The following is a 57,362-nucleotide window of genomic DNA, read 5'->3' on the forward strand; positions in this document are numbered from 1 at the left end:
AGGACGCCGCCGGACTCAACTTGCAAGAACGACGTGGCCATCGGCCCTCCGTCGGGATCTGGGAATACCAGCTCCCGCGAGGGTCGGTGGCCATTTCTGTTTGTGGCGGACGTTCGCCTCGACGCGCGGCACGGTTCGTGATGAACTGGGCGTGTGGCGGGCTCGCGGCCGGCACCCAATGACAACGACACAGCGGACGACAGCTCGGGTGACCGGGCGCGCAGACGAGGAGCGACGGTGGCGAACGACGACGAACAGCGACGAGACGGCGAAGGCCGTCCGGACAGGCCGCGTCGAGACGGAGACCGTGGGCCTCGTCGTGACGGCGGTCAGGGTGGCCGTTGGTCGTCCGGGCCTCGCGACTTCGAGCGTCGGGAGGGTAGCCGTCGTGACGACGGCCCTCGCCGAGATGGTGGTCGTCCGTTCCGCGACGGTTCCCAGCGTGGTGACCGTCCTGCATGGCGCGGGGACCGTTCTGACACTGGGCGTCCGCCGCGCGGCGACGGTCCACGTGGTGCTGGCCGTCCGGAGCGCGACGGTGATCGTCCGTACCGTCCGCAGCGTGACGGTGATCGTCCGTACCGTCCGCAGCGTGACGGTGATCGTCCGTACCGTCCGCAGCGTGACGGTGATCGTCCGTACCGTCCGCAGCGTGACGGTGATCGTCCGTACCGTCCGCAGCGTGAAGGCGACCGTCCGTCCCGTGGCGGGTCCGATCGGCCGCAGCGCGATGGCGATCGTCCGTACCGTGGTGGCGCCGATCGTCCGCGCCGTGACGGCGATCGTTCGTCCCGTCCTGCACGCGATGGTGACCGCCCGTTCCGGAACGATCGTCCGGCGCGTGATGGTGACCGTCCGTTCCGTAACGATCGTCCGGCGCGCGATGGTGACCGTCCGTTCCGTAACGATCGTCCGGCGCGTGATGGTGACCGTCCGTTCCGTGGCGATCGTCCGGCGCGTGATGGTGACCGTTCGTTCCGTGGTGGTGCCGATCGTCCGCGTCGTGATGGTGATCGGTCGTTCCGCTCGGACCGTCCCGCTCGTGATGGTGATCGGTGGTTCCGCTCGGACCGTCCCGCTCGTGACGGCGGCCGGCCCTTCCGCGGCGACTCCGACCGTCCGCGTCGCGACGGCGGCGACGAGCGTCGTCGCTTCGGGGACGGTTCCCGCCACGCCGGCGCACGCTTCGGGGAGGCAGCCCGGGACGACTGGGAGGACCGCGACCCGTACGGCACCAAGTCGATCCGACCCCGCCACGACGATCCGGAGATCCCGGACGGCGTGCAGGCCCGTGACCTCGACCCCGCTGCCCGCGCGGAACTCAAGACGCTCAGCAAGGACAACGCCGACTGGGTCGCGAAGCACCTCGTCTCGGCGGCGCTCCTCGTGGACGTCGACCCCGAGACGGCGAACCAGCACGCACTGAGCGCTGCACGTCGTGCCGGTCGGGTCGCCGTCGTCCGGGAGACGGCCGCGATCACCGCGTACCGCCTCGGCGACTTCGCCACCGCGCTCCGTGAGCTGCGGACCTACCGGCGCATCGCCGGCAAGAACGACCAGCTGCCGATGATGGTCGACTGCGAGCGCGGCCTCGGCCGGCCCGAGCGTGCGCTCGAGCTCGGTCGTTCGGTCGACCGCGCAGCCCTCGACACCCCCGTGCAGGTGGAGCTCGCGATCGCGATGTCCGGCGCACGCCTCGACCTCGGCAATCCACAGGCTGCGCTCGGCGAGCTGGAGATTCCACAGCTCGACCCCTCCACTGCCTACAGCTGGTCCCCGGCGCTCTACAGTGCTTACGCGGCCACGCTCGAGGAGCTGGGTCGTCAGGACGAGGCCGACGAGTGGTGGGCCCGTGTCGACCATGCGACCGCGGCGTTGGCCGAGGCCGCTGACGAGGATGCTTGGGAGACGGTTGATGTGGTCGAGGAAGCGATCGAGGACGAAGGACGCCGAGAGGACGACGCCGAGCAGCCCGACGAGCCCGCAGTCGAGCAGGATGCCGACGACGAGCTCGAGCCAGCAGACGAACCCGCTCCTCTCGACGAGCCCGGCCCCGCCGACGAGCCCGGAGAGATCGACGACGACAACCCCGTCGACGTCGACGGCTCCGCAGCCGACTGACACGGCTCGGCAGCCGACCGACGCGGCGCAGCACCCGGCTGACGTCCCGGTTCCACCCACGCACGGTGTCGACCTGGTCCTCACGGACCTCGACGGCGTCGTGTACCGCGGCCGCAACGCGATCTCGCACGCGGTCGAGTCCCTCACGCGGGCGTCGCTCGGCGCCCGCGTCGGGTACATCACGAACAACGCGTCGCGGCGTCCGGTCGACGTGGCCGAACACCTCGAGGCCTTCGGCCTCGAGGTCGCCGCTGACGACGTCGTGACCTCCTCGCAGGCCGGGGTCCGACTTCTGTCGACGCTCGTGCCGCCCGGGTCGACGGTCCTGGTGACCGGTGGCCTCGGTCTCACAAGCATCGCCGAGGAAGCCGGTTTCACGGTCACGAACAGCGCCGAGGACTCCCCGGCGGCGGTCATCCAGGGCTTCTCGCCCGACCTCGGGTGGAAGGAGCTCGCGGAGGCGTCCTTCGCGCTCGCCGATCCGGACGTGCCGTGGGTCGCGACGAACATGGACTGGTCGATCCCGGTCGAGCGCGGCATCGCGCCCGGCAACGGCACGCTCGTGTCGGCCGTACACCAGGCGGTCGGCCGTATGCCGGTCGTCGCGGGCAAGCCCGAACGACCGATCTTCGACGCGGCCCTCGCCCGGTTCGGCGGGGAGCACCCGTTGTTCATCGGCGACCGACTCGACACCGACATCAAGGGCGCGAACGACGCCGGCATCCCGAGCGTCCTCGTCCTGACCGGGATCGACCAGGCGAAGCAGGTCCTCGCGGCCGACCCGAAGTCGCGACCGACGTTCATCCTCGGCGACCTCCGCGGTCTGTCGGCGCCGTACCCGGTGACGGTCCGGCGCGAGGACCAAGACGGCACCCGGTACGTCACGGTCGGCGAGTCCACGGTCGCCATGCGTGGGCACGTCGTGCGGGTGCTCGACGACGGGGCCGACCTCGATCGTCTGCGCGCCGGTGCGACGATCATCTGGGAGTCGGGACTGGCCATCTACGGTCTCGACGTGGACCCGAAGCTGTACGGCGGCGAGTAGCGTGACGGACGTGCCGAACGAGGACCGCCCGACGCCGCAGCAGCCCGCTGCCGTGCCGGCGCGTCCGAAGCCGGGCGGCGCTCCCGGCGCTCCGGTGTCCGAGCAGGACCACGAGGACTTCGCCGCACGGACCGCAGCGGCGGAGGACCTCGACGTCGCGGACCGTGCGGACGCTTTCGCGGCGTTGCACGACGAACTCCGCACCCGGCTCGAGAGCGGCGGCACGGCTGGTGCATGAGCCCGCCGGAGCACCCGTGGGCGCTCGCGGCGGTCCCGTCCGTCTCGACGCGCTCGTCGCCGAACGCGGACTCGCGCGGTCACGCACGGCGGCGGCCAAGCTGATCCAGGACGGGCGCGTCACGGTGGCCGGGGTCGCGGTGGTCAAGCCGTCCCACCCGACCCGTGCGGACGCCGCGATCGTCGTCGACGCCGGGGACGCGTGGGTCTCCCGTGCTGCGCGCAAGCTCGTCGGAGCCCTCGACGCCTTCGACATCGACCCAGCCGCACGGGTTGCACTCGACGTCGGCGCGAGCACGGGCGGCTTCACGCAGGTGCTCCTGGCACACGGTGCCCGTCGGGTCATCGCGCTCGACGTCGGCCACGGTCAGCTGGACCCCGTGGTCGCCCTCGACGACCGGGTGGCCGTGGTCGAGGGATGCAACGCGCGGAACCTCACCGCGGAGTCGTACGCCGCGCTCGATCCGGCAGCGGCCGAGACGTCCCTCGTGGTCGGTGACCTGTCCTTCATCTCACTCCGGATCGTGCTGCCGGTGCTCGCGTCCGCGGTGCCGTCCGACGACTTCGTGCTGCTGGTCAAGCCGCAGTTCGAGGTCGGCCGTGGCGGCGTCCGAGAGGGCATCGTGCGGGACGCGGGTCTCCGGAACGACGCGCTCATGAACGTGCTCTGGTCGGCGTGGGACGCGGGCCTCGGGACATCCGGTCTCGCGGCCTCGCCCATCGTCGGCACGCACGGCAACCACGAGTACCTCGCGCGCTTCCAGCGTGGTGTCGGTACCAATCCGACAGAATGGATCGGCCGGGCGACGAGCCTGGCGGAAGGGGTGGCATGAGCGACGAACGGCACATCCTGCTCGTCTCGCACACCGGGCGGCAGGACTCGATCGACGCCGCGGTCGAGGTCTGCGACATCCTGCACGCCGCCGGGGTGACCCCCGTGATGCCGTTCGACGAGTACGCCGACGTCCGGCGGGCCGAGGCGTCCGTGGGCAAGGTCGACATCCTCGGTGTCGACGTGCAGGCGGACCAGCTCGAGATCGTCATCGTGCTCGGCGGCGACGGCACCATCCTCCGCGCGGCAGAGCTCGTCCGCGGGACCCGTGCGGCGCTCGTCGGGGTGAACCTCGGACACGTCGGGTTCCTGGCCGAGAGTGAACGCCCCGACCTCGAGGAGACCGTGCAGCGGACCCTGCGTGGTGAGTACCACGTCGAGGAGCGCGTGGCGCTGCAGGTCGACGTCGTCGTCGGCCAGGAGACCGTGTACTCCTCCTGGGCGCTCAACGAGGCCACGATCGAGAAGGCGTCGCGCGAACGCATGCTCGAGGTCGTCACCGAGGTCGACGGCCGCCCGCTGTCGTCCTTCGGTTGTGACGGTGTGGTCATCTCGACCCCGACCGGCTCCACGGCGTACTCGTTCTCCGGCGGCGGTCCGATCGTCTGGCCGGACGTCGACGCGATCCTCATGGTGCCGCTGAGCGCGCACGCACTGTTCTCCCGCCCCATCGTCGTCGGCCCGGACTGCACCCTCGCGGTCGAGGTGCTGCGCCGGACGAGCGGCGTCGGCGTGCTGTGGTGCGACGGCCGCCGAGCGCACGACCTGCCGCCGGGTGCGCGCGTCGAGGTGCACCGGTCCTCCGAACCCGTGCGGGTGGCGCGGCTCAAGGACGCCCCGTTCACCGACCGGCTGGTGGCGAAGTTCCGCCTGCCCGTCACCGGCTGGCGCGGCCCGCAGCGCGACGACGAGGTCGATCAGTGATCGAGGAGATCTCGATCGCCGACCTCGGAGTGATCGGTGACGCCACGCTCGAACTCGGCCCGGGCTTCACCGTCGTGACCGGTGAGACCGGCGCAGGCAAGACGATGATCGTCACCGCACTCGGCCTCCTGCTCGGCGCCCGTGCGGACGCCGGTGCCGTCCGTCGGGGTGCGTCGTCCGCCGTCGTCGAGGGACGCTGGCACGTGCCGGACCACGACGCCGTCGCCGAACGGGTCGAGGACGCCGGCGGTGCCGTCGAGGACGGCGAGCTCATCCTCACCCGCACCGTGTCGGCGGAGGGCCGCAGCCGCGCGACGGTCGGCGGTCGCAGCGCCCCGGTCGCGGTGCTCGGGGAACTCGCCGACCAGCTCGTCACCGTGCACGGCCAGTCCGACCAGATCCGCCTCACGTCGGCCGCTGCCCAGCGCGCGGCCCTCGACGGGTTCGGCGGTCCGAAGCTCCAGAAGGCGTTCGACGCGTACGTCGCGGCGTACGACGCGTGGCAGCAGCACGCGGGCGAACTCGAGACGCTCACGCGTGACCGCGACGACCGCGTCGCCGAGGCGGAGCGGATCCGCGCGGCCTCGGACGAGATCGAGGCCGCCGACCCGCAGCCGGGTGAGGACGTCGAACTCGCGGAACGGGCCGAGCGGCTCGGCAACCTCGAGGAACTCCGGCTGTCGGCAGGCCTCGCGCACGAAGCGCTGTCGAGCGAGTCGCTCGAGGGTGCACCGGACGTCGTCGGCCTCGTCGAGTCGGCACGCCGAGCGGTCGAGCGCGTCGCGGCTTCGGACGCCGCGCTGCAGCCCGTGCTCGAACAGCTGACGGAGCTGAGCATCCAGGCGACGGAAGCGTCTGCGAGCCTGTCGAGCTACCTCGGCTCGCTCGAACCGGACGCAGGTCACGACCTCGAGCTCATCAACGAACGGCGTGCCCTGCTCGCCGGGCTCACACGCAAGTACGGTGAGACCGTCGACGACGTCATCGCGTACGGGCAGCGCGCCGGCGAACGACTCCTGGAGCTCGACGGCGACGACGACCGCATCGCTGCACTGCAGCAGGCGGTCGAGCAGGACGAACGGGCCCTCGCGGACGCCGCCGGTGCCCTCACCGCGGCCCGGACCAAGGCGGCCGGCGACCTCGCGAAGCGCGTCACCGCCGAACTGAAGTCGCTCGCGATGGCGGGCGCCACCCTCGTGGTCGAGGTCACCGACGCGGGGGAGTACCGCCGACACGGTCGCGACCAGGTGGCGATCCTCCTGCAGCCGCATTCCGGCACCGACCCGCGTCCGATCGGCAAGGGGGCGTCCGGCGGTGAGCTCTCGCGGGTGATGCTCGCGATCGAGGTCGTGATGGCCGGCAGCACCACGGTGCCGACATTCGTCTTCGACGAGGTCGACGCCGGTGTCGGCGGTGCGGCGGCGATCGAGATCGGGCGGCGGCTCGCGCAGCTCGCGGAGCGGACGCAGGTCATCGTCGTGACGCACCTCGCGCAGGTCGCGGCGTTCGCGAACAACCACCTCAACGTCGTGAAGGACGCCAGCGGCGCGGTCACCTCGTCGAGCGTGCGCCGGCTCGACGGCGAGGAGCGGCTGCAGGAGATGGCGCGGCTGCTCTCCGGCCTCGGCGACAGTGCGAGCGGCATGGAGCACGCCCGCGAGCTCCTCGAGGTGGCCGGCCAGTCGGTGTGACGACGCCCCGACCCGGTTGCCGGAGCAGCGACCGGACACGGGTGCGCGTCCTCTCTGGAGCGTGTGCTGTCCGCGGTGCGTCCTTCCGGCGGTGCGCATGGCTCGGGGCGGGCCCCGCTCGGACCGGAGGCTTGCCCTCCCTCTGCCGGACCACCCGCCATCGGCGCAAGCTGGTCGGTCTGGAGGCCCGTCCTGCCTCCGCCACGACCCTCGCGTTCTCGGTCGGGTGGCGCTGCGCGTGTCTCCCGACGGTGACGCGACGGTCGTTCTTTCCCATGACGCACGCGATGATCGGTCGTTCCGGGCGTGCCTGGTCGAACCGGATGACCAGGTGTGCGCGAACGCACCAGGCGCGCGCGAAAGCACCAGGCGCGCGCGAACGCACCAGGCGCGCGCGAACGCACCAGCCGCGCGCGAACGCACCAGCCGCGCGCGAACGCACCAGGCGCGCGCGAACGCACCAGCTGTGCGCGGGAGCACCACCCACCGCGGCGGACCAGCCGCGCACGCCTGCCGGGCCCGACCTCGTGTCTGCCGCAACGCCCGCGGCGAACGCGGGTCGCGCCTCCCGTCCGATCTGACGTAGGATGGAAGCCCGTGGCGGACACTTACAGCGGCGGAACACAATCTTCGAACCAGACCCCGAAGGTGACGAAGCAGATCTTCGTGACCGGCGGGGTCGTCTCGTCTCTCGGCAAGGGCCTGACGGCGGCCAGCCTCGGCAACCTGCTCACGGCGCGCGGCCTCAAGGTCGTCATGCAGAAGCTCGACCCGTACCTCAACGTGGACCCGGGCACGATGAACCCGTTCCAGCACGGCGAGGTCTTCGTGACCGACGACGGCGCCGAGACCGACCTCGACATCGGGCACTACGAGCGCTTCCTCGACATCAACCTCTCGCAGGCGGCGAACGTCACGACCGGGCAGGTCTACTCGAGCGTCATCGCCAAGGAGCGTCGGGGCGAGTACCTCGGCGACACGGTCCAGGTCATCCCGCACATCACCGACGAGATCAAGCGTCGGATGCGCGAGCAGGCCGAGAACGACCCCCAGCCCGACGTCATCATCACCGAGGTCGGCGGCACGGTCGGCGACATCGAGTCGCAGCCGTTCATCGAGTCGGCGCGTCAGGTGCGCCACGAGCTCGGCCGGAACAACGTCTTCTTCGTGCACGTCTCGCTCGTGCCGTTCATGAACGCCTCCGGCGAGCAGAAGACCAAGCCGACGCAGCACTCCGTCGCGCAGCTCCGCTCGATCGGCATCCAGCCGGACGCGCTCGTCCTCCGCAGCGACCGTCCCGTGTCGGACTCGAACAAGCGCAAGATCGCCCTGATGTGCGACGTCGACGAGGATGCCGTCGTGAACGCCGTCGACGTGCCGTCGATCTACGACCTCCCGGGGCTGCTGCACGACCAGGGGCTCGACCAGGTCATCATCGACGCCCTCCGTCTCGAGGCGCACGACGTCGACTGGTCGGCGTGGAAGCCGGTCCTCGACGCGGTGCACGAGCCGAAGAAGGAGGTCACGATCGCCCTCGTCGGCAAGTACATCGACCTCCCCGACGCGTACCTCTCGGTCACCGAGGCCCTCCGCGCCGGCGGGTTCGCCCACAACGCCCGCGTGAAGCTCAAGTGGGTCGTGTCCGACGACTGCACGACGCCCGAGGGCGCCGCGAAGCACCTCGGCGACGTCGACGGCATCTGCGTCCCCGGCGGCTTCGGCGTACGCGGCATCGAAGGCAAGCTCGGTGCGCTCCGGTTCGCACGTGAGCAGGGCATCCCGACACTGGGCCTCTGCCTCGGCCTGCAGTGCATGGTCATCGAGTACGCCCGCCACGAGGCTGGGCTGACCGACGCGTCGAGCACCGAGTTCGACCCGGAGACCACGACGCCGGTCATCGCGACCATGGCGGAGCAGGTCGACATCATCGCCGGCGGTGACCTCGGCGGGACCATGCGCCTCGGCCTCTACCCGGCGCACTTCACCGACGGGTCGCTCGCTGCCGAGCTCTACGGTGCCCAGGAGGCATCGGAGCGCCACCGTCACCGCTACGAGGTCAACAACCAGTACCGCCAGCAGATCGCGGACGCCGGCCTGGTGTTCTCGGGCACCTCGCCCGACGGCACGCTCGTCGAGTACGTGGAGCTGCCGCGCGAGGTGCACCCGTTCTACATCGCCACGCAGGCGCACCCGGAGCTCCGGTCGCGTCCGACGAACGCGCACCCGCTGTTCGCCGGGCTGGTCGGTGCGGCGATCGAGCGTGCGGGTGCCTCGAGCCTGTTCGACCCGCAGGAGTCGGCTGCCTGACGCGACCATCCGACGGCCTGGAGGCGTGGTGCCAGCTGGCACCGCGCCTCCCGTCCGTCTCCGGGTCACGTCCACCTGGTCTCGCTCGCCTCCGCGCGTGCCAGGATTGACCACGTGACCGACGCACCCATCGCAGACGAGCCCACCTCCTTCGACGTCATCGACTCCACGGTCGTGTACGAGGGCGTCGTGTGGAACGTCAAGCGGGACACCGTCGCCTACGGCGACGGCTCGATGGTGCGCGAGTACATCGACCACACCGGGGCCGTCGCCGTCTACGCGGAGGACGACGAAGAGCGCGTGCTCGTCATCCAGCAGTACCGGCACCCCGTCCGGGTGCGCGACTGGGAGCTGCCCGCAGGGCTCCTCGACCACCCGGGCGAGGACCACCTCGTGGCCGCGAAGCGCGAGCTCGCCGAGGAGGCCGACGTCGAGGCCGACGAGTGGGAGCACCTGGTCACGTACAACACGTCCTCGGGTGGAAGCGACGAGTTCCTCGAGATCTACCGCGCCCGCGGCATCCGGGCCACGGCGTCGGCGTTCGAGCGGGAAGCCGAAGAGGCCGACATCGTGAAGCGGTGGGTGCCCCGCGAGGAACTCGTGTCGGCGATCCTCGACGGAAGGCTGCACAACTCAGGGCTCGTCGTGGCGGTGCTCGCCGCTGATGCCGCTGCCCGTCGGTAGCGTGCCGGTCGTCACGGTGACCCGGTGACCACGCTCGCGCAGGCCACGGAGACCTACCTACGGCACGTCGCGATCGAGCGCGGGCTGTCGCAGCACACCGTGTCGGCCTACCGACGGGACCTCTCGGTGTTCGCGGACTGGTTGGCCGTCGCGCCGGTCGTCGACTCCGCGGGAGCCGACCGCGCCGGGGGAGCCGCTGCCGTCGACGACGTGGGTCGGATTGCGCGGGCGGACATCGCCGGGTTCGTGGAGCACCTCGCCACCCGGCCCGAGCCGCTCGCGCCACGGTCGATCGCGCGGATGCTCAGCTCGGTGCGGTCCTTCACGGCGTTCGCTGCGGGGGAGGGCTGGCTACCGCTCGACCCCGGCACCGCCGTCCGACCGCCGAAGGCACCGATGCGACTGCCGAAGGCGATCTCTGTGCACGACATGGAGCGGCTGCTCGGCGCGGTCGTCGGGGACGATCCCGTGCAGCTGCGGGACCGGGCACTGCTCGAACTGCTCTACGCGACGGGGGCGCGGATCTCCGAGGCGGTGGGGCTGTCCGTGGACGACGTGCTGTCGGAGGAGGACTCCGGGGTGTCCGTCGTGCGGGTGACAGGCAAGGGGAACAAGCAACGCATCGTGCCGCTCGGCAGCTTCGCCCGGGCGGCGATCGACGCGTACCTCGTCCGTGCTCGGCCGGTGTTCGCCGCGCGCGGGCCGTCGACGCCGGCGCTGTTCCTCGGAGCCCGTGGCGCGCGGCTGTCCCGGCAGAGCGCGTGGCTCGTGATCCAGGCCGCTGCGGCTGCGGCGGACCTCGAGGCGCACGTGTCGCCGCACACGTTCAGGCACTCGTTCGCGACGCACCTGCTCGAGGGCGGGGCGGACGTGCGCGTCGTGCAGGAGTTGCTCGGGCACGCGAGCGTCGCGACGACGCAGATCTACACGATGGTCACGGCGGACATGCTGCGCGACGTGTACCAGACGGCACACCCGCGGGCGCGGCGGGCGTAGCCGTGCTTCGGGCGGTGTCGAACCGCGAAAGCGACATCGAACCGGCGGGGTGTGGCGGTTCGATGTCGCTTCCGTGGTGCGGCGCGCCGAGTGCGATGCGAGCCCGCGCCGCTCGGCGTCAGAACAGGCCGTACTGCGCCGAAGCGGCGACAGCAGCCGTGGCCACCGCGACGACGAGGGCGCTCGCCGCGATGCTCCGCGAGAGCACCCGCCACCCGCCGGTGGCCCGCGGCGCGACCACGGCCGCCGACCCGATCGCCAATGCGGCTGCGCTGACGAGCCCGAGCGGGTTCCATGCCGCCGAGAGCGCTGCAGCCAGGGCGGCGACGACGGTCAGCACGCAGAGTCGGCGGACGTTCCCGGCGTCGGACGCCCACGGACGAGTCCCGATCGTCGCGGTGCCGACGGAGAACGACGGCCCGACGGGCGCGACCACCACCGGCACGACCGGGTCCGTCCGGGGCGGCAGGGCGCGGGTCGCCTCGGCCCAGGTGCGGCCGTCCCACCAGCGCAGTCGCGTCGCGTCCTGCGGATCGGGGAACCACCCGGCGGCCGGGAGCGTCACGGGGTCCTCCTCGAGGAGACGGAGTTCGGTCGGTACCCCTCGACGCTACGGGAGCGCGTGGGCCGTGGGCATGCCCAAACCGGGTGTCGGCGACATGGGGGACCACTGCGCTCAGGCGGGGACGGGCGCCGCGTCCACCTCCGTGAAGACGTCCTTCACCGCGGCGAGCAGCCGGGCGTTGAAGTCGACCCCGAGCTGGTTCGGCACGGTGACGAGCACGGTGTCGGCAGCACGGACGGCCCGGTCGGCGGCGAGCTCCACGACCAGGTCTTCGGGCGACCCGATGTACGAGCGGCCGAAGCGGGCGAGCCCGCCGTCGAGGTGTCCGACCTGGTCCTGGCCCTCGACCTGCGCCCGGACACCGAAGTAGTGCCGCGACTCGTCGTCGATGATCGGGATGATGCTCCGCGAGACCGAGACCCGCGGGGTCCGCTCCCACCCCATCTGCTCCCAGGTCGACCGGAAGCGGTCGATCTGCTCGGCCTGGAGCTCGTCGAACGGCACACCGGTGTCCTCGGTCAGGAGCGTCGACGACATGAGGTTCATGCCCTGTTCGGCGGTCCACTCCGCGGTGGCTCGGGTGCCGGCACCCCACCAGATGCGGTCGGAGAGCGTGTCCGACAGCGGGAAGACGGGCAGCGATCCGGCCATCCCGGTCATCTGCGGATCGGCGTTCGCCATCGGCTCGCCGGCGATCGCGCGGCGGAAGACGCTCGTGTGCGCCCGGGCGAGGTCGGCGCCGTTCGGGTCCCCGGCGTCCGGCACGTAGCCGAACTGCTGGTAACCGGCGAGGGCGGTCTCGGGTGATCCCCGGGAGACGCCGAGCTGCAGTCGGCCGCCCGAGATGAGGTCGGTCGCGGCGGCTTCCTCGGCCATGTACAGCGGGTTCTCGTAGCGCATGTCGATGACGCCGGTGCCGATCTCGATGCGGCTGGTCCGGGCGGCGATGGCGGACAGGAGCGGGAACGGTGCGGCCTGCTGCGGGGCGAAGTGGTGCACGCGGAAGTAGGCGCCGTCGACACCTGCCTCCTCGGCGGCGACGGCGAGGTCGACCGCCTGCACGAGGGCCTCGCGTGCGCTGCGCACCTTCGACCCTGGCACGTCGCGCCAGTGTCCGAACGACAGGAACCCGATCTTGGTCATGTCCATGCGAACGCATCTGCACGACCGTCCATTCCGAGGCAGACCCGAGCGGGCTCGGACTACCGTCGTGGGTCATGGACGACCCCCGCGCCGCGCTCACCGCCGAGCGCCTCCGCAACGAGCGGCTGCTGGCCGGCGTCGAGCAGAGCATGCGCGACGTCAGCGACGCCCGGCAGGACGCCAACTCCGACGACGAGCACGACCCCGAGGGTGCGACCCTCGCGTGGGAGCGCGGTTCGCTCGGCGCGGTGCGGGACGACGCCCGGGAGCGGATCCGTCTGGTGGACGCCGCGCTCGCGCGGCTCGATGCCGGGACCTACGGCCGCTGCGTGGTCGGTGGGGAGCCGATCCCGGAGGCGCGCCTGGCTGCCGTCCCGTGGGCTGCGACGTGCGTCGCACACGCGTGACGAGCCTCCAGGCAGGGTTGCCGACCCGACGGTGACGACGGCCGGGAGGCTCGTGGTGCGCCGTCCAGGTCCCTGCCGTCCGCCACGGCGCTGTTTCCCAGCCGCGGCCCCTACCGTGCCGACATGGACCGCAACCCCGACGAGCGACCCGACGCTGTCGAGCCCTCGGAGGCGCGGCACCACCGCTTCCAGTGGTTCCGTGACCTCCGCGCCTGGATCCACGCGCGGCCGCACGTGCACCTCGTCTACAAGGTGCTCGTCGGGGTCGTCGGCGGCCTCGTCGTCATCATCGGTCTGATCCTCGTGCCGCTGCCCGGGCCCGGGTGGCTCGTGGTCTTCATCGGGCTCACGATCCTCGCGAGCGAGTTCCACTTCTTCCACCGGATCATCACGTGGCTCCGGGCGCAGCTCCACCGCTTCTGGGACTGGGCGAAGACGCGCGGCCCGAAGTGGTTGCGCAACATCGCGGACCGGGGCAAGGCGGACGTCGACGCTGCTCACGCGGACGCGCACCGGAACATGGGCATGCAGGCCCGCGCACCGAAGCACCCGCGCCCCGGCCACTGACCGGTCCCGTGGTGACGCGCGGGATCCGCACCCGGATGTCGATGCGGTCGAGGAGCGGTCCCGAGAGCCGTGCCAGGTACCGCTGGCCCGTGCTGGCCGAGCACTCGCACGGCGTCGCATGCGCGAGCCCGGCGTGCCCGCACGGGCACGGCTTCGCCGCGATCATCACTTGGCACTGCTCGGGGAACTGACCGCACCGGCGGAGCGGTGCACGGCGATCCGCCCGGACTCGAGCGGTTGCCGGAGCGCGTCGAGAACCGCGCGGGGAGACTTTGGCGCTTCAACAACGAATCACCAAGTACATCCGTCCGATGGAAGGACGTGCGATGTTCGGCTCGGCAGCGATCTACGCGCGCATCTCGAAGCCTAGAGGGGGACGCCAGCAGGGTGTCGAGCGGCAATACGCGCTGTGCCGCGGGCTGGCGCGCGACACGGCCTGACGGTGGCCGCGGTCTTGGTGGACAACGACATCAGCGTCGACTAACTCCACGAAAATGCGACCGCAGTACTCCGACATGTTGTAGCGCGCGCGAGCCGGTGATTTCTCCGCAATCCTGGCGTACTCGAACAGTCGCCTTACTCGTAGGCCACGCGAGCGCATCCGCAACGAGGCGGACCGGATCGAACGCCAGCGGGGCGATCTTCTCGGCACGACGCAGCTGTCCGACGCACTAGCGGGCGGGGTGGACTGGCGCGCTTGGACTCCGATGAAGAGGCGAAACTTCCTTCGGCTGGCAGTCCAGCGGGTCGAGGTCAATCCGTGGCCCGAAGGCGTCGTCGTCACGCTCAGCCGCCCTCGCGGTGAGACAAACGAACAGTCGGAGCGACGGCGGGCCGAGCACACGTAAGGGGCGCTGACGCGCCGGGTGCGCATCATCACCTAGCGGGGTCGGTGGTTGCCGGTAACGTGTGAGGAAAGGTCACGCGAACTCGGAGCCCCATTTGTCACCTTCAGATATTCTCGCATCAGCGGCACTCGTGCTCACTGTGATCGGGATCTACTACGCAAGCAATCAAGCGAAGTCGGCAAACGAGGCGGCCACGACTGCCAAGGACCAAGTAGACGCCGCTCGCGAGCAGGTGCGGGCCGCGGACGATCAAGTTGCTGAGATGCAGCGTCAGACTGACGCGACCTTGGCGTCGCTCGAACCCCAGCTGGAGTTTGTTGTTGTCAAGACGCCTCGGGATGTGAACGAGAGCGATCCCCGCCTGTCAGCGAAGAAGCTGCACACCTGGGAATGGCGAGTAATCAATCACGGTGGCGCACCGGCACTAGACGTGAAGGTCGTCCCGAACTTCGACCCCGACAGCACCGAGCACGGCGAGATGCACCTCGGCGGGATCGCCGCCGGCGAGAGCGTCCGTCTTTGGAGCCGATTCCAGCCGAGGATGCCCTCTTATCCGGAAGCTTTTGAGAGGCTCGGAGGCAAGAGGCCAATGCTCGCCGTCACGTTCGACACTATCCGAGGTGAGCACGCTGTTGCAGCGCTCGACGTCGTGGAGCGGAATGAGGTCGACAGATGAGCGCCGACTGGGCTGGGGTTCTCGTCGCCGTGTTGGCATTCGTTTTGTCCGTGCCGGTGGCGATCGTCGGCTTAATTCAGGCGCATAAGGCCAATGGCGCTGCTGCTGACGCGCAGGAGCAGATCGAAGCGACGAAGGCGCTAGCCGTCGCGGCGCAGGAGTCTGCTGCCGCGGCACAAGCCACACTTGAGCTGCGCACCGCGGCGCGCCTCGTGGTCCGTGCATATGCTCAGCCGTTTAGCCTGGAGCAGCGCAGAACGACCTATCACTGGTACATCGAAAACCGTGGTCAGGGCTGGGCAAATCGTGTTTCGGCGTACACGAACTTCGACGAGGGTCGCCGTGAGTACGGAGAGTTTCGGAGCCTTGGAGACATCCCGCCGCGAGGCAACATTCTGATGAAGCCGAAGAACCCGTTCCCGTCACTGGCCGAACTTGTCGAAGCTGGACCCGGCGACCACCTTAAGCTGCCGCATTTGACGGTGGAGTGGCAGGACGAAGAAGGGAAGGCTCGTACTGAACACATTCGTCCTCAGAACGGAACGGGTCACCATCCGCCCGCGGGACCCGTAGACAAAGGAACGCCTGAGGCAACTTGAGGCGAGTAGCCAGTCCTGAAGCCACTCTCCCACGGCTTCAGCGTAGTGCGAGCGGCCGTCAAATAAGGCGGAGGGCTCCGGCCGCGGCCGGAGTCCTCCCGTGGTCTCGCATCTACGCCTGAGCGCGACAGAAGATTTCGCTCCCTGCATCAGAACCGTGCGATTCTATCGACCAGCGCTTCACCTGCTCGGCACCGGTTCCTCGAGCGGGCAGCGAGCTCAGTCGGCGGCCGCGGCGCCCCGCTCGGGGCAGGTCCGGACGGAGCCGGTGGCCGTGCGTTCCACGACCGAAGCAGCCTGCTCCTCGACCACAGCCCGTCGGACCGACACGAGCTGCAGGACCAGGGCGGTCGCGGCGGCGAGGACGATGAACGCCCCGTAGCCGGCGAGCACGGGCACGAAGCCGAACGCCGGCTCGACGAGACCCGCGACGACGGCAGGGACGCCGAAGGCCAGGTAGCTCACGATGTAGATCGTCGACAGGAGCCCTGCACGGTGCGTCGGGGCGGCGGTCGCGAGCAGCATCCGGAGCGGCGCCTGGAACCCGGCACCGAACCCGATGCCGGCGATCGCGCTCCCGACGACGAGGCCGGGCAGCGAGTGCGCGAACACGAACGACACGGTGACGATCGGGCCGACGATGAGCGCGACGAGCCCGAGCAGCAGGCTGCGGCGGGTGTCGAGACGCTGGATCGCGAGACCGGTGAGCCCGCCGACCCCGGTCACGACGGCGATGAGCGCCCCGGCGGCGAAGTGGTCCCGGATGCCGAACACCGCGCCGAGCGCCGAGGGCACGAGCGAGAGGAAGAGGCCACCGAGCGCCCAGCTCGCGACGAGTGACCCGGCGACGCTGGGGAACAGGACGCGCGAGTCCCGCGGCACGGACACCGTCGGGCGGAGCGACCGGAGTGCGCCCGGTCGGCGGGTGACCCGCTCGGGGACGACGACGAGGGCGATCACCAGGACGAGCAGCAGCGCACCGAACACCACGTAGACGAGCTGTTCGGGGGCGGGCCCCCACTCGACGAGGGCGCCGCTCGAGAGTGCGCCGGTCGCGAGGGCGAACGGCGGGACGGCGCCGTTGAGCACGCCGGCGAGGGACGGGAAGCGCTCGAGGGAGTGGTCGATGAGCGCGGCCCCGAGGGCGCCGATCAGCAGGCCGACCGCCACGCCCTGGACGATGCGGTCGACGATGAGGGCCGTGAGTCCGTCGGCCCGGGTGAAGAGCACGAGGGAGGCCACGAGCAGCAGGCCACCTGCGAACAGCACCGGCTTCCGGCCGACGTGGTCGGACAGGCGTCCGGCGACGAGCATCGTGACGAGCAGTCCGGCGACGTAGATCGCGAACACCGCTGTGAGCATGAGCGGGGTGAGGTGCCACTCGGCCGCGTAGACGGGGTAGATGGGCGACGGCACCGAGGAGGAAGCCATCGCGGCGAGGAGCACCGCGGCGAGGATCCAGAACCCGGCGACCGAGCGAGCTGACTGCTGCATGAGCACCCTTCCGAGGAGGTCTTGTACGACTGCATTCGTACCGCAGTCCCCTGTACGACGCAACTCGTACAGCATCGTGAACGGTGCTACCGTCTCGTGCATGCCCGCGAACGTCGATGCCCCGGAGCGGCTGCCCCAGCCGACCGTCGCCGAGATGGACCTGCCCGTCGTGCTCGACGCCCTGAGCGACCCGATCCGCCTCGCCATCCTGCACCGGTACCTGATCGATGCCGCCGGCGGGGTGCGGAGCTGCGGCTGGGTCGGCATCGACCGGCCGAAGTCGACGCTGACGCACCACTTCCGCGTCCTGCGCGAGGCCGGCCTGCTCGAACAGCACCAGGAGGGCCTCGTCCGGTCGAGCCGGGTGCGCACCGACGAGGTGCAGCAGCGGTTCCCGGGTCTGCTCGACCTCGTCGCGGCATGGGAGGTCCCCGCGGCCCTCATGCGGGACGAGGTGCCGGCATGACCCGCGACGGGTCCGTGGCCCGCAGCGGGTCCACGAGCCGGAGCGGGTCCACTGCGCGCGCCGCGCACGCGCTCCCCACGATCCGCACGGAGCCCGACGCCGTCGCCGCGATCGCTGCCGACCTCCAGGCGGCCGGCTTCACCGTCGAACGTCTCGACTCCCTGTGGGGGGCCGAGGCCGCGGCCTCCCTGCACCGGGGATCGCGGGTGGCGGCGCTCCTAGCCCTCGCCGCACGGGAGTCCTCGCCGCTCGCCACCCTCGCCACGCTCTTCGTCCTCGGACTCCCCGTCTCGCGTGCCCACGCCGACGCCGCGTTCCCGACGGCCGGTGTCGACCGGGTCGTCGAGGCCGGGCTGCTGCGGCACGACACGGCGACCACCGACGACTCCGGACTCCCGCTCGACCCGGCCGACGCGCTCGTCCACCCGACGGTCGACCTCCGCCCGTACGCCTTCGTCGACGACCTCGGTGCCGGCAGCTGGTGGATCGTGTCGGACCTCGGCGAGCTCGCCCTCGGCACGGCACTGGGGGAGGAGCACGTGCTCGGCATCGGCGGGGCCACCACCACGCTGTCCGGCCTCCAGGTGCCCGTCCGGGTCCGTCGGGTGCTCGACCTCGGCACCGGGTGCGGCATCCAGGCCATGCACGCTCGCCGCTTCGCCGACGAGGTCGTCGCCACCGACATCTCCCGCCGCGCGCTCGACATCGCCCGCTGCAACGTCGCACTGAACGGGTTGGACGGCATCGAGTTCCGGCTCGGCTCCCTGTTCGAGCCCGTCGCCGGAGAACGCTTCGACCGGATCGTCTCGAACCCGCCGTTCGTCATCACGCCCCGCCGCGAGGGCGTCCCGTCCTACGAGTACCGCGACGGCGGGATGGTGGGCGACGCTCTCGTCGAGACCGTCCTCCGCGGCCTCGGCGAGCACCTCGAACCCGGCGGGACGGCGCAGCTCCTCGGCAACTGGGAGTACCGCTGGGGCTCCGACGGACTCGACCGGGTGCGGTCCTGGTTCGCGGACTCCGGCCTCGACGCCTGGGTGGTCGAGCGGGAGCGCGAGGACCCGCCCGCCTACGCGGAGACCTGGATCCGCGACGGCGGGACGAAGCCCGGCAGCGCCGAGTTCGACGACCTGGTGGACGCCTGGCTCGACGACTTCCGCGACCGCCGCGTCACCGGCGTCGGCTTCGGGTACGTCGTCGTGCGGCGGCCTCCGGCTGCGGACGACCGGCCGGGAGGCACGCCCCGCCTCCGCCGCTTCGAGCGCGTCCCCGAGGTGCTCGGGTCCAACCCCGCGGGGCTCGGCGCCACCGTCGCGCGCGTCCTCGACGCGGCCGACTGGCTCGCCGCGCACGACGACGAGGCGCTCGGCGCCGCGCACCTGCGCGTCGCCGGTGACGTCACCGAGGAACGCTTCTACTGGCCGGGCAACGACGACCCGACCGTGATGACGCTCGTCCAGGGTGGTGGGTTCGGACGTCGGGTCGACGCGGACACGGCGCTCGCCGCGTTCGCTGGCGCGTGCGACGGCGAGCTGTCGGTGCGGGCGATCATCGGTGCGATCGCGCAGATCACGGGCGTGGACGAGGACGCGCTCGTGGCCGACCTGCTGCCGCGGGCGCGCGACCTCGTCCTCGACGGACTCCTGCTCCCGGCCTGACCGGGAGGCTGCCCGAGCGGCGGCCGCCCGGGCAGGCGTGACCGGGCTCAGCTGCGGTGGTCGCGCCAGCTGTGCTCGGGCGCGTAGCCGAGCAGCTCGCGGGCCTTCTCGCTCGAGAGCAGCGAGCTGACGCCGTCGATGTCGCTCCGACGCTCGATGTCCGGGACGAAGCGCTCGACGAGCTCGATCGTCGGGGTGTCCATCACGGTGTCGGGGCTCGCGATCACGAACGCCTCGAACCCGGTGAGGTCCGCCTCGAGGGCGCGCCGGACAGCCTGGGCGCCGTCGCGGGAGTCGATGTACGACCACAGGTTGAAGGTCTTCGCCTCCGGGGTCGCGTCCCACGGGAACGCCGGGTAGTCGGTCTCGTCCATGACGTTCGAGAACCGGAGGCCGATCATCTTCAGCTCCGGGTCCCACCGGGTGAAGTGGCGGGCCATCTCCTCCTCCACGGCCTTGCCGAGGGAGTACGAGGACTGCGGGCGGACCGGGAACTCCTCGTCCACGGGCAGGTACGGCGGGTGGTGCTCGCCCATCGGGATGCCGAGCAGGGTCTCGCTCGACGCCCACACCACGTTCTTGATCCCGGCCTGGCGAGCGGCGTGGAAGACGTTGATCGACGACGTCGCGTTGTTCGTGATGAGGGCCACGTCCGGAACCTGCCCCGGAGCGGGCACGGCGGCGAGGTGCACCACGGCGTCGACGTGGTCGTACCGGTCGTCCACCCCGAGCAGCACGTTCAGGACCTGTCCGTGGTCGGTGAGGTCGGTGCGGATGAACGGCACCCGCTCGGGCTTGTCCGGCGAGGGCACCCGGTCCACGAGCACCACGTCGTACCCGTGCTCGTCCAGGTGCCGGACCACGGCCCGTCCGAGCTTCCCGCTGCCTCCGGTGACCACCACGCGCGTCATCGCGTCTCCTCTTCGTCGAGTCTTGCGTACCCCCTCATCCTGCCCGGCGCGGGGTGGACGCAACCAGGCACGGGCGGTACCTGTCCGCCGGACGCTGCACGGGCCTCCCGGCCGGCGCGCCTGCGCGCAGCAGCATCGGGCATGATCGTACGGTGTCCTCTCCCGACGTGACCGCCGCCTTCCGTGCCGCGCGTGACCAGCTCCTCGACGCGGCCTCCGCCGACCAGGCCCGTGCCGGCTTCACCTGGCCCGACGTCGGCGAGACGTTCAACTGGGCGGACGACTGGTTCGACGTCATCGCCCGCGGCAGCGACCGCACCGCGCTCCACCTCGTCGACGCCGAGCGCGACCGGCGGTTCAGCTACGCCGAGATGGCGGCGCGGTCGGACCGGCTCGCGGCGTTCCTGCACGCGCACGGCGTCCGGAAGGGCGACCACGTGCTCCTCATGCTCGGCAACCAGCTCGAGATCTGGGAGACGATGCTCGCGGTGATGAAGGTCGGCGCGGTGATCCTGCCGACGACCACGATGCTCGACACCGCCGACCTGCAGGACCGCGTCGACCGTGGTGCCGTCGCACACGTCGTGACGAACGCCTCGGAGACCGCCAAGTTCGACGGCGTGCACGGCGACTTCTCGCGCATCGCCGTCGGGGACCCGATCGACGGATGGACGAGCTACCCGACCGACCTCGGCGAGCCCGCGCCCGCGGGCGAGGTCCGACCCGTGGTCCGGACCCTCGCGACCGACCCCTGCCTGGTGTACTTCACCTCGGGGACGACGTCGAAGCCGAAGATGGTCGTGCACTCGCAGACCTCGTACCCGGTCGGGCACCTCAGCACCATGCACTGGATCGGCGTCCGCCCGGGCGACGTCCACCTCGCGATCAGCTCGCCCGGCTGGGGCAAGCACGCGTGGAGTTGCTTCTTCGCGCCGTGGATCGCCGAGGCCACCATCTTCGTGCACGACACCCCGCGGTTCGACCCGGTGGCGCTGCTCGCCGCACTCGACCGGCACGAGGTGACGTCCTTCTGCGCGCCGCCGACAGCCTGGCGGATGATGCTGCAGGGCGACCTCGGGGCCCGGCCGCGGGCGCTCCGCGAGGTCGTCTCCGCCGGTGAGCCGCTCAACCCCGAGGTGATCTCGCGGGTCGCCGACGCCTGGGGCCTGACGATCCGCGACGGCTACGGCCAGACCGAGACCACGGCGATCATCGGCAACCCGCCCGGCGCTCCCGTCACCCCCGGGGCGATGGGTACGCCGCTGCCCGGTGTTGAGGTCGTCCTCCTCGACCCGCTCACCGGCGAGCGGACCGATGAGGGCGAGGTCTGCCTCGACCTGACCCGCCGCCCGCTGAACCTCATGTCCGGCTACCTCGGGGACCCCGACCGCACCGAGGTCGCCATGCGCGACGGGTTCTTCCACACCGGGGACATCGCCTCGCGTGACGCCGACGGGCAGCTGACGTTCATCGGTCGCACCGACGACGTGTTCAAGTCGTCGGACTACAAGGTGTCGCCGTTCGAGGTCGAGAGCGCCCTGCTCCAGCACCCCGCGGTCGCCGAGAGCGCGGTCGTGCCCGCTCCGGACGCCGCCCGGCTCAACATCGTCAAGGCGTACGTGACGCTCGCCGCGGGGTGGGTCGGGGACGCGGACACCGCCCTGCAGGTCCTGCAGCACGCGCGGACGGCGCTCCCCGCGTTCGCCCGGGTCCGCCGCGTCGAGTTCGCGGAGCTGCCGAAGACGATCTCGGGCAAGATCCGCCGGGTCGAGCTGCGGGAGCGCGAGGAGCGGGCGGCCGCGGCCGGGGTCCCGGTCGCGGGGGAGTGGCGCGAGGACGCTTTCCCGGAGCTCCGGCGCAGCTGACGCGCGCAGCGGACGCGTGCGGCGTGCGCCGTCGTGGCGTACGCCGTCGTGGCGCGCGCAGCGCGACGTGCGCCACGGCGGCGTCCACTGATGCGCCCGCTGCGCTCGGTGCTCGTCAGTCGGTGACGCCGGCCTCGGCCTGCGTCACGGCGAGCTGCGCGATGAGCTCGACGTGCGCCGCCATGTCCCGCGACGGGTCGTAGAGCCACTGGATCTGCATGCCGTCCGACACCGCGAGCATGATGCTCGCCAGGGCCTCGGTGTCGATGCCGGCACGGAGCCGTCCGGCGTCCTGCATCTCGCGGAGCTGCCCGGCCATCGTCCTGCGGCCGTTCTCGTAGCGCTGCTGGAAGTAGTCGTGCGCCGCGTGCTCCGGGTCGGTCGCGGCCGCTGCGGACAGGTTCACGAACATCTGCACGAGCCCCGGGACCTCGGCGTTGTGCCGCACCACCGCGGCGAGGAGCTCGGCCGGGTCCGACGCCTGCCAGTCGTGCGCGTCGTCGATCGCGTCGCGGCGCTTGAGCACCTCGACCCACAGCTCGTCCTTGGAGTCGAAGTAGTGCAGCAGTCCGGCCTGGGTCAGCCCCACGGCGTCGGCGATGTCCTTGATGCTGGTGCGGCGGAAGCCGTTGACGGCGACGAGGTCGAGCGCGATCGTGAGGATCTCCTCGCGCTTCGCGATGCCCTTTGCGTACGAACCCCGTCGTGCCATGCGGTGACCATACCGCTCGCAGCACCCGGGATAAACCAAGCGGAAGTAGGTTTTGGGTGCTACCGTGATCGGAGCCGCCGAGGAAGGCGTGCGAGTCACCGGCGCTGGTGGCGTACCCGGAAGAAGGACCCAGTGGCCAACGACGCCCTGACCATGGCCGACACCCCCACCGCAGTCGCTCCCACACGCGGTCGGGGCAACCCGCTGATGTACACGCTCGGCATGCCGATCGCGATGTTCGGCCTGTTCATCGCCCTCCTGCCGCCCGTGCTCGTCGCGATGGCGCTCAAGGTCGCGGAGATCGCGCCGCAGAACCAGGCCGGCGTGCTCGGCACCGCCCTCGGCATCGGCGCGTTCGCGGCGATGGTCGCCAACCCCCTGGCCGGTCGCCTGAGCGACCGGACGGCCGGGAGGCTCGGCATGCGTCGCCCGTGGATCATCGGTGGCACCGTGGTCGGCTTCGCAGCCCTCGTGGCCGTCGCGACGACGTCCTCCGTCGTCGTCCTCGTGGTCGCCTGGGGCGTCGCGCAGATCGCGTACAACGCGACGATCGCCGCACTCACGGCGGTCATGCCGGACCACGTCACCCGCTCGCAGCGCGGCCGCGTCGCCGCGCTCCTCGGACTGGCGCAGAACCTCGCGCTCGTCGGCGGCACCTTCCTCGTGCAGCTCTTCACGACCTCGGCCACGCAGATGATCGTCCCCGGGGCGATCGGGTCGGCCCTCGTCGTGCTCTACGCCGTGCTCTTCCGTGACCGCGTGCTCGTGAACCGCCCGACCACGAGGCTCGGCGTCGGACAGCTCTTCGGGTCGTTCGTCTTCAACCCGGTCAAGCACCCGGACCTCGGCTGGGCCTGGCTGACCCGCTTCATGATGGTCGCCGCGCAGTACACCGCGGTCTCCTACCTCACGTACTTCCTGCGCGACGACATCGGAGTGAACGAGGCGAACCTCGCGAACGCGGTCTTCCAGGGCACGCTGTGGAACGTCGTCGGGATCGTCCTGACCTCGCTCGTGGCCGGCTGGCTGTCCGACCGCCTCGGGCGGCGCAAGCTCTTCGTGGCGGTCGCGGGCGTCGTCGGGGTCGTGGGTCTCGTGCTCATCGCGCTCGCTCCGTCGCTGTCGTTGGTGCTCGTCGGCGAGTTCGTCATGGGCGCCGGCATGGGTGTCTTCTACGCGGTCGACCTCGCGCTCATCACCGACGTGCTGCCCTCCGACCAGGACAACGCGAAGGACCTCGGTGTCGTGAACATCGCGCAGGCCCTCCCGCAGTCGATCGTCCCGGCGGCGGCCCCTGGCGTGATCGCCCTGACCGGCGGCTACAGCGGCTTCTTCATCACCGGAGCGGTGGTCGGCCTGCTCGGCATCGCCTCCGTCTCCCGCATCCGCGGCGTGCGCTGACGCCCGCCCACCCACGAAAGGACCGATCATCGTGACCACCGTGAACGAGACGACCCGTGCCTCCAGTCCGCTGACCGAGCGCATCGAGGCGCTCCTCGACCAGCTGACCGTCGAGGAGAAGGTGCAGTTGCTCACCGGACGTGACTTCTGGACCACCTGGCCGATCGAGAAGATCGGGCTCCGCCGCATCCTCATGTCCGACGGGCCCTCCGGCGTCCGCGGCGAGGTGTGGGACGAGCGCGACCCCTCGCTCAACCTGCCGTCCGCCACCGCGCTGTCCGCGAGCTGGGACCGCGCGATCGCCAAGCGCTACGGCGCCGCGGCTGCGGTGGAGGCGCGGCGCAAGGGCGTCGACGTCGTCCTCGGCCCGACGATCAACCTGCACCGCTCGCCCCTCGGCGGTCGGCACTTCGAGGCGTTCAGCGAGGACCCGGTGCTCACCGCCGACCTCGCTGCCAGCTACGTCGAGGGCGTGCAGGAGAACGGCGTCGCCGCGACACCGAAGCACTACATCGCCAACGACTACGAGACCGACCGCTTCACCGCCTCGACCGAGGTGTCCGACCGGGCCCTCCGCGAGCTCTACCTGCTCGCGTTCGAGAAGGCCGTCACCGAGGCGCACGCCTGGGCGATCATGTCGTCCTACAACGCGATCAACGGCGTGACCGCGTCGGAGAACGACCTGCTCGAGACGCCGCTCAACTCCGAGTGGGGCTTCGACGGCATCGTCGTCTCCGACTGGACCGGCGTCCGCTCCGTCGACTCGGCGAAGGCGTCCCAGGACGTCGCGATGCCCGGGCCGAACCCGTGGTGGAGCGAGGGGCCGCTGCTCGACGCCGTGCGCTCCGGCGACGTCCCCGAGGCCGACATCGACCGCAAGGTCCGTCGCATCCTGACCCTGGCTGCCCGGGTCGGGGCCATCGAGGGCTTCGAGCCGGTCGCCGCGGAACCCGTGCACGTCGAGGACGGCGTCGCGTTCGTCCGCGAGGCCGAGGCCGAGGGTACCGTCCTCGTCCGCAACACCGGGATCCTGCCGCTCGACCCGGCTGCCGTGTCGCGTGTCGCGCTGCTCGGGCACAACGCCGACCAGGCCCGCAGCCAGGGCGGCGGCTCCGCCACCGTCGTGCCGTCGCACGTCGTGACGCCCGTCGAGGGCATCCGCGCCGCGTTCCCGGGCGCGACGGTCGACCACGCCATCGGCGCCGTCGTGCAGGAGGGCATCGCCGAGTTCCCGCTGTCGACCATCACGAACCCGGCGACCGGCGAGCCGGGTGCGCGCGTCGCGTTCGTGCGTGACGGCGAGGAGATCTTCGTCGAGGACCGCCGGGCGACCGCGCTGTTCTGGTTCGGCGGCGACGCACCGACCCGCGAGGCGGACCGACTCGACATCACCACCACCTACACCGCTCCGACGACCGGCACCGTCCGGATCGGCATCGGCGCGGCGGGGCACTCGCGCATGTGGATCGACGGCACGCTCGTGCTCGACGAGTTCGTCGGTGTCGAGGGCGACCAGCTCGGCGCCGCCTTCCTCAACCCGCCGGCGCGCTCCGTCCCGGTCGAGGTCGAGGCCGGCCAGCAGGTCGCGATCCGCATCGAGTACGACGTCGTCCAGGACGAGGCCCTCGGCGGGGTGCTCGCGTACCAGTTCGGCACCGAGCCGAGCGACGCGGACCCGGCCGACCTGATCGAGGAGGCCGTCCGCACCGCCACCGGTGCCGACGTCGCGGTCGTGGTCGTGGGCACGAACAGCAAGGTCGAGTCCGAGGGCTACGACCGTGACTCGCTCGCACTGCCCGGACACCAGGACGACCTCGTCCGTGCCGTGGCCGCCGCCAACCCGAACACGGTCGTGGTGGTCAACTCCGGCTCCCCGGTCGAGATGCCGTGGCGCAACGACGTCGCTGCGGTGCTCCTGACCTGGTTCGGCGGGCAGGAGTACGGCAACGCGCTCGCCGACGTGCTGACCGGTGCCGCGGAGCCCGGCGGGCGCCTGCCCACGACCTGGCCCGCGACGCTCGAGGACGTCCCCGTGTCGAACGTCACGCCGGTCCACGGGAAGGTCGCCTACGACGAGGGCGTCCACATCGGCTACCGAGCGTGGCTCCGCGCCGGAACCGAGCCGGCGTACCCGTTCGGTCACGGCCTCGGCTACACGACCTGGACGATCGACGGTGTCGCGGCGACCCCCACGGTCCGCGAGGGCGACGCCGTCATCGTCACCGCGACGGTCGCCAACACCGGTGCGCGCGCCGGCAAGCACGTCGTGCAGGTCTACGCCTCGCGCGCCGACTCCGCGGTCGACCGGCCGGTCCGCTGGCTCGTCGGCTTCGCCCCGGTGCGCCTCGACGCCGGTGCCTCGACCGAGGTGTCGATCGAGGTCCCGGCCCGCGCGTTCGCGCACTGGGACGGTGTGTGGGCGTACGAGCCAGGGGTTTTCACCCTGCACGTCGGGGCGTCGGTGACCGACGAGGCCGGCACCACGACCCTCGAACTGGAGCAGTGATCACATCCGGTTTCCGCGCGCGCGCGTGGTGCATTCAGTAACATGATCCCGCGCGTGCCGGCTGGTTACCGGTCGCGCACACACCACGAACGGTGCCGTCGTGCGTGCGAGCCGATCTCCTGATCCGATCGGTCAGCCCGGACGGCACCGGTGTGTCCAGGATGCGCCCCCACGCTCTGCGCGGGGGCGCATTCGTCGTTCTGCGGTCGGCAACGTGTCAATCGGTGTCGAGATTCGATGACGAACGTTCACGTTGACGCGCCGGATTCCGCGAACTCGGTGTGACAACGCCGTGGCGAAGTGCAAATATGGACCCACCATCCCGTACGGATCAGGGACGGGATGGTCATCCGGCCGGGGGCCCGGGGGAACTCACCAGCCCGGTCGCGGGCCCCGCCGGATGCCCTCCGGTCGTCGAGCGTCAGGCTGCCCGGAGCGTCGGGGCGACCTGCTCGGCGACGACCTGCAGGATGCGCTCGTGCGCGGCCGTGTCGCCGTTCGCCGGCAGGGTGACCACGAGCTCGTCCGTCGCGGCCACCGCCGGGTCCGCGAGGAGCGTCTCGGTGATCTGCTCGACCGACCCCGCGACCACCTTGCTGAAGCGGAACGGCGGTCCGGACAGCGGACGACCCTCGTCGTCCATCCCCGCCGCGTACCCGGTCAGGAACTCTTCGTGCACCGCGCGGTCGTGGTCGTCGAGGAGCGGGACGACGATCCGGCCGACCGCGACCTTCGGCGTGCGGTCGACGTGCGCGCCGGTGCCCTGCAGCTCCGCGAAGCGCTCCCGGTACGCCGCGATCTGGTCCGCCTGCGCCGCGGCGAACGGCGCGCCCGTGTCCTCGGTGTTCAGTGTCGAGCAGTGCAGCAGCAGCCCCTTCTCGGCCGTGCGGACCGCGGTGCCCATGCTGCCGCCGCCCCACCAGACGCGCCCGCGGAGGCCGGGGCTCAGTGGCTGGAGCGCCAGGTCCGCGCCCGCCGGGATGCTCTCGTAGCCCTTCCCCGCCGTGCCGAGGGGTTCCCCCTGCAGGACCTCGAGGAGTCGTGCGGCGCGTGCCTCGGCCTCGTCCCGGAAGCTCCGGTCGACCGCGCCGAACACGGGGTCGAGGATCGGCCCGTAGCCCGCGATGCCCGTGCTGATCCCGAGCTGCACGCGCCCGCCACTGAGCAGGTCGACCGTGCTGGCGTCCTCGGCGAGCCGGACCGGGTCCTCGTACCGCATGCCGAGCACCGCGGTGCCGAACCCGATCGTGCTCGTGCGCTGCGCGGCGGCCGCGAAGAACGTCATCGGGCTCGTCAGGAAGGGCTCGAAGTGTCGTCCGCGCACCCAGCCGGTGCCGTAGCCGAACGACTCGGCCGACTCGAAGAGGCGGAGACCGTCCTCCAGCGCTGCGGCGGCACCTGCGGTGCCGCCGTGGTTCGGGACGAAGGAGAGGAAGCCGAGTTCGCGCATGTCGCGAGTCTATGCGCGCGTATGGAGCGGGGCGTGCGGCGCGGCACGATCCGGACGGGAGGCGCGGGGCGGGCCCGTACCGTGCCTCCCGGCCGTCTCGTCGTCACCACCCACCTGGGAGGATGGACGCATGACCGACGTCACCACCCAGCCCCCGCTCGTCGCCGCCCTGCCGGCGGCGGTCGACGGTGTCGTCGACCCGGACGCCGTCTACGAGGCCTTCGCCGCCTGGGCCGCCGAGGGCGGCCGCCCGCTCTACCCGGCGCAGGACGAAGCGGTCATCGAACTCGTCTCCGGCGCGAACGTCGTCCTCTCGACCCCCACGGGGACCGGGAAGTCCCTCGTCGCCGCCGGCGCGCACTTCGCGGCGCTCGCCGAGGGGAAGCGGAGCTACTACACGGCGCCGATCAAGGCCCTCGTGTCCGAGAAGTTCTTCCAGCTCGTCGACCTGTTCGGCGCGGAGAACGTCGGCATGGTGACGGGGGACTCGAGCGTCAACGGCGACGCCCCGATCGTCTGCTGCACGGCGGAGATCCTCGCCAACCTCGCACTGCGGCAGGGGCCCGACGCCGAGGTGGACGTCGTCGTGATGGACGAGTTCCACTTCTACGGCGACCCCGACCGTGGCTGGGCGTGGCAGGTACCGCTGCTCGTGCTCGAACGCGCCCAGTTCCTCCTCATGTCCGCCACCCTCGGCGACGTCACCACCATCGCGGACGACCTGTCCCGCCGCACCGGACGGCCGACCGCGCGGGTGACCGGTGTCTCCCGGCCGGTCCCGCTGTCGTACGAGTACGTCATGACGCCCGTGCAGGAGACCGTCGAACGGCTGCTCGAGGAGGGCAAGGCGCCGATCTACATCGTGCACTTCGCCCAGGCTGCGGCCCTCGAGCGGGCGCAGGCGCTCATGTCGGTGAAGGTCGCCTCGCGCGAACGGCGCGACGAGATCGCTGCTGCCGTCGCGGGCTTCCGGTTCAGCGCCGGCTTCGGGCAGACCCTGTCGAAGCTCATCCGGGCGGGCATCGGCGTCCACCACGCGGGGATGCTGCCGAAGTACCGACGGCTCGTCGAACAGCTCGCGCAGCGCGGACTCTTGCCGGTGATCTGCGGGACCGACACCCTCGGCGTCGGTATCAACGTCCCCATCCGCGCCGTGCTGCTCACCGGCCTCACGAAGTTCGACGGCTCCCGGATGCGGCAGCTGTCCGCTCGTGAGTTCCACCAGATCGCCGGACGTGCCGGCCGTGCCGGGTACGACACCGAGGGCGACGTCGTGGCGGAGGCGCCCGAGCACGAGATCGAGAACGCCCGCGCCCTCGCGAAGGCCGGCGACGACCCCAAGAAGAAGGGGAAGATCAAGAAGAAGAAGGCGCCGGACGGGTTCGTCTCCTGGGGACAGGCCTCCTTCGACAAGCTCATCGCCGCCGAACCCGAGCCGATGGTGTCCCGGATGCGGATCACGCACGCGATGGTGCTGTCCGTCGTGGCGCGCGGTGGCGCCGTCTTCGAGAACGTCCGGGCGCTCGTCTTCGAGAACCACGAACCCCGAGCCCGGCAGCTCGCGATGGCTCGACGGGCGCTCACCATCGCCCGGACGCTCGTCAACGCGCGGGTGATCGAGCGGTTCTCCGGGCCGCCTGTGTCGTACAGGCTCACGGTCGACGTCGCGCCGAACTTCGCCCTCAACCAGCCGCTGTCGCCGTTCGCGCTCGCGGCGTTCGAGCTGCTCGACCCCTCGTCGCCGACGTACGCCCTCGACATGGTGTCGGTCGTCGAGTCGACCCTCGACGACCCGCGGGCGATCCTCGCGCAGCAGCAGTTCAAGGAGCGCGGTGAAGAGGTCGCGCGCATGAAGCGGGAGGGCATCGAGTACGAGGAGCGGATGGAGCTGCTCGAGGAGGTCACCTGGCCGAAGCCGCTCGACGAGCTGTTGACCGCCGCGTACGAGGCCTACGCCGCCGAGCAGCCGTGGGTCCTCGACTTCACGCTGTCGCCCAAGGCGGTCGTCCGGGACATGTACGAGCGAGCGATGACCTTCGGCGACTTCGTGCGGTTCTACCAGCTCACCCGCTCGGAGGGGCTCGTCCTCCGCTACCTCTCCGACGCGTACCGCACCATGCGACAGACCATCACCGACGAACAACGCACCCCCGAGCTCGACGACCTGATCGAGTGGCTCGGCGAGGTCGTCAAGCAGACCGACTCCTCGCTCGTCGACGAGTGGGAGGCGCTCCTCAACGGTGACGTCGCGCTGGCGGAAGCCGAGCACGAGGAGATCGCCCCGCCGCAGCCCGCCCGGCTCACCGGCAACGTCCGCGCCTTCCGGGTGCTCGTCCGCAACGCCCTGTTCCAGCGGGTGCTGCTCGCCGCCGCGGACGACCCGGAGGGGCTCGGGCAGCTCGACGCGACCAGCGGGTTCGACCGGTCGGCGTGGGACGACGTGCTCGAGGAGTACTACGAGGCGCACGACTCGATCGGCACCGACGGGGACGCGCGGTCGATGGAGTACCTACAGCTGTCCGAGGGATCCCGGATGTGGCGAGCTCGGCAGACCTTCGCCGACCCGTCGGGGGATCGCGACTTCGGGTTCTCGGCGACGATCGACCTCGACGCCTCCGACGAGGCGGGCGAAGCGGTCGTCCGGGTGACCGAGATCGGCCGGTTCGACGGGTGGTCCGAGGTGGACGTCGACTGATGGGTACCGTGGCCCGTCCGCTGGGCGGTCCGACCGCGGCACGTGACGTCGTCGCCCTGCAGGACCTCCTCGAATCGGTGTCGGACTACGCCTCCCGCACCACCGGGTACCCGCCGGGTCCGTCCGACGGGCTCAGCGCACTCATCGGTGTCCCGGACGGGTTCGACCCCGCGCGGAAGCACGGCCTCGGACTGTGGGACGGCGACCAGCTCGTGGCCTTCGGCGACGTGCTGCTCGGGTACCCGGCCCCGGAAGTCGCGTACATCGGGCTGCTCGTCGTCCGCGGTGGGCGGCACGGGCGGGGACTCGGACGGGCGATGCACGACGAGGTCGTGGCGTTCGCTCGGGCGTCGGCGTCGGCGTCGGCGTCGGCTTCTGCTTCTGCTTCTGCTTCTGCTTCTGCTTCTACTTCTGCTTCGGTTCCTCCGCCAGTCGCGATCACCCGGCTCCGGCTCGGGATCGTCGCCACGAACGCCGACGTCGCGGAACCGTTCTGGCATTCGCTCGGGTACGAGCCGACGGGGGAGACGAAGCCCTACCGGTACGACCGGCTCGAGAGCACCGTCACGCTGTGGGAACGCCCACTCGAACGTCCGGGTACGTTCGACGGCAGCCCAGGCCCACCCGGCGGCCGGGACCGTCGAGAGGAACCGCCATGCGCATCGGATCGAGCATCGCCCTGATCGTGATCGGCGCCATCGTGGCGTTCGCCCTGAACATCCAGGTCGCGGGGGTCGACCTCCGCCTGATCGGCTACATCCTGATGGCCGCCGGCGTCGTGCTGCTCATCATCAGCCTCGCGGTGGCGTTCGGCGGCCGCCGCACCACGACGACCACCCGGAGCGGTATCGACCCGGCGTCCGGTGAGCAGATCACCCGGCAGGACCGCCGGGACGGGACCTACTGACCGCGCTGTCTGACTGACCTGCGCAACGTCACTGGCGGGAAGTCCGGCGCAGGGCAGCGAGCAGCGCGTCGCCGTCAGCGACGTCGTAGAGCGCGAAGTTCCCGCGTTCGGGCGTGAGATCGAGGCCGGTGTTCGCGTACTGCCGTACCGCCTCGCTCCCACCCCGGAAGAGTGTGTCGAGGTGGCGCGAGTCGTCCCACTCGACGGTGATGTGACGGGCGGAGCGGTCGACGTACCAGTCGGTCCGGCTGGCGGAGGTCTCTCGGACCCGGCCCTCGTTCACCACGAGCACTCGGTGGTCCGTGACCGCGTAGACGTCGGTCCGCTTGCGGTGCCGCTTCACGAGGAAACGCCCGACGAGCACGTGCGCGGCAGCGACGGACAGCGCTGCGAGCACGACGATGGTCACCGGGTGGGCGCCCGAACGGTACACGGAAACGTCGGCGACGGCGAGTCCTGCCGAGAACAGCACACTGAGCGGGATCAGCCACCGATCGGCGTCCACGAAGACGCGGGCCGGGTCGCTCCGGCCGACCCAGAGGAGCTCTTCGCCGGCGTGGAGCCGCGACTCGACGAGTGACCGTGCCTCGTCGGGACCCGGCGCTCGTGCCATCAGAACAGGGTCGCGGGCGGGGTCGCCTCCGGCAGGGGCTCCGGCTCCGTGACCTCGACGCTCGGCCAGCCCGGGCCGTGCGGCACGTCCGTGCCGTTCTGGTACGCAGTCGCCGCACCCCGGGCGCGGACGTCGGCGGCCTCGTTCATCTCGTGCCCCACGTGACCTCGGACCCACTCGAAGGTGACCTTCCGGCCCTGCAGTTCGGCGTCGAGCTCCTTGATGATCTCGACGTTGAGGACGGGCTTACCGTCGGCCTTCCGCCAGCCCTTGCGCTTCCAACCCGCGAGCCACTCGGTGCAGGCCTTGATCGCGTACTGGCTGTCGCACAGGATGTGCAGCGGCTCGCCGGTGTCCTTCGTGGCACGGAGCAGCTGTAGCACGGCGGTCAGTTCGCCCTGGTTGTTGGTCGCCGTCGGCCAACCGCCCGCCGCCCACCGGTCGTCGTCGACGTACCAGGCCCAGCCGGCCGGACCGGGGTTGCCGAGGGCGGAGCCGTCTGCTGCGGCGACGATCGTCACGATGGGACCTCCAGGTGGTGCGGGTGCTGCACCACCGTAACGGAGGCCGGGGACGTCAGCGGTTCGCGGGGTCGATGTTGAGCGTCGAACCCTCGAGCAGCCACTCCTCAGCGCCACGCGTCTCGAGGTACGGGTTCATCCAGCGCAGCTGCGCCGGGGTGACGCCGAACCGCTTGCTGACCGTCGAGAGCTCGTCACCGTGCGAGACGCCGTAGGTCCTCGGGGTGCCGTCGGCGTCCCGGACCCAGCCGTAGGCGCCTGGGCGGGCCTTCCCGACCGTCACCTCCAGCTCGGGGTAGGGGTTCGGGAGGGTCCAGTCGAGGGCACCGATCGCCAGGACGGAGCCGACCCACGGGCGGTCGTCGGACTCGGAGCCGTCCTCGTTCGGCATCGGGACCAGCACCGCACTGGAGAGGTAGTCCGGTGTCCGACCGGCGTCGTCGAGCGAGACCTTCCTCGGCACGGACGTCCCGCTCCACTGCACCTGGCTCCGGACCACCGTGTCGTACCCGTCGGCGTACTCGGCGGGCCGGTGCCGGAACTGCAGGGCGATCGGCTGCGGGTTCGTCGTCCGGTAGTCGGAGAGCTCGGCGTCGAACAGCCCGTCCTCACGCTGCACGATCCGCACGTGGAGGCTCGTGTCGCCGGACTTCGACACGACGTCGGTCTCGGCGGCGACGGTGCCCGGCGTGAGCACCGGAGTCGCGCTCGGGGTGGGTGCCGGTGTCGCCGTGCGGGAGCCACTGCCGTCGGGTCCGGCGGCAGCCGTCCTCGTCGGTGCCGGCACGGCGTCGTCCCCGCCGGACAGCGAGCAGCTGCTCAGCACGAGCATCGTCGACACCGCCACCGCCGTCGCCCCGAGCGCCGCGATCGTCCTGGTCCTTCGTCCCACGTCGTTCCCCCTCGCGACGACCCTAGTGCGATGTCGCCGCACGGCCAGCACAACGGGAACCGGACGACCGCGGTCGTGACCGAACCGTTGCCGAAGGCGACCGGCCTACTGTGCAGCCCATGAGCGACAGCATCCCCCAGGCACCCGGTCCCGACGAGTCCGACGACCGCGCCCGCAACGACGAACTGCGCGACGCTGCGCAGCACGAGGGCGCCGACGGCCTCGACGATCGCACCCAGCGCGCGGCGGACACGTCCTACAGCCCGTCGAGCGAGCGCGAGACCGTCGCGTCACAGACGCAGCAGCGCGACGACGAGGACCTCCGCGCGGACGGCATCGACCCCTCCCGGGTCGTCGCGGCGCCTGGGACCGGTGGGGCGGACGACGCCGGAGACGTCGAGCCGGAGCCGGGCGACCTGAACCTGCCGTGGCAGTCCGAGGAGGACCGGCAGGGCTGATCGGACGACACCGGCCCAGGCACGACGAGTAGCTTCCGGCACATGCCCGTTCCCTGGATGGAGCGCACCGGTCGGACCCCCGGAGGGGTCGTCGGCGCGTGGTTCAACGTCGTCGTGTGCGCCGTGCTCGTGGTCGGTCTGCCGATCGCAGTACTGGCCCGGGGCCAGGGTGCGGTGAACAGCGCCCTCGCCGTGGTCCTGACCGCGGTCGCCGTCGCGATGGAGGTCCTGTTCGTCCGCAACCTGCGCCAGCAGCTCGCGCGACGGAGGGGCGAATGACCGTCGCGACCTGGTTCGGCATCGGCGCGGTCGTCGTCGCGCTCTGGGGCATCACCATCGCCGTCTTCAACCGATGGGCGCAGTCGATCGGGGGAGACCAGCTGGTGAACGGGAAGCCGCTCACGCCGGGCTTCGTACGGTTGATCGGGATCTTCCTCGCCGTCGGTGGCACGGTGATCGCCGTCTTGGCGTTCAGCGGCGTGCTGCCGGAAGGCTGAGACCCGTCTACGACACCGAGTCCGGGTGTGACCCCGTCCGCTGCCCGGATTCGAGCGTCGCGATCGCCGCGAGGTCATCGTCCGACAGCGTGAACCCGTCGACGTCGATGTTCGACCGGATCCGCTCGGGCGTCACCGACTTCGGCAGCACCACCACGCCCTGCTGCACGTTCCACCGGACGAGCACCTGCGCGACGCTCACCCCGTGCGCCTGCGCGATCGCGCTGAGCACCGGTTCGTCCACGAGGCGCCCCCGGCCCAGCGGTGACCACGCCTCGGTCACGATGCCGTGCTCGGCGTGGAAGGCCATCAGCTCGTGCTGCGGCAACCACGGGTGGCGCTCGACCTGGTTCACCGCGGGCACTTCGCCCGTCTCCTCGATGATGCGCTCGAGGTGCGGCACCTGGAAGTTCGAGACACCGACGCTCCGCGCCCGTCCCGAGGTACGCAGCTCGACGAGCGTCCGCCACGTCTCCACGTACTGGTCGCGGGCCGCTGCCGGCCAGTGGATCAGGTACAGGTCGACCGCGTCGAGTCCCAGCCGGTCGAGGCTCGCGTCGAACGCCCGCAGGGTCGCGTCGCGACCCTGGTGGTCGTTCCACACCTTGGTCGTCACGAAGACGTCGTCACGCTCCAGCCTGGAGGCACGGACCGCCTCCCCGACGCCGCGCTCGTTGCCGTACATCTCGGCTGTGTCGACGTGGCGGTACCCGGCGTCGAGCGCGGTGCCGACGGCGACGGCCGCCTCGGCGTCGTCCACCTTGTAGACGCCGAAGCCGACGGCGGGGATGCTCCGACCGTCGCGGAGGGGGATGGAGGTGACCATGCACCCATCCTGCCGATCGTGGCGGGCGCGTGCCGTGCCTCCCGGCCGCTGTTCGCACCACGCGATCGACGTCACGCGCGTCGATCGACGCATGCGGTGTCGGAACGCGCGCGCTTCGTGGAAGTGGTCGCGACTAGGTGGGGAGGTTGACCGGCTCGGTGTCGGGGATCGGGCTCGCGTCGCGGCCGCGGAGGTCGGGCAGCCACTGCTTCGCCGCGAGGGGGAGCAGCACGCCGATCAACGCCATGCTCGCGCCGACCAGGAGACCGCCCGTCGGGCCGTGCAGGTCGATGAGGAAGCCGGCGACCGCGGAGCCGCCCGCGGCACCGATGAGCTGGCCGGTGCCCATCCAGCCGTAGGCCTCGGCGGTGTCGGAGAACTTGACCGTGGCCGACACCGAGCCGAACATCACGGCGAGGGCCGGGGCGATGCCCGCCCCCGCCACGAGGAGTGCGAGGCAGAGCCACCAGAAGTTCGTGCCGCCGACCGCGAGGGCGAGGCCGACGAAGACGATCGCCATGCGGGTCCACAGCGTGTTCGGCGAGATCGGGCGGTGGCCGAACGCGAGGCCGCCCAGGAGCGAGCCGATCGCGAAGACCGCGAGGACGATGCCGGCGTTCGGACTGCCCTCGCCGAACACGCTCGTGACGCTGGCCTCGACCGCGGCGCAGGCGCCGATGAGGAGCAGGCCCGTGAGGGTGGCCACGACGACCGAGGGACGCCGGAGCACGACGCCGAACGCCCGCTTCGAGCGGGGGATGCGGACCCGGCCGAGCTCGGGGGAGGCGATGAACCAGACGCCGCCGATGACGAGGAACGCCATCGCGACGACGATCGCCTCGACGGTGCCGATCTGCGTGGCGACGAACGTGGTGATGACCGGTCCGGCGACCCAGATGAGCTCCTGCGCGCTCGCGTCGAGGGAGAACAGCGGTGTGAGCTGCGCCGAGGTCACCATCTTGGGGTAGATGGTGCGCACCGCCGGCTGGACCGGGGGCACGGCCAGCCCACCGAGGAACCCGACGACGACGTACCCCCAGAGCGGCATCAGGACGAAGCCGACGACGCTCATGCTCGCGAGCGCGACGATGCTCGTCAGGATCAGGACGGGACGCATGCCCCAGCTGCCCATCCACCGGCTGGTGAGCGGACCCGCGATCGCCTGCCCGATGCTCGTCGTCGCGAGGACGAGACCGGCCGCACCGTACGAGTCGAAGACGTGCTCGACGTGGAGCAGGTACGCGAGCGAGAGCATCCCGAACGGGAAGCGAGCGGTGAGCTGCGCGGCGATGACACGACCGACGCCAGGGGTCTTCAGCAGGGGCCCGTACGTACTCACAAGAGGAGTGTACGGACCGGACGGACGGCGGTGTCCCCCGGTCGGGGAGGTGTGCACGGACGGCTCGTGTGCACGGTCCGGTGCCGGACTCCGCGACACGCCGATGCGCTGATTCCACACATGTGGATCGACGCTGTCCACCGGTGTGGGGAAGTGTCGGTGGTCGGCCGGAGAATGGCGGAATCTCGGGCCTCTCGGGAATCCACAGACTGTGGAGGGCGTTGTGGAGAACTACACGGCTGTAACACTTCCTCTTGTGGTCGGTGCCGCGGCCAGCCACTAGATGTAGTGTGGAGTCATCGCAGCGGCCCTTCCCGGACACGACTGCGCACAGGCATCAGAACCACCTCCACAGCACGAACACCACCAGCAAGAACCAGGGGAGATCATGGCCGTCACCGTCTACACCAAGCCGTCCTGCGTCCAGTGCACCGCGACGTACCGGGCCCTCGACAACAAGGGCATCCAGTACGAGGTGCACGACGTCTCCACGGACGAGGCAGCCCTCGAGCACGTCAAGAGCCTCGGCTACCTGCAGGCCCCGGTCGTCGTGACCGACGACGACCACTGGTCGGGCTTCCGCCCCGACAAGATCGCGACGCTCAGCGCCGAACTCGCGTGACCGCCGTGCGGGCCCGAACGGGCCCGCACGCACCCGGCCTGGAGGCACCACCCGCCTCCGCCGAGCCACTCCCGACCTGCTGTCCGCACCTCTGACCAAGGAGCGCGCATGAGCAACCTCATCTACTTCTCGAGCGTGTCCGGCTACACGGCCCGCTTCATCGAGAAGCTGGGGCTGCGGGCAGACCGGATCCCGCTCTACCCGAACGACCCGTTCCTCCACGCGGACGAGCCGTACGTGCTCGTGCTGCCGACCTACGGGGGCGGCAACGGGCAGGGAGCGGTCCCCAAGCAGGTCATCAAGTTCCTCAACGACGAACGCAACCGCTCCCTCATCCGCGGTGTGGTCGTCGGCGGCAACACGAACTTCGGCGAGGCCTACGGTCTCGCGGGGGACGTCATCGCGCAGAAGTGCGGCGTCCCCGTCCTCTACCGTTTCGAGCTCTTCGGCACGCCTGACGACGTGCACGCAGTCACCACTGGATTGGAAGCATTTTGGACGCAGCAGTTGCAGACGTCGATCTGACGTCGCCGCAGACGGGGATGGACTACCACTCCCTCAACGCGATGCTCAACCTCTACGACGCGAACGGGAACATCCAGTTCGACAAGGACCGTGAGGCTGCCAAGCAGTTCTTCCTGCAGCACGTCAACCAGAACACCGTCTTCTTCCACAACCTGAAGGAGCGGCTCGACTACCTGGTCGAGAACGAGTACTACGAAGCCGCGACGATCGAGCAGTACTCGCTCGACTTCATCCAGAAGCTCAACGACCTGGCGTACTCGAAGAAGTTCCGGTTCCAGACGTTCCTCGGTGCGTTCAAGTACTACACGAGCTACACGCTCAAGACGTTCGACGGCAAGCGCTACCTCGAGCGCTTCGAGGACCGCGTCGTGATGACCGCCCTCGGCCTCGCGCAGGGCAACGAGCAGCTCGCGATCGACCTCGTGGAAGAGATCATCGCCGGCCGCTTCCAGCCCGCGACCCCGACGTTCCTCAACACCGCGAAGGCCCAGCGCGGTGAGCTCGTCTCCTGCTTCCTCCTCCGCATCGAGGACAACATGGAGTCGATCTCACGCGGCATCAACTCCTCGCTGCAGCTCTCGAAGCGCGGCGGCGGCGTGGCCCTGCTGCTCTCCAACATCCGCGAGGCCGGCGCCCCGATCAAGCAGATCGAGAACCAGTCCTCCGGGATCATCCCCGTGATGAAGCTGCTGGAAGACTCGTTCTCCTACGCGAACCAGCTCGGTGCGCGTCAGGGCGCCGGTGCCGTGTACCTGTCCGCGCACCACCCGGACATCATGAAGTTCCTCGACACCAAGCGCGAGAACGCCGACGAGAAGATCCGCATCAAGACGCTGTCGCTCGGTGTCGTCGTGCCGGACATCACGTTCGAGCTCGCGAAGAACAACGAGGACATGTACCTCTTCTCGCCGTACGACGTCGAGAAGGTCTACGGCATGCCTTTCGGTGACGTCCCGATCTCCGAGAACTACCGCGCGATGGTCGACGACTCGCGCATCAAGAAGACGAAGATCAAGGCGCGTGACTTCTTCACGACCATCGCCGAGATCCAGTTCGAATCGGGCTACCCGTACATCGTGTTCGAGGACACGGTGAACAAGGCGAACCCGATCAAGGGTCGGATCAACATGTCCAACCTCTGCTCGGAGATCCTGCAGGTCAACACCCCGACCACCTTCAACGAGGACCTCTCGTACAAGGAGATCGGCAAGGACATCTCCTGCAACCTCGGTTCGCTGAACATCGCGCTGACGATGGACTCGCCGGACTTCGGCAAGACGATCGAGACGGCCATACGCGGCCTCACCTCGGTGTCGCAGATGTCGCACATCTCGTCGGTCCGCTCCGTCGAGGACGGCAACGACAAGTCGCACGCCATCGGCCTCGGGCAGATGAACCTGCACGGCTACCTCGCTCGCGAGCGTGTCTTCTACGGCTCCGAAGAGGGCATCGACTTCACGAACATCTACTTCTACACGGTGCTGTTCCACGCCCTGCGCGCCTCGAACAACATCGCGATCGAGACGGGGGAGACGTTCGACGGCTTCCGCGACTCGAAGTACGCGTCGGGTGAGTTCTTCGACAAGTACACCGACCAGGAGTGGACGCCGGCGACCGAGCGTGTCCGCGAGCTCTTCGCGAACGCGAACGTGACGATCCCGACGCAGGACGACTGGAAGGCGCTGAAGGCGTCCGTCCAGGAGCACGGCATCTACAACCAGAACCTGCAGGCCGTCCCGCCGACCGGTTCGATCTCGTACATCAACCACTCGACGTCGTCGATCCACCCGATCGCGTCGAAGATCGAGATCCGCAAGGAAGGCAAGCTCGGCCGCGTCTACTACCCGGCGCCGTTCATGACGAACGACAACCTGGACTACTACCAGGACGCGTACGAGATCGGTGCCGAGAAGATCATCGACACCTACGCCGCTGCCACGCAGCACGTCGACCAGGGCCTGTCGCTCACGCTGTTCTTCAAGGACACCGCGACCACGCGCGACATCAACAAGGCCCAGATCTACGCATGGCGCAAGGGCATCAAGACGATCTACTACATCCGTCTGCGCCAGCTCGCGCTCGAGGGCACCGAGGTCGAGGGCTGCGTCAGCTGCATGCTGTAGCGGTCGGTCGCTGACGCGACTGCCCACACCCTGGAGGCGCGGTGCCAGCCCGCGCCGCGCCTCCAGTCCGTCATCAGATCACCATCTCGAATCCGGAAGACAATCCCATGACCCTCACCGACCCGGTCCACGCCACGGGCAAGTCCATCCCGCTGATCAGCGCGGTCAGTGCCATCAACTGGAACCGCATCCAGGACGACAAGGACGTCGAGGTCTGGAACCGGCTGGTCAACAACTTCTGGCTGCCCGAGAAGGTGCCGCTGTCGAACGACGTGCAGTCGTGGAACACGCTCACGCCGGAGGAGCAGCAGCTCACCATGCGGGTGTTCACCGGCCTGACGCTGCTCGACACCATCCAGGGCACCGTCGGCGCGATCAGCCTCATCCCCGACGCGATCACCCCGCACGAAGAAGCCGTCTACACCAACATCGCGTTCATGGAGTCGGTGCACGCGAAGAGCTACTCGTCGATCTTCTCGACGCTCGCCTCGACGCCCGAGATCGACGACGCCTTCCGCTGGTCCACGGAGAACCCGAACCTGCAGAAGAAGGCCCAGATCGTCCTCGACTACTACACGGGTGACGACCCCTTGAAGCGCAAGGTCGCCTCGACGCTGCTCGAGTCGTTCCTGTTCTATTCCGGCTTCTACCTGCCGATGTACTGGTCTTCGCGGGCGAAGCTCACGAACACCGCTGATCTCATCCGCCTGATCATCCGCGACGAGGCCGTCCACGGGTACTACATCGGGTACAAGTTCCAGAAGGGTCTCGAGGGCGCTTCCGAGGAGCGCAAGCAGGAGATCAAGGACTACACGTTCAACCTGCTGTTCGAGCTCTACGAGAACGAGGTGCAGTACACGCAGGACCTCTACGACGGTGTCGGGCTGACTGAGGACGTCAAGAAGTTCCTGCACTACAACGCCAACAAGGCGCTGATGAACCTGGGCTACGAGCCGATGTTCCCCAAGGAGACGACGGACGTGAACCCGGCGATCCTGTCGGCGCTCTCCCCGAACGCGGACGAGAACCACGACTTCTTCTCGGGGTCGGGGTCGTCGTACGTCATCGGCAAGGCGGTCGTGACGGAGGACGAGGACTGGGACTTCTGATCCTGGTCTGACCCGTGAGGACGCCCCGCTGGCTTCGGCCGGCGGGGCGTGTTGGATCGCACGCATCATTGAGTTTTCGCAACCGAGGTTGGGTATCGAGCCCCAAGGCGTCGTCCGACTTTGGGTTCCGTCATCGAAGGTTGGGTGGCGCTGTTAGGAGGAAGAAGGTCGACCAGCCTCGCGTCCAAGCGGGCCGGCTTGAAAGTGTGCTCGCCGCGTGCGTCCGGATGGCGGTGCGTCGAGTGCGAAACGCCGCGGATTAGCTATGTGAGACAGGTTTGCCTCGACGAAAGCCGTGATCGTTGTATCCCGTCGGCAGGACAGCCGGAAGTTCGTCTGCGGACCGTCTACCGAGGCACAGCGCGACCTGGCGGTATGCAGCGCGGTCGCAGGAGCGTTGCCGGTCAGGCGAATATGTCGCCGGTACGCAGCGATGCGTCGGCTCCGCCGTCGACGAAGATGACTTGTCCTGTGACATGGGTGTTTGCAGGGCTGGTCAGCCAGGTGAGTAGTTCAGCTGGTGCTGCTGGTTCTGATGGGCCGTGGAGCGGCATCGGCACCATCTGCAGGAGGGCGTCGCGCTGTTCGGGGTTATCGAGCATCGGCTGAGTCATCGGACTGATCACGATGCCGGGGCCGACCGCGTTGAGGGGGACACCTGCTTCGGCCCACTCGGGACTGATGGCTGCCCGTCGCACCCACCGTGAGATGGCTCGTTTCGATGAGGCGTACAGCGTCTGGCCTCCATCGCGGGCAACAGCCGTCTCGGCGGCACTGACTGCTGCTGCTTCGTCTCCCTGCAGGCACGCTTCGACGACGTCGTCATCGGTGGTTTGCAGTGTGGAGAACGACGACACGATCGCTGCGCGTGGAGCGTCGGAGTGCACCAGCAGTGGTCGGAGGCGTTCGAGCGTGGCGACAGCGCCGAAGTAGTTCACCGTGATCGTGACCGGTGCGGGAGCTGCGACGCCAGCGACCGCGATGACCGCGTCGATGCGGCCGCCGCTGGCTTGGTCGACCGCGCCGGCGAGGGTGTCCCGGCCGTCGGCTGTGCTGAGGTCGGCAATGATGTCCGCGTTTCGGATGTCGATGCCGATGACGCGGTGCCCGCGCGCGCGGAGGAGAGCGGCGGTGGCTGCGCCGATGCCTGAGGCTGCACCGGTGACGACGTAGGTACGGGCAGTGTGCTGAGGTTCGGAGGGTGTGGCAGTCATGATGCTTCTTCCTGGCTGCGCCCCGTGTCCTGTTGCGGGGCGCAGCCGTCGGAGCGGGTGTGGTGTCGGGTGATGAAGCGGTCAGCTCTTCTGCATGAAGCCGCCGTCGACGCTGTGGGTGATGCCGGTGACGAATCCTGCTTCGTCGGAGAGCAGCCATGCGACGGTGGCAGCGACTTCTCGTGGGGATCCCATGCGACCCATGGGCATCTGCTCCGCGTACATGGCTCGGGTTCCCTCGTCGAGGGCTGCCACTGCGGGGGTGTCGATCAGACCGGGGGCGACAGCGTTGACGCGGATGCTGTCCCGCGCGTACTCGAGTGCGGCTTGCCCGGTGAGGGAGATGACGCCTGCCTTCGCTACGGCGTAGGCGGGCTGACCGATCGTGGCGCGGAGGCCGGCGGCGGATGCCATGTTCACGATCGAGCCGCCGCCGTGTTCAAGGAAGTAGCTGATCTCGGCTTTCATCGACAACCACATGCCCTTGAGGTCGATGTTGTGGATGCGGTCCCACCATGCCTCGTCGAGATCGTGGATGCGTGCAGGCGGGTGGCCGATCCCAGCGATGTTCGCGGCGTAGTGCAGCGCGCCGAACGTGTTCACGGCGTGGGCGACGAGGGCGACTGTGTCCTCGGCACGTGATACGTCGGTGCGGATGAACGACGCGGTGCCACCGGCTGCGGTGATCTCCTCGACCACTCGGGCGCCGGCGGTGTCGACAACATCACCGATGACGACTTTGGCGCCGCGTTCGGCGAGCAGCTTCGCGGTTGCTTCTCCGATGCCGGATGCGCCGCCGGTGACGGCGACGACCTTGTCCTTGAAAGTCATCAGCGGACCAACGCAAACTCTTCGTTCATGGACCCGGGGATTGCGTACCCGTCCAGATCTCGTATTCGGTCGATGTGCGCAGCGACGTCGTCAGGTGTGGCGACCGGTTCGTCGGCGGTGACGTGCCAGCCCGGCGTGACACCCATGAAGACACGTGCGTACCGGCCGCGTGCGATCGAGTAGAGCTCGTGCGAGCGGGTGTTCGATTCGCTGGCCAGGTATGCGACCAAGGCGCTGATCATTTCGGGTTCGGCGTGCGCCGGGGTGGTCGGCATGCCGACGAACTGGTCCGCGTTCATGTCCGCTCCCATCCGGCTGACCGCCGCGGGGAGGATCGTGTTCGCGAGGATGCCGTGCGGTGCCCCTTCGAGCGCGACCACGTTCGCGAGACCGAACACTCCACCCTTTGCGGCTGCGTAGTTGGCCTGTTGGATCGACCCGAACAGCCCAGCCGCCGAGGAGGTGAACACGATGCGTCCGTAGCCGTTCTCGCGCATGTTCGCGAAGGCAGGCTGAGTGACGTAGAACGCTCCGTTGACGTGCACAGCCAGCAGGGCATCGATCGCTGCCGGAGTCAGGTCGGTGAAGGCGGCGTTGCGGATGTTGCCGGCGTTGTTGACGAGGATGTCGATCTTGCCGAACGCGTCGAGAGCGGTCTGGACGATTGCCTGACCGCCCTCGGGCGTGGCGACGGAGTCGTAGTTCGACACCGCCTCGCCGCCGGCAGCGCGGATCTCGTCGGCGACCTGATCGGCCATCGCGGTCCCGCCGTTCTCACCGCTGATGTCACCGCCGAGGTCGTTGATCACCACCTTTGCTCCGCGGCTCGCGAGCTCGAGGGCATGCGCCCGACCCAGCCCTCCGCCAGCTCCTGTCACGACCGCCACGCGGCCAGTGAACGACACTGCAGACATGTTCTCTCCTTTGAGACTCGGTCGCTCCGAGCACATGGCATAGTCTGCCACTTAGCGGACGAGTGTCAGTGGCGATCGCGGGATACTTGGAGCGTGGACATGCAAGAGGCCGACAACGAGATCCGGCAGATCGCTCCCCTTCGGGTACGCCGCCGGACGGCGACGCAGGCCGAGATCGCGGAGGCAGCGGCGTCGCTGTTCGAGCGGTACGGGTTTGAGAACGTCACCGTTGAGCAGATCGCGACGGCAGCGGGGATCTCGATGCGCACGTTCTATCGACACTGCTCGGGCAAGGATGAAGCGCTCTCCGTGGGTTTGAGCGCGGGTCCGGAGGAACTGGCGGCGGCAATCGGAAAGCATCAGGACCTGCCGCTCCTGGAAGCGGTGGTGGCAGGGTTCGTGGAGGTGTCGGACAGCCCGGTCCGTCGCAGCGAACTGCGGCTGATCCTCGGAACACCAGCGCTTCGTGCGTCGTGGTTGGCAGCTGGCCGCGCCGCTCAGGAAGATCTGGTTGGCATTGTGCGGCAGTACTTCCCAGCCATCACCGTGTTCGAAGCCCAAGCCCGGGCAGCTGCAATCATCAGCATCCTCACCGTGGTGCTTGAGGCATGGACCGCCGCAGAAGACGATGACCTCCCGCTCCGAGCTCAGCAGGCCCTCCGCGTGCTCACTGACTGGTAGGTCTGTCCGCAAGGACCCGCACCACCGGTACCTGTGAGCCGGCCCACTCTGCCGAGGAGGGTCTGTCTTGGTCTGACACAGAAACGACCGTTTGTGGCACGCATGGGAGACCTGAGCCGACGAGAGCTCCTCGAGCGGCGAGTCGTGTAGCGATACTCGGTGCCGGTATCTATGCGTCGTTAACGGCCGGGTGCAGCGAGTTCCGCTACGTTCTCGACTATGGGTGACCTCCTCCGGTAGGTGCGGACTGCGCGACGGCTCTACGAACAGCAAGACATGACCGTCGCCCAGATCGGCGACGTCCTCGGCGTCAGCCGCACGACCGTCTACCGGGCTCTCCGACGCGAAAGTGAACCTGCTGCCGGACGGCGCCGCAAGTCGTCCGGTTGACGATCGGCTATCGGACGCGGTTAGTTGCACTCGCCGATGGAGTATCGGAGTCAATCGATCTGCGTCACAACGGGTTTCGCAGCGCTCCTGGTTCGTCGGTACGTGTCCGCGAGAGTGTCCGACGTCACTGCGGAATCTATCGGACGTGTGTAGCTCCCCACTTCCGCTTCCTCGAGTCGGTGCTGAATTTCAGCAGTGTTAGCTTCCTCGAGTCGCACACCCAACCGACGAAGGAGTCGAACGATGACCGCACCAGTTCGCGGCGACCAAGTCGCAGCAGCGCCAGATGTAACCTTGCCCGCCGACGGCCTGCTGCGGGAACCGAAGGGCTTCGCCCTTCGCTACTTCTTCGGCTCCTACGGCATTTTCCTCGCCCTGTTCGCTCCGGGGCTTGGGGGCCTCTCGGTTCGGGTGCAGGCGCTGGTCGGACTCGATCAGGCTCCAACAGTCCTCGGGCTGGTCCTTGGGAGTGGAGCTTTCTTTGCTCTGATCACGCAGCCGCTCGTCGGACGGTTGTCCGACCGGACGACCGCCCGGACCGGGATGCGCAAACCCTGGATCATCGCCGGCGCAGTCGGCACCTTCCTAGGCATCCTCGTGATCACCGTCGCGCCGAACATCACGATGCTGATCGTCGGTTGGGCGATGGCTCAGCTATTCGCGAACTTCGCTCAGGCCGCACTTACGGCGACCGTCGCCGACCAGGTGCCGGAGGCTCGCCGTGGACGTGTGTCCGGCATCATCGGCACGACCGCGCCCCTCGGCATCCTCACCGGCGCGCTCGGCCTCACCCTGCTTCCGAACGACATTCTTCGTATGGGTATCCCGGCGGCCATCGGCCTGATCGCCTGCCTCATGTTCGCTTTTCTGCTGAAGGACCGCGTGCTCACCACCAAACCCGACCGGTTCGACTTCCGTGAGTTCTTCGCATCGTTCGTGTTCAACCCCGCGAAGCACCGCAACCTCGGGTGGGCGTGGCTGAGCAAGCTGATGATCATGTTCGGGTACGCCTCGACGGTCACCTATCTCATCTTGTTCCTCGCGACGTCGTTCGGCATCACCGACATCGGCAAGCAGCTGCAGTTCAACCTCCTTGCAACAGTCGTTCTGGTGTCCGCGAACGTCGTGTTCGCCATCCTTGGCGGCTGGTGGAGCGACAAGATCCAGAACCGCCGCCTTTTCGTGGCGGTGGGCGCGGTGATGATCGCCATCGGTGTCCTGATGTTCCCGGTGGCACCGGCGCTCGGGACAACGTGGGGCCTGGGACTCATCCTCGTCGCCGAAGCGTTCATCGGCGCCGGCGCCGGCTTCTTCCTCTCCGTCGACATGGCGCTCAGCATCGCGGTACTGCCGAACGCGGAGGAGGTCGGGAAGGACCTTGGCGTTCTGAACATCGCCAACACCCTGCCGCAGACGCTGTCCCCGCTGATCGCCGGTGTCGTGATCATCCCCCTCGGCGACACACTGTTCGGCGCCGGGTACTCCCTGTGGTTCATCGTCGCAGCCGCTGTGGCGCTGGTCGGCGCGGCGATGGTGTACCGCATCAAGGGCGTCCGGTGACGGACGGTTCGTGACCGTCTTCTAGCGCGACGCTCGACCCCGGCACGGGAAGGTCCGTGCCGGGGTCGACGTTTCTTCACGGAGCAAGCTGAGCAGGCGGATTGAGCACGGACACGGCTCTAGGGCACTGCCGGTGACGAGTCGCGGATGACCATCTCTGCCTGGAACACCCGCCGTGCGTCCCACGATGCGCGAGGCTGCCGGACAGCTCGGTCGAGGGTCGCGGCGCACTCTTCACCCATCGCGTGCATCGGGACGGTCGCCGTGGTCACCGAAGGACGCAGCAGCCCGCTGATCGCACCGTTGCCGTAGGAGATCACCTCCGTCGACGCGGGCACATCGGTCCCGACGGAATCGAGGGCGGCCATCACCGCGGGCAGCACCGTGTCCGTGAGGACGAAGACGCCCCGACGCCCGGACGCGGCGACCAACCGATCCGTGTCAAGGGTCTGGTCGTCACCGACGATGATGCGTTCCAGCAACGTGTCGGGTCGGAACGCGCCGCCGGCTGCTACAAGCGCACCCGAGAAGCCTGCGAGTCGCAGCGAGGTCGCACTCGTGACGAGCTTCGGGCCGGCGACAACGAACCGGTCGATGCCTCTCGCAAGAAAGTGCGTAGCCGCCATGTGTCCGACGCCGAGCTCGTCGACCATCACCGAGGGGGCGTTGCGTGCGGTCCGGTTGTAGAGCACGACCGGGATCTGGACGTCACCGCCCTCGACGAACGCGACATCGTCGTCATCAAGACCGACGAGCACGGCGCCGCCGAGCACTTCCGGGGACATCCATCGGAGTTTGTCACGGAGATGCCCACGCTCGAAGACCACGAGCGCACACGTCACCGCGATCTGCCGCTCCTCGAGGTACGCCGACACCCCGTCGAGGAACGTTCGAGCCGGGAGGACGTCCACGTCGCTCGGGACAAACACGCTCCACAGTGCGGTTCTGTTGCGGTGCCGTCGGCCGCCGGAAGCCTGGTAGCCGAGGTGCTCAGCCGCAGCGCGGACTCTTGCGATCGTGTCAGCAGCGATCCGGAACTCCGGACCGCGATCGCCGAGGACGACGGACGCCGTCGTCGAGGACACCCGGGCGCGTGCTGCCACGTCGCGCAAGGTGACGGTCTTGTTCGGCACGATAGATCCTCTCAAAGCTGAACTTCAGCAATGTTAGCTTGGCGGAGTACCGCACACCACGAGCAGGAAGTCATTCATGGCACTGACGACGTTGTCCTTCATGAGCAGCTTCCTGCGATCGAACCAGACCATCAGCGTGATCCTCCCGGATCTCCCGCTCGGCACCGACGCGCGTGAGTTCTACAGCTCCGGCAAGCGCTACCGCGTTCTGTGGCTGCTGCACGGCACGTTCGGGGACCACACCGACTGGGTCCGCCGGACAAACATCGAGACGTACGCCACCGAGACGCAGACGGTGGTCGTCATGCCGAGCGCACTGAACTCGAACTACTCGAACTGGCCGGACTTCTCCCTCGGCTACGACGCGAATCGCTACCTCGTCGACGAGCTGCTCCCACTGGTCCACGGCTGGTTCCCCGTCTCCGCAGCTCGCGAGGACAATGCCATCGCGGGCCTGTCGATGGGCGGTCGAGGAACGATGAAGTTCGTCGCCAACAACCCCGAACTCTTCGGTCGCGCCGCGGTGTTCTCCGCTGCTCCTCGCGAGCTCGACGCGCTGGATGAGCACGAGGTCAGGGCCAGTACCGACCCGTTCGTGCAGCGTCTGGCGGGCATGGCCGACAACGTTGGGGGATGGCAGGCGTTCATCGACGGGGACGAGAACGTGTGGCGGATCTTCGATGAGCGCCGGGACGAGCTCCCGCCGATCCTGTTCAGCACCGGCGGAGCGGACGAACTCATCCGCGCCGACCTCGCCCGGTACCGTGAGCACGCAGCAGCGACCGGGTTGCCAATGCGCTTCGAGGAGATCCCCGGCCTCGGACACGAGTGGCGGTTCTGGGACGAAGCCATCCGGCGCGCCATGCCGTTCCTGTCCGGACAGACCGATGACTGACCCCACCACACCCATCGACCCGCACGGGCGTGGTTCGGTGATCCGGCCTGGGAAACCTGACGACGATAACCGAGACTTCCTGCCGTCGCATCTGCGCGGGACGGACATCGTCGTCAACGAGAACGGCAACAACTCCCAGCCCTACCCCGCCGGACTCGTCAACCTGACGGACCTGCTCCACACTGACGCCGGGGTCACCGGCGTCGCATTCATCCCCCGCAGTGCACAGGCCGGTCCGGAGCTGCCGCTGGTCATCTCCCTTCACGGTGGCATGATGGCCGGCTGGGGGCAAGCGGTGTACTCATCGTGGACGCTCGTCGCCGAACGTGAGGGATTCGCCGTCGCCTTCCCCGATGCGTCGGCGGGCGGCATCTGGGCCCTGTCCGACCTGCCGCCCGGCCTCGGCGGGGAAGTGCCGGGCGCCGAAGACTTCGTCCCTGCGACGAGCGACGAGAACCCTGACGAAGCGAAGATCATCCGACTCATCGACGCGATCGCGGGCGTGGTCCCCATCGACCGATCGCGGATCTACATGCACGGCATGTCGATGGGGCACGGCATGGCCGACCAGTTCGCCCGACGCCACGGTCACCTCCTCGCCGGCGCCGCGGGCTCGGCGGGTGCGACCTCGCCCCGGACCCTCGACGAGGAGCCACCGCGAACCGCTGTACCGACATGGTCCACCCAGGTCGAGTTCGACGACGTCCCGACCTTCTTCGGAACCGACCGACTGACCGCACTCGCGGCGAACCGGGCAGCCTGGATCACGGTGAACGCGGTCCAGTCGTCCGTCCCAGTGGTGACCACGAACGGCTCCGACACGGTCCTGCGCTGGCGCGGTGCACGCGCCGACGTCGTCCTCCGGGACGTCGCCGGGCGCGACCACGGGCAGCCCTTCGACGACGCCGAGCAGGTGTGGGCTTTCTTCACCGGCCTCCGACGGGGTCCTGACGGAATCGAGTCGACCGGACCGGACGTCCCGGGCGACGCCCTGAACCTGATCGTCGCCGACGGGAGCAGGCGTGCGGTCCTCGACCAGCAGCCGGTCGAGATGCGTGTCGCTCCGGCACGTCACCAGAGCTGGAAGTACCACGGGCTCGGCGGGGATCGGGTCCTCCGCGCCGACGTCGTGATGCTGCCCACGGAGTTCCTCGCCGAACACTTCGGTACTCGGCGACGGGTGGAGGAAGCGGGCGCTTCGGCGTCCTTCACCCTGCCAGACGGCCGCGAGGTGCGGTTCGCTCGCGGGTCGGTCGCCTGCCTCGTCGACGGTCACGTCGTCGCGATGCCGGTCGAGTGCATAGAGCGCGACGGGGATCTCCTCGTGCCGGCGGCCTGGTTCCTCCGCACCACGTGCGGATGGTGGACGAGCGAGCGGGACGGTGTCCTCTACGCCACGGACCACTGGTGCGAACTCTCCATCGTCGCCGCGGCCGCCCTGCGCGCCGCGCTCCAGACGGCGGTGACTCCGTGACCGCGGCGCAACCCGTCCTCCGTGACAAGGAGCAGCGTCCGCGACGGTCAATCTGGTCACAACGGTTCGTGCTGATCACCCTCATCGGTCTGATCGCGAACCTCGCCCAGTACATGTCGATCGCGCTCGTCCCCGTCGCATCCGCGAAGCTCGGCGGCGACGCGTTCATGGTCGGGGTCGTGACCGGCGCGTTCGCGATCACAGCGCTCGGGTCCCGGTTCTTCGTCGGGGTGGTCACCGGCCGCTTCCCGAAGCGCGCTCTCCTGTTCGCGACGCTGCTGCTCATCGCCGTCGCGTTCGCGTTGTACGCCGCCGCGCCGAACCTCGGGGTGCTCCTCGCAGGCCGCCTGGTGCACGGCATCGGGATGGGGTTCCTCGCACCGTTGACGCTCGCACTCGCGGCCGATGCGCTGCCCGAGGACCGTATGGCGAGCGGCATCGGTTGGTTCTCGATGAGTCAGGCGTTCTCCATGGCCGCGGGACCGGCGATCGGCTTGGCGCTGCTCGGGACGACGTCGATTCGCATCCCTTTCCTGATCTGCTTGGCCACGACGGCGGCGGCAGCGGTCATGGCCTGGGGGCTCCCACGGCAACACGACTTCGCGCCGGCACGTGTCCGCCTCCGCGCCGAATCGTTCTTCGCACGCGAAGCACTCCGACCCGCCGTCATCGTGTTCTTCCTCGCAAGCGGCTTCGCGTCCGTCAACGCCTTCGTCGTCCTCTTCGGCCGCGAACACGACATTGCCTCGGTCGGCACCTACTTCACCGTGTACGCGGCGACGATGCTCGCCGCGCGGCCGATCACCGGTCGGCTCGCCGACCGGTACGGGGTACGAGCCGTCATGGTCCCCAGCATGGTGCTGTTCCTGATCTCGTTCGTCGTCCTGGCGCTCTCGCACGGTCTGCCCATGCTGCTCGCCGCTGCAGTGCTCGCCGGGCTCGGCTACGGCGTCTGCCAGCCGCTCGTACAGAGCCTCGCACTCGGTTCCGTTGCACCGGAGCGCCGAGCAGTCGCGGGCAGCACCAACTACTTCGGAGTCGACCTGGCGTACCTGATCACTCCCGTCGCAGCCGGTGCGCTACTGACGGCTGCGACCGGCTCGTTCGGATCGACGACCGCCGGGTACACCGCGATGTTCCTCGTCATGACCCTGCCGGTCGCCGTCGCGATCGTCCTCGCGCTCCGGACCAGACGCACGCCCCGACCTGAGGAGAATTCGCTGTGAAGCGCATCGACAACAAGCCCATGCTCATCACCTACGCCGACGGGCTCGGCGGTGACCTCCCTACGCTGCGCGCCGTGCTCGACGACGAACTCCACGGCGCCTTCGGCGGCGTCCACGTCCTGCCGTTCTACCGGTCATCCGGTGACCGCGGCTTCGCAGTCATCGACTACGACGACGTCGACCCGGCATTCGGGACCTGGGACGACATCGACGCCCTCGCCGACCGGTACTTCGTCATGGCCGACTTCATGGTCAACCACGTCTCGATTCGGTCGCAAGAGTTCCAGGATTACGTGGCCCGAGGCGACGCGTCCCCCTACCGGGACATGTTCATCCACTGGTCGGAGTTCTGGGAGCACGGGGAGCCCACCCAGGAGGAGATGGCGGCGCTGTACCGGCGAAAGGCCGGTGGACCGGTCAAGACGTTCACCCTCGCGGACGGCACCGCCGTGCAGCTGTGGAACACCTTCTTCGACGAGCAGGTCGACATTGACCCGCGGAACGCCGTGACCAGGGCGTACTACGACCGGAATCTCGGCCGACTCGCCGACCACGTGCCCCTGATCCGCTTCGACGCCTTCGCCTACGCGACGAAGAAAGCCGGCACATCGTCGTTCTTCGTCGAACCGGACGTGTGGGAAGTGCTCGACATCGCCATGGAGCCGCTCAAGGTGCGCGGGACCGAGATGCTGCCGGAGATTCACGAGCACTACAGCGTGCAGATGAAGATGGCCGACCGAGGGCACTGGGTGTACGACTTCGCCCTCCCGATGCTGATGCTGCACGCCGTGATGACCGGCCGCACCGACCGCCTGCACCACTGGATGACTATCTGTCCCCGGAAGCAGTTCACCACCCTCGACACCCACGACGGCATCGGTGTTGTCGATGTCGCCGACCTCCTCACTGAGGACGAGATCGAGCTCGTGTCCGACCGGGTGAACGCCGTGATCGCCGACAGTCGCCACCTCGTGCAGGGCGCACCGTCCGCGGTGCGACGCGACGGGCAGAAGGCGAAGCCGTACCAGCTGATGAGCTCGTACTTCTCCGCCCTCGGCGGAGACAGCCAGACCTACCTGCTCGCTCGCGTCGTGCAGCTCTTCGCACCGGGCATCCCGCAGGTCTGGTCCGTCGGCCTGCTGTTCGGCGCGAATGACGTCGAGGCCCTTGCCGCGTCAGGCGACCCGCGAGCCATCAACCGTCACGACTACTCCCGGGAGGAGATCGCCAAACGGATCACCGATCCCGACGTCGCGCAGTACCTTGAGGTTCTCCGCTACCGCAACTCGAGCGCCGCATTCGCGGGCGAAGTCGCCGTGGAACAGACCCCTGACGACCACACGCTCCACCTGTCCTGGACGGGCGCCGAGATCCGCTCCGATCTGCGCGCGGACTTCCGGTCCCAAACGTGGACCATCACCGAGACCGATGTGAACGGGACAACGCGCGAAATCATGCACGCGCCTGCGTCAGTGCTGTAGTGCTCGACATCCGAGCTGAGCACGCTGCGGGTTCCGGTTGCCGATTGGCTTACGGGCGCAGTCATTCACACAAGGGACTGCTGTCGATTCAGTTGACTCATTCGTTGAGGCCGCGAGTGCGACCTGTGGGTTGATGATCGTCTCGTACTCGATCGGGGTCAACTTCCCGAGACCGCGTTGACGGCGTCTCCGGTGGTACGTGCCCTCGATCCAGGTGATGATCGCCAGCCGGAGCTCTTCTCGGGTGGCCCAACGTCGCCGATTGAGGACGTTCTTCTGCAGCAGAGCGAAGAACGACTCCGTCGCCGCGTTGTCCGCGCAGCACCGACGCGGCCCATCGATCCGAGCAGGCCGGCGTCATCGAGCGGACGGACGAACTTCTTCGACCGGAACTGGAGCGGATTCAACCGGTCGTCGAAACACCGGCTTGTTGAATTGAGCGTAGGTGCTCGTCGAGCGCTTCGGCAGGGGTCTTCCAGCCGAGCGTTTTCCGGGGTCGGCTGCTGAGTGCGGCCGCGACGGCTTCGAGATCCGTAGCGTCCCAGCGAGCGAGGTCGGTGCCCTTCGGGAAGTACTGCCGGAGGAGCCCGTTCGTGTTCTCGTTGGTGCCGCGCTGCCAGGGGCTGTGCGGGTCGGCTAAGAACACCGGGAGGCCGGTCTCGATCGTGAACTGCGCGTGCTCGGACAGTTCCTTCCCGCGGTCCCAGGTCAGCGATCGGCGCAGCTGATCGGGCAGCGTCGTGATCGTGGACGCGAGGGCGTTCTTCATCGTGACGGCGCCGTAGCCGGCCAGCGCGGGCCCGTTCTTCGTCCGCGGGATCACTCCCCAGCCCTCCTCTCGGGGCAGGTGGATCAGCATCGTGAATCGCGTTGTCCGCTCGACCAGGGTGCCGATCGCGGAGCGCTGCAGTCCGATGATCAGGTCGCCCTCCCCGTGCCCGGGAACAGCCCGGTCCTCGGCCTCGGCGGGTCGTTCGCTGATCAGGGTCTGCTCGGTCACGTGCGCCCAGGCCTGCTGCCGGGTCCGGGCGCGCGGGACGCGGAGCGCCCGCCCGGAGCGCAGGCATTGGACGAGCTCGCGGGAGAGAGCTCCGCGACCCTGGACGAACAGGGCCTGGTAGATCGCCTCATGGCTGATCCGCATCGACTCATCATCCGGGAACTCGATCGGGAGACGAGCGGCGATCTGCTCCGGGCTCCAGCCGAGCACCCAGGCGCGGTCACCGCGATGCGGCTTGTTCCGCCCTTTCCGAGCCGGACCGGACGGGCCGACCACGACCCCGTCGGGACGCGCGATCCGGCCGGAGAGCCGGTCCTGGACCCACTGCTGGAGCCGCGGGTTCTCGACCAGCTTCGCGACCTTCGGCCGACGGGCTCGGCGTTCGGCATGCCACTGCGCAAGCGATGCCTTGTACTCGAGCCGATACGTCCTGGTCGAGGCGTTCCTGCGCAGCTCAGCGGAGATCGTCGAGGGCGCCCGCTTCAGCCTGCGGGCGATCTCGCGCGGACGCCGACGTCTTGGGCTCGCCAGAGCGCGATGTCCTCCCGTTCAGCGAAAGACAGGTAGCGGCCCGACACGGTCGCGGGCAGGCGAGGATTCACGCCGCCAGCGTGACGAAACCACCGGAACCCGACCGGTGATGACACACCTGCCGCGACGACCGCGTCCTCGGTCTTCGCGCCGGACGCGATCGCGGCCCAGAACCCGACCCGATCCTCCCGCCACGCGACTGTCGGGCGTCCCGGCGACGGGATCTGACCCCGATACGCCCGCGCCGCTGCATGCTTCTTCCCAATCCCCATCACGCACCTCCGAATCGAGATGGTCGGACGACCGGTTGAATCCGCCCTGGCTGCCTCGGTCCGAGTGAACGACGGTTCCTGCTGGGTCGCGTCGCTGCACCGCCATCTGCAGAGCGGCGACGACGAACGAGGACCGCATCCGATCGCTGATGAGTACCCCACCGTCCGGCGAGAACAGGCGTCCTTCACCGCGCGGAGGTATGGCTTGCCCTCACCGGTCGGATGCTCCGTGATGTCCGTCAAGCACAACCGGTCCAGATCCGGCGCCGTGAACGCCCGTCGGAGCCGGTCGTCGTGCACTGGTGGTCCCGCCTTGCGGTGCAGGCCGCGCTTCTTCGCATGCAGGGGCCAGAGCCGCTGCTGCGAGCACAACCGCCACACCCGCCGCTCGGACACTCGATGGCCGGCGGCATGCAGGTCGTCGGCGATGAACCGGTACCCGAACGTCGGGTCGTCACGGTGCGCATCGACCGCGGCGTCGGTCAGATGCGCGTCGTCCCAGTCCCGCTGAGAGACCGGATCGGCGCGCCACCGATAGAACGCCTGCTTCGAGAAACCCAGCACCCGGCAGGCCACCGCGACCGGGATCCGGTCGGCGGCGAGTTCAAGGACCAGCGGGTACCTCATTTTGGGAGGTGCGCTTGGGAGAGATACGCGGCGGCACGGCGAAGGACCTCGTTCTCCTGTTTGAGCAGTCGGTTCCGTTTCCGAAGCTCTCGCAGCTCGACGTTCTCGGTCGTCGTGGTCCCGGACTTGACCCCGTCGTCGATGTCGGCTCGACGCAGCCAGTGTGTCTCGGTCCCCTCGGAGATCCCGAAGTCCTTCGCGACCTGCGTCAACGGGATCTCACCCCGTCGCGCGACCGCGATCACGTCGCGTCGGAACTCCTCCGGATAGGGCTTTGCCATGATCGGCATCCTTCGAGCGAGGACCGCGTCCCCACAGAGCAGGAGTCAACCGAACCGACAGCAGTCCCGCGCACCGACCGACCCGCGAGCTGGCGGTCAGCTTCCGGTGCAGGTGTACTTGGTCGAGCCGGCCGAGATCCACTTCTTCAGGCCGACGTCGTACGTCGACATGTTGCCCGTGTAGGTCCAGCGGTACGCCGCCCCCCCCCCCCCCCGATGCCGGGAACTTCTTGCGGTCGTTGTTGTAGAACCAGACCATCATCGTCAGGACGCTGTACTTCGTCTGCACCGCGCTGCGGTTGCTGCAGGTCGGCATCAGATTGCTGCTGGCAGCCTGCGCCGGGGCCGGAGCGGCGGTGACTGCGGTCCCGACGAGGAGCGCTGCTCCGAGGGTCAGTGCCGGGCGCCGCTTGAGGAGCCCCGCCCTCTGGCGAGGTCCGCGCGTCTCGAACTGCTGGTTGCTGAGCGTTCGTTTATCATTGAGCATGTCTTGACTCTGCGTTCCAGACCCTTGGTATCAAGGGCGACTTCTGGCGCCGAGCGTCTCTGAGCCTCGATCGGAACCTGTCGTGCGTCCAGGCGATGCGGGAGTGGGACACCGCCGTGCAGCGGACGACCGGAGTCCCTCGCCGTTCACGCCGGCGGCGTCGTCCCCGCGCCCTCGGTGTCGTCGGATCCTGCCGGGCCTGTGCCGGCCTGGTCGAGGTTCTCGTCCGGGTCGCCCATGTCGCCGGTCGCCTTGCCGACCGGGGACAGCCCGAAGTGCTTCCGGACGGCGTTCGCCTCGGCGGGGGACAGGGTGTGACCGGGCCCGACGGAGGGCGCGTCCTTGATGGCGTCCTTCGTGTACCCGACGTGCAGGTCCGTGCCGTCGAATGTGGCGTCCTCGACCGGGACGAGCACGTGGTGCCTCCCGAGCAGGCCGGTCGACACGCTGACGTAGGCGGCGCTGCCGCCCTCGTCGGAGGGGAACACCCGTGTCACCTTGCCGACCGTCACGCCGTCCCGATCGCGGACCGTCGCGCTCTCGATCTGGTGGATGTCGTTCTTCGAGATCATGTGCGCAGTCAACGCCGTCCGCCTGACGCTTGGCGGCGACGTGAGGTGCGCGCGCTCCGCACGACCAGTGCCGACGCGAGCCCGAGACCGACGCAACGGGTCGGTCGGAGCGGAGCCGCGCCTCCAGGCCGGGTCGAAGGAACAGCAGCTGCGGCAGCAGCCGCCGCTGCGACGTTCCGCCTCACCCGCCCTGCGTGAGGCTCGTGATGAGGTTGATGGCGACCGCGACCACGAACGTCCCGAAGAAGTAGGACAGCAGCGCGTGACCCATCGCGACCCGACGCGACGGGGTGGACGACTTCGTGATGCTGCTCGCGCTGTACGACATCCCGATCGAGAAGGCCGTGAACGCGAAGTCGCTGTACGCCGGTTCCTCGTCCTGGTCGAAGTCGAACCGGTGTCGGTCGTCGATGTAGTACATGCGGGCGTACTTGAAGGCGAAGACCGTGTTGATCAGCGCCCATGCGGCCACGACCCCGACCACCGCGAGGATCGCCGCCGCCGACCCGACGGGGTCCTTCTGCTGGCTGCGCACGAGCCCGAAGACCACCAGGACGACGC

General features: G+C 69.3%; 53 protein-coding genes and 4 pseudogenes (1 of these 57 running past the window's edge). 35 read left to right on the top strand and 22 right to left on the bottom strand.

The annotated features are described in order from the left end of the window. Nucleotides 1-15: 15 nt before the first annotated feature. Nucleotides 16-1,173: a hypothetical protein gene (locus tag NS184_RS17770; RefSeq protein ID WP_152998114.1), complete on the bottom strand. Its 1,158-nt coding sequence runs from the start codon at nt 1,171-1,173 to the stop codon at nt 16-18. Nucleotides 1,174-1,281: 108 nt separating this feature from the next. Between NS184_RS17770 and NS184_RS07765 the strand changes: the two genes are divergently transcribed. The 9 genes from NS184_RS07765 to NS184_RS07805 all read left to right on the top strand — a co-directional run bounded on the left by NS184_RS07765 (nt 1,282) and on the right by NS184_RS07805 (nt 10,837). Continuing rightward, the gene (locus tag NS184_RS07765) at nt 1,282-2,121 is read left to right on the top strand and encodes a hypothetical protein (protein WP_058725551.1); all 840 of its coding nucleotides are present in this window, start codon (nt 1,282-1,284) and stop codon (nt 2,119-2,121) included. A gap of 73 nt (nt 2,122-2,194) precedes the next feature. Beyond that, the gene (locus NS184_RS07770; protein WP_058725614.1) at nt 2,195-3,166 is read left to right on the top strand and encodes an HAD-IIA family hydrolase; all 972 of its coding nucleotides are present in this window, start codon (nt 2,195-2,197) and stop codon (nt 3,164-3,166) included. A gap of 10 nt (nt 3,167-3,176) precedes the next feature. Next, a complete protein-coding gene (locus tag NS184_RS07775) occupies nt 3,177-3,404 on the top strand; it encodes a hypothetical protein (RefSeq protein ID WP_152998115.1) in 228 nt (75 codons plus the stop codon). Continuing rightward, nucleotides 3,397-4,236 carry a TlyA family RNA methyltransferase gene (locus NS184_RS07780; protein ID WP_083513537.1) on the top strand — a complete coding sequence of 280 codons (840 nt, stop codon included), beginning with the start codon at nt 3,397-3,399 and terminating at the stop codon, nt 4,234-4,236. Before NS184_RS07775 ends, NS184_RS07780 begins: the two co-directional genes overlap by 8 nt. Then, nucleotides 4,233-5,159, top strand: coding sequence for an NAD kinase (locus NS184_RS07785; RefSeq protein WP_058725554.1), 927 nt, complete (start codon nt 4,233-4,235; stop codon nt 5,157-5,159). The genes NS184_RS07780 and NS184_RS07785 overlap by 4 nt, the downstream gene beginning before the upstream one ends. Then, nucleotides 5,156-6,850, top strand: a complete 1,695-nt coding sequence (gene recN / locus NS184_RS07790; protein WP_058725555.1) for a DNA repair protein RecN — start codon at nt 5,156-5,158, stop codon at nt 6,848-6,850. The genes NS184_RS07785 and recN overlap by 4 nt, the downstream gene beginning before the upstream one ends. Nucleotides 6,851-7,447: 597 nt before the next feature. Beyond that, complete coding sequence (locus tag NS184_RS07795) at nt 7,448-9,157, top strand: CTP synthase (RefSeq protein ID WP_058725556.1); 1,710 nt, start codon at nt 7,448-7,450, stop codon at nt 9,155-9,157. A 114-nt stretch (nt 9,158-9,271) separates the two neighbouring features. Further along, a complete protein-coding gene (locus NS184_RS07800) occupies nt 9,272-9,841 on the top strand; it encodes an NUDIX domain-containing protein (protein WP_058725557.1) in 570 nt (189 codons plus the stop codon). Nucleotides 9,842-9,865: 24 nt separating this feature from the next. After that, nucleotides 9,866-10,837 carry a site-specific tyrosine recombinase XerD gene (locus NS184_RS07805; RefSeq protein WP_058725558.1) on the top strand — a complete coding sequence of 324 codons (972 nt, stop codon included), beginning with the start codon at nt 9,866-9,868 and terminating at the stop codon, nt 10,835-10,837. Nucleotides 10,838-10,955: 118 nt separating this feature from the next. On the opposite strand, the gene NS184_RS07810 is transcribed toward NS184_RS07805, so the two are convergent. Then, nucleotides 10,956-11,402, bottom strand: a complete 447-nt coding sequence (locus NS184_RS07810) for a DUF2510 domain-containing protein (protein WP_058725559.1) — start codon at nt 11,400-11,402, stop codon at nt 10,956-10,958. A gap of 111 nt (nt 11,403-11,513) precedes the next feature. Continuing rightward, a complete protein-coding gene (locus NS184_RS07815; RefSeq protein ID WP_058725560.1) occupies nt 11,514-12,551 on the bottom strand; it encodes an LLM class flavin-dependent oxidoreductase in 1,038 nt (345 codons plus the stop codon). Nucleotides 12,552-12,619: 68 nt separating this feature from the next. Here NS184_RS07815 and NS184_RS07820 point away from each other — a divergent pair, with 68 nt between their 5' ends. Continuing rightward, a complete protein-coding gene (locus NS184_RS07820; protein WP_058725561.1) occupies nt 12,620-12,952 on the top strand; it encodes a TraR/DksA family transcriptional regulator in 333 nt (110 codons plus the stop codon). 123 nt (nt 12,953-13,075) lie between these two features. After that, entirely contained in the window at nt 13,076-13,519 is a 444-nt protein-coding gene (locus NS184_RS17360) for a TIGR02611 family protein (RefSeq protein ID WP_083513538.1), read from the top strand. Between the two features lie 19 nt (nt 13,520-13,538). Here the strand turns inward: NS184_RS17360 and NS184_RS18965 are convergent. After that, nucleotides 13,539-13,798 (bottom strand): annotated as a pseudogene (locus tag NS184_RS18965) (ATP-binding protein); the annotation flags it as partial. Nucleotides 13,799-14,497: 699 nt separating this feature from the next. Between NS184_RS18965 and NS184_RS07835 the strand changes: the two are divergent. After that, nucleotides 14,498-15,043 (top strand): hypothetical protein, encoded by a 546-nt coding sequence (locus tag NS184_RS07835; RefSeq protein ID WP_152998116.1) that lies wholly within the window; start codon nt 14,498-14,500, stop codon nt 15,041-15,043. Beyond that, a complete protein-coding gene (locus tag NS184_RS17775; protein ID WP_152998117.1) occupies nt 15,040-15,642 on the top strand; it encodes a hypothetical protein in 603 nt (200 codons plus the stop codon). The genes NS184_RS07835 and NS184_RS17775 overlap by 4 nt, the downstream gene beginning before the upstream one ends. Nucleotides 15,643-15,861: 219 nt before the next feature. Here the strand turns inward: NS184_RS17775 and NS184_RS07840 are convergent, their stop codons facing one another. Next, complete coding sequence (locus NS184_RS07840) at nt 15,862-17,136, bottom strand: MFS transporter (RefSeq protein ID WP_058725615.1); 1,275 nt, start codon at nt 17,134-17,136, stop codon at nt 15,862-15,864. A gap of 100 nt (nt 17,137-17,236) precedes the next feature. On the opposite strand from NS184_RS07840, the gene NS184_RS07845 reads away from it, so the two are divergent. Together NS184_RS07845 and NS184_RS07850 are read left to right on the top strand one after the other, a co-directional pair. Next, nucleotides 17,237-17,602, top strand: a complete 366-nt coding sequence (locus NS184_RS07845; protein WP_058725564.1) for an ArsR/SmtB family transcription factor — start codon at nt 17,237-17,239, stop codon at nt 17,600-17,602. Continuing rightward, nucleotides 17,599-19,260 (top strand): DUF7059 domain-containing protein, encoded by a 1,662-nt coding sequence (locus NS184_RS07850; protein WP_083513540.1) that lies wholly within the window; start codon nt 17,599-17,601, stop codon nt 19,258-19,260. The genes NS184_RS07845 and NS184_RS07850 overlap by 4 nt, the downstream gene beginning before the upstream one ends. A gap of 47 nt (nt 19,261-19,307) precedes the next feature. Here NS184_RS07850 and NS184_RS07855 read toward each other — a convergent pair whose 3' ends face one another. After that, nucleotides 19,308-20,171, bottom strand: a complete 864-nt coding sequence (locus tag NS184_RS07855) for an NAD-dependent epimerase/dehydratase family protein (RefSeq protein WP_058725565.1) — start codon at nt 20,169-20,171, stop codon at nt 19,308-19,310. A 152-nt stretch (nt 20,172-20,323) separates the two neighbouring features. On the opposite strand from NS184_RS07855, the gene NS184_RS07860 reads away from it, so the two are divergent. Continuing rightward, nucleotides 20,324-22,036, top strand: a complete 1,713-nt coding sequence (locus NS184_RS07860; RefSeq protein ID WP_152998118.1) for an AMP-binding protein — start codon at nt 20,324-20,326, stop codon at nt 22,034-22,036. A 115-nt stretch (nt 22,037-22,151) separates the two neighbouring features. Here the strand turns inward: NS184_RS07860 and NS184_RS07865 are convergent, their stop codons facing one another. Further along, nucleotides 22,152-22,748 carry a TetR/AcrR family transcriptional regulator gene (locus NS184_RS07865; RefSeq protein ID WP_058725567.1) on the bottom strand — a complete coding sequence of 199 codons (597 nt, stop codon included), beginning with the start codon at nt 22,746-22,748 and terminating at the stop codon, nt 22,152-22,154. Nucleotides 22,749-22,880: 132 nt separating this feature from the next. Between NS184_RS07865 and NS184_RS07870 the strand changes: the two genes are divergently transcribed. Both NS184_RS07870 and NS184_RS07875 read left to right on the top strand, forming a co-directional pair. Continuing rightward, complete coding sequence (locus tag NS184_RS07870; RefSeq protein WP_058725568.1) at nt 22,881-24,149, top strand: MFS transporter; 1,269 nt, start codon at nt 22,881-22,883, stop codon at nt 24,147-24,149. A 31-nt stretch (nt 24,150-24,180) separates the two neighbouring features. Further along, the gene (locus NS184_RS07875) at nt 24,181-26,655 is read left to right on the top strand and encodes a glycoside hydrolase family 3 protein (protein WP_058725569.1); all 2,475 of its coding nucleotides are present in this window, start codon (nt 24,181-24,183) and stop codon (nt 26,653-26,655) included. 421 nt (nt 26,656-27,076) lie between these two features. Here the strand turns inward: NS184_RS07875 and NS184_RS07880 are convergent, their stop codons facing one another. After that, on the bottom strand, nt 27,077-28,105 hold the full coding sequence (locus tag NS184_RS07880) for an LLM class flavin-dependent oxidoreductase (protein WP_058725570.1): 1,029 nt from the start codon (nt 28,103-28,105) through the stop codon (nt 27,077-27,079). A gap of 130 nt (nt 28,106-28,235) precedes the next feature. On the opposite strand from NS184_RS07880, the gene NS184_RS07885 reads away from it, so the two are divergent. Genes NS184_RS07885 through NS184_RS07895 form a run of 3 tightly spaced genes read left to right on the top strand, consistent with a single transcriptional unit; the run spans nt 28,236 to nt 31,707 of the window. After that, complete coding sequence (locus tag NS184_RS07885) at nt 28,236-30,800, top strand: DEAD/DEAH box helicase (RefSeq protein WP_058725571.1); 2,565 nt, start codon at nt 28,236-28,238, stop codon at nt 30,798-30,800. 8 nt (nt 30,801-30,808) lie between these two features. Further along, on the top strand, nt 30,809-31,483 hold the full coding sequence (locus NS184_RS18295; protein WP_193750423.1) for a GNAT family N-acetyltransferase: 675 nt from the start codon (nt 30,809-30,811) through the stop codon (nt 31,481-31,483). Beyond that, nucleotides 31,456-31,707: a DUF6458 family protein gene (locus NS184_RS07895; protein ID WP_058725573.1), complete on the top strand. Its 252-nt coding sequence runs from the start codon at nt 31,456-31,458 to the stop codon at nt 31,705-31,707. The genes NS184_RS18295 and NS184_RS07895 overlap by 28 nt, the downstream gene beginning before the upstream one ends. Before the next feature lie 28 nt (nt 31,708-31,735). On the opposite strand, the gene NS184_RS07900 is transcribed toward NS184_RS07895, so the two are convergent. The 3 genes from NS184_RS07900 to NS184_RS07910 are packed head-to-tail and all read right to left on the bottom strand — an operon-like array spanning nt 31,736 to nt 33,733. Beyond that, complete coding sequence (locus NS184_RS07900) at nt 31,736-32,320, bottom strand: hypothetical protein (protein ID WP_058725574.1); 585 nt, start codon at nt 32,318-32,320, stop codon at nt 31,736-31,738. After that, nucleotides 32,320-32,841, bottom strand: a complete 522-nt coding sequence (locus NS184_RS07905; protein WP_058725575.1) for a ribonuclease H family protein — start codon at nt 32,839-32,841, stop codon at nt 32,320-32,322. Before NS184_RS07905 ends, NS184_RS07900 begins: the two co-directional genes overlap by 1 nt. A gap of 55 nt (nt 32,842-32,896) precedes the next feature. Continuing rightward, nucleotides 32,897-33,733, bottom strand: a complete 837-nt coding sequence (locus tag NS184_RS07910) for a LysM peptidoglycan-binding domain-containing protein (protein WP_152998120.1) — start codon at nt 33,731-33,733, stop codon at nt 32,897-32,899. Nucleotides 33,734-33,852: 119 nt separating this feature from the next. Between NS184_RS07910 and NS184_RS07920 the strand changes: the two genes are divergently transcribed. From NS184_RS07920 to NS184_RS07930, 3 genes are read left to right on the top strand one after another with little or no spacing between them, the layout of a single operon-like run. After that, a complete protein-coding gene (locus NS184_RS07920) occupies nt 33,853-34,191 on the top strand; it encodes a hypothetical protein (protein WP_058725578.1) in 339 nt (112 codons plus the stop codon). Between the two features lie 42 nt (nt 34,192-34,233). Continuing rightward, on the top strand, nt 34,234-34,470 hold the full coding sequence (locus tag NS184_RS07925; RefSeq protein WP_152998121.1) for a hypothetical protein: 237 nt from the start codon (nt 34,234-34,236) through the stop codon (nt 34,468-34,470). Further along, a complete protein-coding gene (locus NS184_RS07930) occupies nt 34,467-34,688 on the top strand; it encodes a hypothetical protein (RefSeq protein ID WP_058725580.1) in 222 nt (73 codons plus the stop codon). Before NS184_RS07925 ends, NS184_RS07930 begins: the two co-directional genes overlap by 4 nt. A gap of 7 nt (nt 34,689-34,695) precedes the next feature. On the opposite strand, the gene NS184_RS07935 is transcribed toward NS184_RS07930, so the two are convergent. After that, complete coding sequence (locus NS184_RS07935; protein ID WP_058725581.1) at nt 34,696-35,514, bottom strand: aldo/keto reductase; 819 nt, start codon at nt 35,512-35,514, stop codon at nt 34,696-34,698. A 133-nt stretch (nt 35,515-35,647) separates the two neighbouring features. Then, nucleotides 35,648-36,853 (bottom strand): MFS transporter, encoded by a 1,206-nt coding sequence (locus NS184_RS07940; protein WP_058725582.1) that lies wholly within the window; start codon nt 36,851-36,853, stop codon nt 35,648-35,650. 388 nt (nt 36,854-37,241) lie between these two features. Between NS184_RS07940 and nrdH the strand changes: the two genes are divergently transcribed. The 4 genes from nrdH (at nt 37,242) to nrdF (ending at nt 41,232) form a co-directional block, all read left to right on the top strand. After that, nucleotides 37,242-37,475 (top strand): glutaredoxin-like protein NrdH, encoded by a 234-nt coding sequence (gene nrdH / locus NS184_RS07945; RefSeq protein WP_022904483.1) that lies wholly within the window; start codon nt 37,242-37,244, stop codon nt 37,473-37,475. A 108-nt stretch (nt 37,476-37,583) separates the two neighbouring features. Next, nucleotides 37,584-38,000, top strand: a complete 417-nt coding sequence (nrdI, locus tag NS184_RS07950) for a class Ib ribonucleoside-diphosphate reductase assembly flavoprotein NrdI (RefSeq protein WP_058725583.1) — start codon at nt 37,584-37,586, stop codon at nt 37,998-38,000. 17 nt (nt 38,001-38,017) lie between these two features. Then, entirely contained in the window at nt 38,018-40,123 is a 2,106-nt protein-coding gene (nrdE, locus tag NS184_RS07955) for a class 1b ribonucleoside-diphosphate reductase subunit alpha (RefSeq protein ID WP_058725584.1), read from the top strand. A gap of 107 nt (nt 40,124-40,230) precedes the next feature. Next, on the top strand, nt 40,231-41,232 hold the full coding sequence (gene nrdF, locus NS184_RS07960; protein WP_058725585.1) for a class 1b ribonucleoside-diphosphate reductase subunit beta: 1,002 nt from the start codon (nt 40,231-40,233) through the stop codon (nt 41,230-41,232). Between the two features lie 404 nt (nt 41,233-41,636). On the opposite strand, the gene NS184_RS07965 is transcribed toward nrdF, so the two are convergent. The 3 genes from NS184_RS07965 to NS184_RS07975 form a co-directional block, all read right to left on the bottom strand. Continuing rightward, the gene (locus tag NS184_RS07965; protein WP_058725586.1) at nt 41,637-42,446 is read right to left on the bottom strand and encodes an SDR family oxidoreductase; all 810 of its coding nucleotides are present in this window, start codon (nt 42,444-42,446) and stop codon (nt 41,637-41,639) included. 81 nt (nt 42,447-42,527) lie between these two features. Beyond that, the gene (locus NS184_RS07970; RefSeq protein WP_058725587.1) at nt 42,528-43,277 is read right to left on the bottom strand and encodes an SDR family NAD(P)-dependent oxidoreductase; all 750 of its coding nucleotides are present in this window, start codon (nt 43,275-43,277) and stop codon (nt 42,528-42,530) included. Next, the gene (locus NS184_RS07975) at nt 43,277-44,242 is read right to left on the bottom strand and encodes an SDR family NAD(P)-dependent oxidoreductase (RefSeq protein WP_206556268.1); all 966 of its coding nucleotides are present in this window, start codon (nt 44,240-44,242) and stop codon (nt 43,277-43,279) included. Before NS184_RS07975 ends, NS184_RS07970 begins: the two co-directional genes overlap by 1 nt. A 48-nt stretch (nt 44,243-44,290) precedes the next feature. On the opposite strand from NS184_RS07975, the gene NS184_RS07980 reads away from it, so the two are divergent. The 3 genes from NS184_RS07980 (at nt 44,291) to NS184_RS07985 (ending at nt 46,822) form a co-directional block, all read left to right on the top strand. Beyond that, nucleotides 44,291-44,872 carry a TetR/AcrR family transcriptional regulator gene (locus NS184_RS07980; protein ID WP_242862996.1) on the top strand — a complete coding sequence of 194 codons (582 nt, stop codon included), beginning with the start codon at nt 44,291-44,293 and terminating at the stop codon, nt 44,870-44,872. Nucleotides 44,873-45,112: 240 nt separating this feature from the next. Next, nucleotides 45,113-45,262, top strand: a complete 150-nt coding sequence (locus NS184_RS17370) for a helix-turn-helix domain-containing protein (RefSeq protein WP_275935020.1) — start codon at nt 45,113-45,115, stop codon at nt 45,260-45,262. A gap of 243 nt (nt 45,263-45,505) precedes the next feature. Further along, nucleotides 45,506-46,822 (top strand): MFS transporter, encoded by a 1,317-nt coding sequence (locus NS184_RS07985; RefSeq protein ID WP_083513542.1) that lies wholly within the window; start codon nt 45,506-45,508, stop codon nt 46,820-46,822. A 119-nt stretch (nt 46,823-46,941) separates the two neighbouring features. Here the strand turns inward: NS184_RS07985 and NS184_RS07990 are convergent, their stop codons facing one another. After that, nucleotides 46,942-47,955: a LacI family DNA-binding transcriptional regulator gene (locus tag NS184_RS07990; RefSeq protein ID WP_058725591.1), complete on the bottom strand. Its 1,014-nt coding sequence runs from the start codon at nt 47,953-47,955 to the stop codon at nt 46,942-46,944. Between the two features lie 76 nt (nt 47,956-48,031). Here NS184_RS07990 and NS184_RS07995 point away from each other — a divergent pair, with 76 nt between their 5' ends. The 4 genes from NS184_RS07995 to gtfA all read left to right on the top strand — a co-directional run bounded on the left by NS184_RS07995 (nt 48,032) and on the right by gtfA (nt 53,031). Further along, entirely contained in the window at nt 48,032-48,850 is an 819-nt protein-coding gene (locus NS184_RS07995; protein WP_058725592.1) for an alpha/beta hydrolase, read from the top strand. After that, nucleotides 48,843-50,324, top strand: a complete 1,482-nt coding sequence (locus tag NS184_RS17785; protein WP_152998122.1) for a stalk domain-containing protein — start codon at nt 48,843-48,845, stop codon at nt 50,322-50,324. Before NS184_RS07995 ends, NS184_RS17785 begins: the two co-directional genes overlap by 8 nt. 68 nt (nt 50,325-50,392) lie before the next feature. Beyond that, nucleotides 50,393-51,550, top strand: a complete 1,158-nt coding sequence (locus tag NS184_RS08005; protein WP_193750424.1) for an MFS transporter — start codon at nt 50,393-50,395, stop codon at nt 51,548-51,550. After that, nucleotides 51,547-53,031, top strand: a complete 1,485-nt coding sequence (gene gtfA, locus NS184_RS08010; protein WP_058725595.1) for a sucrose phosphorylase — start codon at nt 51,547-51,549, stop codon at nt 53,029-53,031. The genes NS184_RS08005 and gtfA overlap by 4 nt, the downstream gene beginning before the upstream one ends. A gap of 108 nt (nt 53,032-53,139) precedes the next feature. Here the strand turns inward: gtfA and NS184_RS17375 are convergent. From NS184_RS17375 to NS184_RS08035, 5 genes and pseudogenes are all read right to left on the bottom strand, one after another. Further along, nucleotides 53,140-53,426: pseudogene (locus NS184_RS17375) on the bottom strand (integrase core domain-containing protein); the annotation flags it as partial. An 8-nt stretch (nt 53,427-53,434) separates the two neighbouring features. Further along, nucleotides 53,435-54,834, bottom strand: a pseudogene (locus tag NS184_RS08015) (IS30 family transposase). A gap of 46 nt (nt 54,835-54,880) precedes the next feature. Then, nucleotides 54,881-55,742 (bottom strand): annotated as a pseudogene (locus NS184_RS18690) (IS3 family transposase); the annotation flags it as partial. 633 nt (nt 55,743-56,375) lie between these two features. After that, nucleotides 56,376-56,801, bottom strand: coding sequence for a PRC-barrel domain-containing protein (locus tag NS184_RS08030; RefSeq protein ID WP_058725598.1), 426 nt, complete (start codon nt 56,799-56,801; stop codon nt 56,376-56,378). Between the two features lie 181 nt (nt 56,802-56,982). Continuing rightward, nucleotides 56,983-57,362 carry the 3' portion of a DUF1345 domain-containing protein gene (locus NS184_RS08035; protein ID WP_058725599.1) on the bottom strand. The gene runs 250 nt beyond the window's last position, so 380 of the gene's 630 nt are visible here — the last part of the coding sequence; the start codon falls outside the window, past its right edge; it ends in the stop codon at nt 56,983-56,985.

The sequence above is a fragment of the Curtobacterium luteum genome (assembly GCF_001475545.1).
Taxonomy (GTDB): Bacteria; Actinomycetota; Actinomycetes; order Actinomycetales; family Microbacteriaceae; genus Curtobacterium; species Curtobacterium luteum_A.

Excerpts from the sequence above, each read along its gene's own strand:
- NS184_RS07815 (WP_058725560.1), bottom strand. The coding sequence starts at position 12,551 with ATGGACATGACCAAGATCGGGTTCCTGTCGTTCGGACACTGGCGCGAC.
- NS184_RS07985 (WP_083513542.1), top strand. The coding sequence starts at position 45,506 with ATGACCGCACCAGTTCGCGGCGACCAAGTCGCAGCAGCGCCAGATGTA.
- NS184_RS07965 (WP_058725586.1), bottom strand. The coding sequence starts at position 42,446 with ATGACTGCCACACCCTCCGAACCTCAGCACACTGCCCGTACCTACGTC.
- nrdE (WP_058725584.1), top strand. The coding sequence starts at position 38,018 with ATGGACTACCACTCCCTCAACGCGATGCTCAACCTCTACGACGCGAAC.
- NS184_RS07920 (WP_058725578.1), top strand. The coding sequence starts at position 33,853 with ATGAGCGACAGCATCCCCCAGGCACCCGGTCCCGACGAGTCCGACGAC.
- NS184_RS07970 (WP_058725587.1), bottom strand. The coding sequence starts at position 43,277 with ATGACTTTCAAGGACAAGGTCGTCGCCGTCACCGGCGGCGCATCCGGC.
- NS184_RS07930 (WP_058725580.1), top strand. The coding sequence starts at position 34,467 with ATGACCGTCGCGACCTGGTTCGGCATCGGCGCGGTCGTCGTCGCGCTC.
- NS184_RS07995 (WP_058725592.1), top strand. The coding sequence starts at position 48,032 with ATGGCACTGACGACGTTGTCCTTCATGAGCAGCTTCCTGCGATCGAAC.
- NS184_RS07850 (WP_083513540.1), top strand. The coding sequence starts at position 17,599 with ATGACCCGCGACGGGTCCGTGGCCCGCAGCGGGTCCACGAGCCGGAGC.
- NS184_RS07865 (WP_058725567.1), bottom strand. The coding sequence starts at position 22,748 with ATGGCACGACGGGGTTCGTACGCAAAGGGCATCGCGAAGCGCGAGGAG.
- NS184_RS07925 (WP_152998121.1), top strand. The coding sequence starts at position 34,234 with ATGCCCGTTCCCTGGATGGAGCGCACCGGTCGGACCCCCGGAGGGGTC.
- NS184_RS08030 (WP_058725598.1), bottom strand. The coding sequence starts at position 56,801 with ATGATCTCGAAGAACGACATCCACCAGATCGAGAGCGCGACGGTCCGC.
- NS184_RS07820 (WP_058725561.1), top strand. The coding sequence starts at position 12,620 with ATGGACGACCCCCGCGCCGCGCTCACCGCCGAGCGCCTCCGCAACGAG.
- NS184_RS17785 (WP_152998122.1), top strand. The coding sequence starts at position 48,843 with ATGACTGACCCCACCACACCCATCGACCCGCACGGGCGTGGTTCGGTG.
- nrdF (WP_058725585.1), top strand. The coding sequence starts at position 40,231 with ATGACCCTCACCGACCCGGTCCACGCCACGGGCAAGTCCATCCCGCTG.
- nrdH (WP_022904483.1), top strand. The coding sequence starts at position 37,242 with ATGGCCGTCACCGTCTACACCAAGCCGTCCTGCGTCCAGTGCACCGCG.
- NS184_RS07935 (WP_058725581.1), bottom strand. The coding sequence starts at position 35,514 with ATGGTCACCTCCATCCCCCTCCGCGACGGTCGGAGCATCCCCGCCGTC.
- NS184_RS17775 (WP_152998117.1), top strand. The coding sequence starts at position 15,040 with ATGAGCGCCGACTGGGCTGGGGTTCTCGTCGCCGTGTTGGCATTCGTT.
- NS184_RS07785 (WP_058725554.1), top strand. The coding sequence starts at position 4,233 with ATGAGCGACGAACGGCACATCCTGCTCGTCTCGCACACCGGGCGGCAG.
- NS184_RS07855 (WP_058725565.1), bottom strand. The coding sequence starts at position 20,171 with ATGACGCGCGTGGTGGTCACCGGAGGCAGCGGGAAGCTCGGACGGGCC.
- nrdI (WP_058725583.1), top strand. The coding sequence starts at position 37,584 with ATGAGCAACCTCATCTACTTCTCGAGCGTGTCCGGCTACACGGCCCGC.
- NS184_RS07900 (WP_058725574.1), bottom strand. The coding sequence starts at position 32,320 with ATGGCACGAGCGCCGGGTCCCGACGAGGCACGGTCACTCGTCGAGTCG.
- NS184_RS07895 (WP_058725573.1), top strand. The coding sequence starts at position 31,456 with ATGCGCATCGGATCGAGCATCGCCCTGATCGTGATCGGCGCCATCGTG.
- NS184_RS07885 (WP_058725571.1), top strand. The coding sequence starts at position 28,236 with ATGACCGACGTCACCACCCAGCCCCCGCTCGTCGCCGCCCTGCCGGCG.
- NS184_RS07840 (WP_058725615.1), bottom strand. The coding sequence starts at position 17,136 with ATGCAGCAGTCAGCTCGCTCGGTCGCCGGGTTCTGGATCCTCGCCGCG.
- NS184_RS07880 (WP_058725570.1), bottom strand. The coding sequence starts at position 28,105 with ATGCGCGAACTCGGCTTCCTCTCCTTCGTCCCGAACCACGGCGGCACC.
- NS184_RS07845 (WP_058725564.1), top strand. The coding sequence starts at position 17,237 with ATGCCCGCGAACGTCGATGCCCCGGAGCGGCTGCCCCAGCCGACCGTC.
- NS184_RS07980 (WP_242862996.1), top strand. The coding sequence starts at position 44,291 with ATGCAAGAGGCCGACAACGAGATCCGGCAGATCGCTCCCCTTCGGGTA.
- NS184_RS17360 (WP_083513538.1), top strand. The coding sequence starts at position 13,076 with ATGGACCGCAACCCCGACGAGCGACCCGACGCTGTCGAGCCCTCGGAG.